The organism is Cupriavidus sp. MP-37 (assembly GCF_020618415.1).
In the GTDB taxonomy this organism is placed as follows: Bacteria; Pseudomonadota; Gammaproteobacteria; order Burkholderiales; family Burkholderiaceae; genus Cupriavidus.
Genome location: NZ_CP085344.1, coordinates 929,794 through 985,932 on the forward strand (window position 1 = coordinate 929,794; position 56,139 = coordinate 985,932).

Below are 56,139 nucleotides of genomic sequence, written 5' to 3' on the forward strand. Positions count from 1 at the left end.
CGACCAAGCATGCGCAGGTGTTCTCGACCGCCGACGACAACCAGCCGGCCGTGACCATCAAGGTGTACCAGGGCGAGCGTGAAATGGCCACCGGCAACAAGCTGCTGGGCGAGTTCAACCTGGAAGGCATCCCGCCGGCACCGCGCGGCACGCCGCAGATCGAGGTGTCGTTCGACATCGACGCCAACGGCATCCTGCACGTCGGCGCCAAGGACAAGGCCACCGGCAAGGAAAACCGGATCACCATCAAGGCGAACTCGGGTCTGTCGGAAGACGAGATCCAGCGCATGGTCAAGGACGCCGAGGCCAACGCCGAGGAAGACAAGAAGGCCCGCGAGCTGGCTGACGCCCGCAACCAGGCCGACGCGCTGATCCACTCGACCAAGAAGGCGGTCACCGAATACGGCGACAAGCTGGAGGCCGGCGAGAAGGAAAAGATCGAAGCCGCGATCAAGGAACTGGAAGACGCCGCCCGCGGCGGCGACAAGGCCGAGATCGATGCCAAGGTCAACGCCCTGTCGGAAGCCAGCCAGAAGCTGGGCGAGAAGGTCTACGCCGACATGCAGGCCAAGGCCGGCGAAGGCGCCGCGGCCGGTGCCGCGGGTGCTGCCGGTGGCCAGCAGCAGGCCCAGCCGCAGGACGACAACGTTGTGGACGCCGAATTCAAGGAAGTCAACGACAAGAAGTAATCGGGACACGCGGGCGGCGGTGCAGGCACTGGCCGGCGCCGCTCCCGCCCCGACGCCGGGCGACGGCCATCAGACCCGCGGGAAACCGCCGTCGGATGCCGCGCTCGGCTTTTTTGCTATTCGCCGGCCAGTGCCGCTTGCACCCGCCGGCCAATGAGGTAATGAGCCACCATGGCAAAACGTGACTACTACGAAGTGCTCGGGGTAGGCAAGAACGCGAGCGACGACGAGATCAAGAAGGCCTATCGCAAGCTCGCGATGAAGTTCCATCCGGACCGCAACCCGGACAGCAAGGACGCCGAGGAAAAATTCAAGGAGGCCAAGGAGGCCTACGAGATGCTTTCCGACCCGGAAAAGAAGGCCGCGTATGACCAGTACGGCCATGCCGGCGTGGACCCGAACATGGCGGGCGGCTTCGGCGGCGCGCAGGGCTACGGCGGCTTCGCCGAGGCCTTCGGCGATATCTTCGGCGATATCTTCGGCCAGGGCGGCGGCCGGCGCGGCGGCGGCGGCCCGCAGGCCTACCGCGGCGCCGACCTGCGCTACAGCATGGAGATCTCGCTGGAGCAGGCCGCGCACGGTCACGAGGCGCAGATCCGCGTGCCGCACTGGGACGACTGCGACCACTGCCACGGCAACGGTGCCGAGCCCGGCTCGAGCGTGGAAACCTGCCCGACCTGCCACGGCGCCGGCCAGGTGCGCGTGTCGCAGGGCTTCTTCACCATGCAGCAGACCTGCCCGAAGTGCCACGGCAGCGGCAAGTTCATCCCCAAGCCCTGCACCAAGTGCCACGGCCAGGGCAAGCTGAAGTCGCAGAAGACGCTGGAAGTGAAGATCCCGGCCGGCATCGACGAAGGCATGCGCATCCGTTCGTCCGGCAACGGCGAGCCGGGCATCAACGGCGGCCCGCCGGGCGACCTGTACGTGGAAGTCCACATCAAGCCGCACGCGGTGTTCGAGCGCGATGGCGACGACCTGCACTGCCAGATGCCGATCTCGTTCGCCACCGCGGCGCTGGGCGGCGACCTGGAAGTGCCCACGCTGAGCGGCAAGGCCACCTTCCCGGTGCCCGAGGCGACCCAGTCCGGCAAGACCTTCCGCCTGCGCGGCAAGGGCATCAAGGGTGTGCGCTCCGGCTACCCGGGCGACCTCTACGTGCATGTGAACGTCGAGACGCCGGTCAAGCTGACCGAGGCGCAGAAGGAAATGCTGCGCCAGTTCGACCGCTCGGTGCACGAGGGCGGCTCGCGCCACAGCCCGCAGGAGACCTCGTGGCTGGACAAGGTGAAGAGCTTCTTCAGCTGATCCGGCCTGCGGTATGAGACCGGCCACGTGAGAGCGTGGCCGGTTTTGTTTTGGGCCTGCCGCCTGGCGTCAGCGAACCGCTGGTTTTCTCCCCTCTCCCGCTCGCGGGAGAGGGGCGGGGGTGAGGGCCGGCGCTGGCAGCGGCGACCAGGTTCCAAATATCCTCCCGGCCTGTCGTGCCGCGCGATAATGCATGGCCGTCCCGCTGTTTTCCCCTGACGATTTCTCGTGGTAGCAAGCATCCAGCCCCCGCCCTCACCCCTGGCCCCTCTCCCGCTCGCGGGAGAGGGGAGCACGCCCGCAGCGCGTGGGGACGTCTTCGTCCTGCTCGACGACGCCACGGCCCCGGCGGCGCAAGCCGCATCCCGCCTCTACACCGGCTTCCTCCACGAAGACATCCTGCCCGCCGGCAGCGACATCGCCCGGCTCGACGCCATGCTCGCCGATGGCTGGCGCCGAGGCTGGCACGCAACCTTGTTCGCCCCCTACGAATTCGGCGGCGCGCTGGTCGATGCCCCGGTGCATACCGGCACAGACATGCCGTTCCACGACGGCGCGCTGCGGCTGCTGTGGTTCCGTGAGCTGCAGCGGCTCGATGCCGCGGCGGTGGTGGCGTGGCTGCAATCCCATGCGGACCCGCAGCCGGCCGGCCTGATGCATATCGCTTCCGATACTTCCCGCACTGCCTTCGATGACGCCATCGCGCGTATCCACCAGTGGATCGAAGCCGGCGACACCTACCAGGTCAACTACACCCAGCGCCTGCGCTGCGAAGCCTTCGGCGATCCCGTGGCACTGTACGCCGCGCTGCGTGCCTCGCAGCCGGTGCCTTATGGCGCGCTGGCCAGGCTGCCGGATGGCGCCATGGTGCTGTCGCTGTCGCCCGAGCTGTTCGTGCGCCACGACGGCCAGGGCCATCTGCTGACGCGGCCGATGAAGGGCACCGCGCCGCGCGCCGGCGATGCCGTGCGCGACGCGCAGGCCGCCGCCGCGCTGGCCGCCGATGCCAAGAACCGCGCCGAGAACGTGATGATCGTCGACCTGCTGCGCAACGACCTGGGCCGCATTGCGCAGCCGGGCAGCGTGGCGGTGCCGGAGCGCTTTGCGGTGCAGCCGTTCGGCGCGGTGCTGCAGATGACCTCGACCGTGACGGCGACGGCGCGGCCCGGCACCGGCTTCGGCGCGCTGATGGCGGCGCTGTTCCCGTGCGGCTCGATCACCGGCGCGCCCAAGCGACGCACCATGCAGATCATTGCCGAACTCGAGCGCGCGCCGCGCGGCCTGTACACCGGCGCGATCGGCTGGATCGAAGCGCCGTCCGGCGCGGCCATGGCCGGCCCGTTTGCGCTGTCGGTGGCGATCCGCACGCTGGTGCTGGCGCCGCCCGCGGCCAGCGCGCTGCGCGCCGGCGAGATGGGGGTGGGCGGCGGCATCGTCCATGACAGCGTGGCGGCGCAGGAATTCGCCGAATGCGGCTGGAAGGCACGCTTCCTGACCCGCCACGATCCGGGCTTCACGCTGTTCGAGACCGTGCGCGTGCAAGACGGCGCGTGCCCGCACCTGGCCCGGCACCTTGCGCGCATCGGGGCATCGGCACAGGCGTTCGGCTTTGCCTTCGACGCCGATGCCGCGCGCGACGCCGTGGCCGCGCAGGCGGCACAACTCGGTGCCGGCACCTGGCGCCTGCGCCTCAGCGTCGACAAGTCCGGCGCGCTGGCGTTTGCCAGCGGCGCGCTGGCGCCGTTGCCGGCGGGACCGGTCGGCGTCGGCATCGCGCCGGACCCGCTGCCGCTTGCCGACCCGCTGCGCCGCCACAAGACCAGCGCGCGCGCGGTCTTCGACGCGGGCTGGCAGGCCGCCGAGCGCGCCGGCGGCTTCGACCGGCTGTTCTTCAACACCCGCGGCGAACTGCTCGAGGGCGGGCGCACCTCCGTGTTCGTGCGCATCGGTGGCCGCTGGCTGACGCCGCCGCTGTCGGCCGATATCCTGCCGGGCGTGATGCGGGCGGTGGTGCTGGAAACAGGCGGCGCGGCGCTGGGCGCGCCGGGCGAGCCGGTCGAAGAAGCGGTGATCACGCGCGCGATGCTGGCGCGTGCCGAGGCCATCGTGCTGGTCAACGCCTTGCGCGGCGTGATGCCGGCGACGTTGACGGCCTGAGCCGCTGGCTAGGGGTGGTGGGTGTCGAGCACGCCGTCGCCCAGTTTCCAGCGCACCACGCCGGGCAGGTTGATCAGCTCGCGGTCGTGGCAGATCATCACCACGGTGCGGCCTTCGGCGGCGAGGTCGCCGACCAGCGCGATCACCTGCTCGCGCGCGTGGCCGTCGAGGCTGGAGGTGGGTTCGTCGAGCAGCAGCAGTTCGGGCTCGAGCACCTTGGCGCGCGCCAGCGCGACGCGCTGGATCTCGCCGCCGGACAGGTATTCGGGCGCGGTGTCCTGCAGGTGCGAGACCCCGGCCCAGCCCAGCGCCTCGCCCACGCGAAGGTCGATCTCATGGCGCGGCAGGCCGCGTGCGCGCAGGCCGTAGGCGATGTTCTCGCGCACCGAGGTGCGGAACAGGTAGGGATGCTGGTGCAGGTAGGCGATGCGCCGGCGCAGCGCCGGCGGCAGCGGCGTCAGCGGTGCGCTGTGGGGATGGCCCTGCGCATCGGTCCATTGCGCCACCGCGCCGGGCGCGGGCTCCAGACCCGCCAGCATGCGCAGCAGCGTGGTCTTGCCGGCGCCGTTCATGCCGGTCATCACGATCGCGGTGGCGCGCGGGATCACCAGCGTGTCGATCGCAAACAGCTTGCGCAGCCCGATGCTGCGCGCCAGCCCGCGCACGGTCAGCAGCGGGCCATGGTCGGCATGGCCGGGGGGAACGGTCGGTGTCATCGGCGAAAGCCTCCGGCACCCTGCAGCCAGGCCATGCCGATATTGACCAGCAACGCCAGCGCCACCAGCACCAGGCCCAGCGCAATGCCCTGCGCGAACTCGCCCTTGCTGGTTTCCAGCGCGATCGCCGTGGTGATGGTGCGGGTCGAGCCCTCGATATTGCCGCCGATCATCAGCGCCGAGCCCACTTCGGCAATCACCCGGCCGAAGCCGGCGACCACCGCCGCCATCAGCCCGAAGCGCAGCTCGCGGATCACGGTCAGGAAGGTGCGCCAGCGGCCGGCGCCCAGCACCCAGGCGGTTTCGCGCAGGCGCACGTCGGCACCCTGCAGCGTCGACAGCGCAAAGGCCAGCACCACCGGGAAGCCGATCACGGCCTGCCCCAGCACCATGCCCGAAGGAGTAAACAGCAAATGCAGGCTGCCCAGCGGCCCCTGGCGCGTCAGCAGCAGGTAGAGGATCAGGCCGACCAGCACGGTCGGGAACGACAGGAAGGCCTGCGCCACCACCACCACCGCGCGCCGGCCCGGGAACTGCCGCGTGGCGATCAGCCAGGCCGCGGCGATGGCCGGCACGGTGGCGATCGCCAAACCCAGCACCGCCACCACCAGCGAGGTCCAGACGATGAACCACAGCCCGGGGTCGCCGCTGGCCAGCAGGCGGAAGGCGTCGGCGGTGGCGGTGCCGATCTCCACCGCGTCAGGCGGAGAAGGTGTGCTCGACGGCGGGGAAACTGCCGTCCTTGACGGCGGCCACGTAGGCGCGCACCGCGGCCTCGATCGACGGCTGGCCGTCCATGAAGTTGCGCACGAACTTGGCCTTGCGGCCCGGGTAGATGTTGAGCATGTCCTGCAGCACCAGCACCTGGCCCGAGCAGTCGGCGCCGGCGCCGATGCCGATGGTGGGCACCGCCAGCGATTGCGTGATCTCGCCGGCCAGCGCGGCGGGCACCGCTTCCATCAGCACCACCTGGGCACCGGCGGCCTGCAGCGCCAGCGCGTCGCGCCTGAGCTGGGCCGCGCCGGCATCGGTCTTGCCCTGCACCTTGAAGCCGCCCAGCGCGTGCACCGACTGCGGCGTCAGGCCGATATGCGCGCACACCGGGATGCTGCGCTCGACCAGGAATTTCACGATCGGCGCGAGCCAGTCGCCGCCTTCGAGCTTGACCATCTGCGCGCCCGCCTTCATCAGCGTGACGGCGCTGGCAAACGCGGCTTCCGGGGTCGGATAAGTGCCGAACGGCAGGTCCGTCAGCAGCAGCGCGGTCTGGTTGCCGCGCGCCGCGCATTCGGTGTGGTAGGCCATCTGTTCCAGCGTGACCGGCAGCGTGGTCTGCTGGCCCTGCATCACATTGCCCAGCGAGTCGCCCACCAGGATCATCTCGACGCCGCAGTAGTCGAGCAGCGCGGCAAAGCTCGAGTCGTAAGCGGTCAGCATGGCGATTTTCTCGCCGGCGTCACGCATCGCCTGCAGTTTGGGAATCGTGATGGTCTTGCGGGAGGGATCGAGGAGGTAGCTCATGGCAGTGCCCGTGTAGGACGGCCTTGCCGGTGCCGGGAGGGCGGCCCGCACGGCAACGACAGCCGTCGTTATTGTGTTGTGTCTGGCAGGCGAGGGTGCTTCGGGGGTGCCTGTCAGGGCGCGGCGAGATTGAGAAAGGCCTTGCGGCCGCGCATGTTTTCGATGCGCGACAGTAGTGTACGGAAATCGTCGTCATTGTCCACCGGATTGAAGTGGGCGGTGTCGACCACCAGCACCGGGGCCTCGTCGTAGCGGTGGAACAGTTCGCCATAGGCGCCGGCCAGGCGCTGCAGGTAGTGCTCGTCGATGCCGGCCTCGCCCGGCTCGCCGCGGCGCACGATGCGCTCGCGCAGCAGCGACGGCGTCGCCTGCAGCACGATCACCAGGTCGGCGCGTTGCGGCGGCAGCGCCAGCCGCGCGGCAATGGCGTCGTAGAGGGCCAGTTCGTCCTCGGACAGGGTCAGCGCGGCGTGCAGGCGGTCTTTGGCGATCAGGAAGTTGCTGACCATGCGCTGGCCGGCGGCGACGCCCGCCTGCCACTGCTGCAGCTGCACCGCGCGCTGGGTCAGGCACCACAGCTGCAGCGCCAGCGCATGGCGCGCGGGGTCGCGGTAGAACGGCTCGAGGAAGGGGCTGCGGCGGGCGTTGTCGGGCAGCTCCTGGGCCTGCAGCGTGCGCGCCAGGCGCTGCGCCAGCGAGGTCTTGCCCGATCCGACGGGGCCTTCGACGACAATGCGGCGCAGGTGATCGAGCATGGCGCTGCGGGCCTCAGTGTGGGCTCAGTGTGGGAAATGGCAGCGCCGCGGGCGCCGCCGGGCGGGTTCAGCCGGGCGTGCCGCCATGGTCCGGCTCGCCGGCCGCGGCCTGCATGCGCAGGCACTTGCAGGTGGAGACCTTCTCGATGCGCTGCGCGCCCACGCCGGCCAGGTAGTCGGCGGCGCGGCCGCGCCCCGGGATCGCCAGCGCGGCGTCCAGCTCCAGCAGCGGCACCAGCGTGAAGGCGCGCTCGGTCAGGCGCGGGTGCGGCACGGTCAGGTGCTCGTGGTCATGCTGTTCGTCGCCGAACAGCAGCAGGTCCAGGTCGAGCGTGCGCGGCGCGTTGCGGAACGGGCGCTCGCGGCCGAACTGGTCTTCGATGTGGTGGCAGATGCGCAGCAGCTGCGACGCGGTGAACGAGGTCTGCACCTTGACCACGGCGTTGTAGTAGTCGTCGCCGCCGGCATCGACTGGCGCGGTGCGATAGAGCGAGGAGCGCGCCAGCACCGTGATGCCGACCTGCTGGGCCAGGCACACGATGGCGTCCTTGATGGCCTGGCGCGCATCGCCAAGATTTGCGCCGATGCCGATGAAGGCGAGAGTCATTTACGTTTCCTCCGGCTGGCCGGGGCCGGCATGTGCTGCCTCGCCCGCGTCCGAGTCGCTCCGGGAAGAAACTTTATCCGATTTCCGCGGACCGCGCCGGCGGCGCTTCTTGCGCGCCGGGCCTTCGCCTTCCGCGCCCTGGGCTCCGCCCTGGCCGGCAGCCTGGCCACGCGCGCCACGCACCGCATCGATCAGGTCTTCGCGCTCATGCGGCTCGGCGTTCTGGAAATCGTTCCACCAGCCGGCCAGCTCTTCCGGCAGCTCGCCCGACTGGCAGCGCAGCACCAGGAAATCGTAGCCGGCGCGGAAGCGCGGCGACTCCAGCAGCCGGAATGGCATGCGGCCCACGCGCTTCTCGAAGCGCGGCTGCATGCCCCAGATATCGCGCATGTCGGTGACGAAGCGGCGCTGGATCGCGAGCTGGCCGGTCTGCTTTTCCAGCACCGTGTCCATGGCCGCGTTGAGCGCGGCGATGGCGTGCTCGCCCTCTTCGCGCAGCTGGTTCCAGCGCTGCAGCACGTGGTGCCACAGCAGCGCGGCGAACAGGAAGCCCGGCGACACCGGCTTGCCGGCCTGCACGCGGCGGTCGGTGTTGTCCAGTGCCAGCTGCACGAAGCGCTGGCCCATGGGCTGCTCCAGCGCCACGTCCAGCAGCGGCAGCAGGCCCTTGTGCAGGCCCGCCTTGCGCAGCTCCTGCAGCGAGGCCCAGGCGTGGCCGGACATCAGCAGCTTGAGCATCTCGTCGAACAGCCGCGCGCTCGGCACGTTGTGGATCAGCTCGGCCAGGCCGGCGATCGGCAGGCGCGTGGCCTCGTCGATGTCGAAGCCGGTCTTGGCGGCGAAGCGCACCACCCGCAGCATCCGCACCGGATCTTCGCGGTAGCGCGTGGCCGGATCGCCGATCATGCGCAGCAGGCGCGCGCGGATGTCTTCCATGCCGTGATGGTAGTCATGCACGGTCTGCGCGGCCGGGTCGTAGTACATCGCGTTGATGGTGAAGTCGCGGCGCTCCGCGTCTTCGGCCTGCGAGCCCCACACGTTGTCGCGCAGCACGCGGCCCGAGGCATCGATCGCATGGGTCTTGCTGTCGAGCTCGGCGCGCTTCAGGCGCCGGCCTTCGGGCAGGGTCTCGCTGGCGATGGCGTCGACCAGCGCGCGGAAGGTCGAGACCTCGATGATTTCCTGCTCGCGCCCGCCGTAGAAGGTCACGTGCACGATCTGGAAGCGCCGGCCGATGATGCGCGAGCGCCGGAACAGCGCCTGCACCTGCTCGGGCGTGGCGTTGGTGGCGACGTCGAAGTCCTTGGGCTTGATGCCGAGCAGCAGGTCGCGCACGGCGCCGCCGACGATGTAGGCCTGGTAGCCGGCCTGCTGCAGCGTCGAGGTGACCTTGACGGCATTGCGCGACAGCAGCGTGGGGTCGATCTGGTGCTCGTCGACGTTGACGATGCGCGGCGTGTGGGCGCGGCCGGTACGGCGCTGCCTGGGGCCGGGTTTGCCCAGCAGCCGGGTAATGAGCTTCTTGATCACGTCAGAACAGATCCATGATGCGCCAGCCGGCCGCGGCGGCGTGGTGGCGCAGGCGATCGTCCGGGTTGGTGGCAATCGGCTCGGAAACCTTTTCCAGCAGGGGCAGGTCGTTGGCCGAGTCGCTGTAGAAAGTGGTGGTCTCGAAGTTGTCCCAGCCCGCGCCCTGGGCCTTGAGCCAGGCTTCGACGCGGGTGATCTTGCCTTCGCGGAAGCTGGGCACGCCCTCGACCTCGCCGGTGAACTGGCTCTCGGGCTTGCCGTCGACGGTGGCCGGCTCGGTCGCGATCAGGTGCTTGATGCCGAAGGCCGCGGCGATCGGCGCGGTGACGAAGCTGTTGGTGGCGGTGACCACGGCGCACAGGTCGCCGGCCTCGAGGTGCTTGTAGACCAGCGCGCGCGCCTGCGGCGTGATCACCGGGTCGATCACCTCGTGCATGAAGCGCACCCGCATGGCATCGAGCCGGTCGCGCGGGTTGGCCGCCAGCGGCGCCAGCGCAAAGCGCAGGAACGCCTGGATATCGAGCGTGCCGGCCTTGTAGTGGCCGTAGAACTCGTCGTTCTTCTGCCGGTAGATTACCTCGTCGACGACGCCCAGGCGGACCAGGAAGCGGCCCCATTCATGGTCGCTGTCGGTCGGGATCAGGGTGTGGTCGAGGTCAAAGAGTGCCAGATTCATGGGCGGCGATTTTACCTGAAGGCAGGATGGGGGTAGGGGAGCATGCGGTGCCGGGGCCGTCGCCTAGTCCCGGAATTCGGCGAACATCTCGCGCAGCAGCGGCAGCGTGACCGGCCGCTTGCGCTCGAGCGAATAGGTGTCGAGCGCGTCCAGCAGCGCCATCAGGCTGGGCATGTCGCGGTAATGCCGCGTCACCAGCCAGTGCGTGATCTCGGGCGACAGCTGCAAGCCGCGCTCGCGTGCCGCATGGAGCACCGCGGCCTTCTTGTCGTCGTCGGACAACGGCGCCACCTGGTACACCAGGCCCCAGCCCAGGCGAGTGCGCAGGTCTTCGCGCACCGGCATCGCGCGCGGCGCCAGCCCGCCCGCCACCACCAGCGCGGTGCGCCCGTGCGCGCGCACCTCGTTGTAGAGCGAGAACACCGCGATCTGGCGCGCCTCGTCGAGCAGCTCGACGTCATCGACGGTGTAGAGCTGGCACCAGGGGTCGAACAGGAAATCGGACAGCGGGTGGTGCGGGCTCAGGTAGCGGCAGCGGATGCCATGTTGCGGCCCGGCCTCGCACACCGCGTGCAGCAGATGGGTGCGGCCGCAGCCGACCTCGCCCCACAGGTAGATCAGGCGGTCGCTGGCGTGCTCCTGCGCCAGCGCGGGCGGCAGCTCGCGCAGCCGCTGCACCGCCTCGCGGTTGGACGCCACCACGAAATTCTCGAAGGTCGAAGGCGGCGGGCTGCCCAGCTCGAGCGACAGTTGCTTGGGACGCGGGGACATGACGGTTGGCTAACTTCGGCTAGATTCGTGGAGCGGGCAGCAGCGGTCAGCGGACAGCAGCCGTTATTTTCGATAGAGATCGCTGGCCAGGTAAACCCGCCGCAGCTGGCGTGCCCCCACCAGCAGCACGGCGCAGGTCGGCAGCGCCAGCAGCACGCCGAAGAAGCCGAACAGCTGGCCGAAGGCGAGCAGCGCGAAGATCACCACCAGCGGGTGCAGGCCGATGCGCTCGCCGACCAGCCTCGGCGTCAGGTAGAAGCTCTCGATGAACTGGCCGAAGCCGTACACCACCGCCACCGCGGCCAGCCCGTACCAGTTGCCGAACTGCAGCAGCGCGGCCAGGATCGCCATCACCAGGCCGACGCCGAAGCCAATATACGGGATAAACACCGCCAGCCCGGTGAAGACCCCGACCGGCACGCCGATATCGAAGCCGGCGATGGTCAGCCCGATCGAGTAGATCGCCGCCAGGATCACCATCACCAGGATCTGGCCGCGCAGGTATTGCGACAGCAGCGCGTCGGTCTCGTTGCTCAGCTCGCGCACCTTGGGCACCCAGCGGCGCGGCACCACGCCCTCGATGCGGCGCATCACCATGTGCCAGTCCATCATCAGGTAGAACATGACGATGGGCACGATGAAGACGATGCCGGCCACCGTGATCAGCGCCGAACCCGACATCTTGACGTAGTTCAGCAGCACCACCAGCAGGTCTTCCGGGCTGGCGGCGAAGCGGTCCGACAGCATGTTGCGCAGGCCGGGGAAGTCGAAGCGCACGCGCACGCCGAACTCGGCCAGGCGCGGCGACACCACCGAATTGAGCTTCTTCAGCAGGATCGGCAGCTGCTCGCGCACCTGCGGGATCTCGCGCTGGAGCACCGCGATCAGCAGCAGCACCAGCATCACGCAGACCACCGTCAGCAGCAGGATCATCAGCGACACGCCGATCGCGCGCGGCACGCGGCGGCGCTGCAGCCAGTCGACGCCGGGGTTCAGGATATAGGCGAAGATGAATGCGAACAGGAACGGCGTCAGCACCGGCGCCAGTGCGATGATGGCGGCGAACAGCGCCACGGCCACGACGATCCACAGCAGGATGCGCTTGGCCTCTTGATTCAACAGCGGGGCATTCATCAAGGGTTGGGGAGGGGCGGCAGCGCGGTTTGCGGCGCGATCTCGCCGGAAACTGGAAGCGGGGGGCCTCTATCCGTTAAAATTGCGATTCTACTGGACTCGCGCCCGCCTTCCGATGCCACGCGCCGGAAGCGACGGTGGCCCGAGCGCCGAATTCCTCACTTTATTTCCTCCAGGACAAGCAGGTTCCCATGAGCGCATCCCCGACCGCCGGCCAGGCAGGCCTTTCCTACCGCGACGCCGGTGTTGACATCGATGCCGGCGACGCGCTGGTCGACCGTATCAAGCCGTTCGCCAAGCGCACCATGCGCGAGGGCGTGATGGCGGGCATCGGCGGGTTCGGTGCGCTGTTCGAGCTGTCGAAGAAATACCAGGAGCCGGTGCTGGTGTCGGGCACCGATGGCGTGGGCACCAAGCTCAAGCTGGCGTTCCAGCTGAACCGCCATGACACCGTCGGCCAGGACCTGGTCGCCATGAGCGTCAACGACATCCTGGTGCAGGGCGCCGAGCCGCTGTTCTTCCTCGACTACTTCGCCTGCGGCAAGCTCGACGTCGACACCGCCGCCACCGTGATCCAGGGCATCGCCCGCGGCTGCGAACTGGCCGGCTGCGCGCTGATCGGCGGCGAAACCGCCGAAATGCCGAGCATGTACCCGGACGGCGAATACGACCTGGCCGGCTTCGCCGTCGGCGCGGTCGAAAAGAAGAAGATCATCGACGGCAGCACCATCGCCCCGGGCGACGTGGTGCTGGGCCTGGCCTCGTCGGGCGCGCATTCCAACGGCTACTCGCTGGTGCGCAAGATCATCGAGGTGGCCAAACCGGACCTGAACGCCGACTTCCACGGCCAGCGCCTGCAGGACGCGATCATGGCGCCCACCCGGATCTACGTGAAGCCGCTGCTGTCGCTGATCGAAACGCTGCCGGTCAAGGGCATGGCCCACATCACCGGCGGTGGCCTGACCGAGAACGTGCCGCGCGTGCTGGCGCAGGACGTCACCGCGGTGCTGCAGCGCGATGCCTGGACCCTGCCGCCGCTGTTCCAGTGGCTGCAGGCGCAGGGCCGCGTCGCCGACGACGAGATGCACCGTGTCTTCAACTGCGGCATCGGCATGGTCGTGATCGTCGCCAAGGAAGACGCCGAACGCGCCATCCGCCACCTGCAGGCCGCCGGCGAAGCCGTGTGGCAGATCGGTGAGATCCGCGAGCGGGCCGAGGGCGAGGCCCAGACCATCGTGGCCTGACGCGACCCCGGCTTCCATACAAAAACGGCGCATGCCTTCGGGCATGCGCCGTTTTTTTTTGTCCGCGCGCCGGCGGACAGGGGCATCTAGGTGTTTACCCGCGCCACGCACTGTCATCGTGTTCAGATGCTGCCTTAGTGCATTGCACCAAACCCCGGCATGCACATGCACCATTTCTGACAAACAATATTTTGCTTGATTGTATGGCGGTTTATGGCCTAATGTACTGAGCAAAGACGCCGCACAAGCATGCGGCGTCCGGAGACAACGCCTGAATCCGACGCCGGAATCACCGGTGCACCAAGGCGGGCCAGGGACCATTGGAGGATCCACCATGCAAGCAGTCAGCATCGACGCCGCGGACAAAGGCGCGTCGGCCAGCAAACAGTCAGTCGCGCGTGTCGCCGGGGCCAGCCTGGCCGGCACCACGCTCGAGTTCTACGACCACTTCATCTATGGATCGGCCGCCGCGCTGGTCTTCCCCAAGCTGTTCTTCCCGCAGAGCGATCCGCTGACCGCGACGCTGCTGTCCTTTGCCAGCTACGGCGTGGCCTTCGTGGCGCGGCCGCTGGGCGCGGCGATCTTCGGCCACTACGGCGACAAGATGGGCCGCAAGTCGATCCTGATCATCACGCTGCTGATGATGGGCCTGGCCACCTTCGGCATCGGCCTGCTGCCCACCTATGCCACGGCCGGCGCGCTGGCGCCGCTGCTGCTGGTGCTGCTGCGTGTGGTGCAGGGCCTGGCGCTGGGCGGCGAATGGGGCGGGGCGGCGATCATGGTCAACGAGCTCGATCCCGAAGGCAAACGGCGCGGCATCCTCGGCAGCCTGGTGCAGCTGGCGGCGCCGATCGGCCTGCTGCTGGCCAACGGCATCTTCGCGCTGGTGACGTGGCAGGTTTCGGAAGAAGCCTTCCTCAGCTGGGGCTGGCGCGTGCCGTTCCTGCTGTCGGCGCTGCTGGTCGGGGTCGGGCTCTATATCCGCTCCAACGTGCGGGAATCCGGCATGTTCGAAAAGCTGGAGGAATCGCATGCCGAAGCGCGCGCACCCATCATGGAAGTGCTGCGCCACTACAAGAAGCAGCTGCTGATCGCCTTCGGCGCGCGGCTGGGCGGCGACATCGCCTTCTACGTGTTCACGCTGTTCCTGCTGTACTTCGTGCCGACCAAGCTGGGCCTGCCCAAGAGCATCGCGCTCAATGCGGTGCTGCTGGGCGCGGTGGCGCAGATCCTGTTCATCCCGATCGCCGGCCTGCTGGCCGACCGCATCGGCCGCCGTCCGGTGCTGATGATCGGCGGCATCGGCGGCGCGGTTTGGGCCTTCGTGTTCTTCGCCATGGTCAAGACCGGCAGCCCGGCGCTGATCATGCTGGCCTCGTTCGTCGGCATGGTGCTGGTGTCGTTCATGTTCTCGCCGCTGGCGTCGTTCCTGCCCGAGCTGTTCGCCACCCGGGTGCGCGTGACCGGTGCCTCGCTGGGCTTCCAGTTTGCCGGCGTGTTCGGCGGCGCGCTGGCCCCGCTGATTGCCGTGGGCCTGCTCGACCGCTTCGGCAGCACTGCGCCGGTGGCGCTCTACCTGGCGGCGGTGTGCGCGCTGATCGCGGTGGCGGCGTTCGCGGCGCGTGAAACCGCGCGCATGCACCTGTCCGACGCAGACCGCTGAAGCGCGGCCGCTCTCCTTGTCCTCACAACGAATCCGTACCGTGAAACAGTTCGACCTCATCATCCGCAACGGCACCGTGGTGACCGCCAGCGACACCATGCAATGCGATATCGGCATCGCCGGCGGCCGCATCGTGCAGCTTGGCCATGACCTGGGCGAGGCTGCGCAGGTCATCGACGCCAGCGGCAAGCTGGTGCTGCCGGGCGGCGTCGATGCGCACTGCCACCTGGACCAGCCGATGCCGGACGGCTTGCGCATGGCCGATGACTTCGGCACCGGCTCGGTCTCGGCGGCGTGCGGCGGCACCACCACCGTGATCCCCTTCGCCGCGCAGGAGAAGGGCCATTCGCTGCGCGCGGCGGTGGCCGACTACCACCGCCGCGCCGGCGGCAAGTCGGTGGTCGACTACGCCTTCCACCTGATCGTGGCCGACCCCACCGAGGCCGTGCTGAACGACGAGCTGCCGGGCCTGATCCGCGAAGGCTATTCGTCGTTCAAGGTCTACATGACCTACGACGACCTCAAGCTGAACGATCGCGAGATCCTCGAGGTGCTGTCGGTGGCGCGCCAGGAAGGCGCGCTGGTGATGGTGCATGCCGAGAACTCCGACTGCATCGCCTGGCTGACCGACAAGCTGGAGGCGGCCGGCAACACCGCGCCGAAATTCCACGCGCTGGCGCGGCCGATGGCGATCGAGCGCGAGGCCACGCACCGCGCCATTACCTTCTCCGAGCTGGTCGACGTGCCGATCCTGATCGTCCATGTGTCGGGCAAGGAGGCGGTCGAGCAGATCCGCTGGGCGCGCAACCGCGGCATGAAGATCTTTGCCGAGACCTGCCCGCAGTACCTGTTCCTGACCGCCGAAGACCTCGACCAGCCCGGCTACCACGGCGCCAAGTGCGTGTGCAGTCCGCCGCCGCGCGACCGCAGCAACCAGCAGGTGATCTGGGACGGCCTCGCCGACGGGCTCTTCACCATCTTCTCGTCCGACCATGCACCGTTCCGCTACGAAGACGCGCAGGGCAAGAAGCCCGGCGGCCAGGAAGTGCCGTTCCAGTACATCCCCAACGGCATCCCCGGACTGGAAACGCGGCTGCCGCTGCTGTTCTCGGCAGGCGTGGTGGGCGGCCGCATCTCGGTCAACCAGTTTGTCGCGCTGACCTCGACCAACCCGGCCAAGCTCTACGGCCTGCATCCGCGCAAGGGCACCATCGCCATCGGCGCCGATGCCGACCTGGCGATCTGGGATCCGCAGCGCGAAGTGACGATCCGCAATACCGACCTGCACCATGCCGTCGACTACACCCCGTATGAAGGCCTGCGCGTGACCGGCTGGCCGGTGACCACGCTGGTGCGCGGCAAGGTGGTGGCGCACGAGGGCGAAGTGATGGCCGAGGCCGGCCACGGCGAGTTCCTGCCGTGCGGCCTGCCCGAAATGGCACGGCCGCGCTACCGCACCTCGGGCGGCACCCTGTGACCAGTGCTTTGCGTGACTGATGCCTTGACCGACACTGTAGACATGGAACTGACCAACCGCCTGGATGCCGCCACCATCGCCGCCCGCGTCGCCGCCGGGCGCCTCGATCCCGCCGAGGTGGCCGCGGCGTTCCAGGCCCGCATCGCGGCGCGCAACGACCAGCTCAACGCGGTCTTCGAACAACGCCAGGAACTGGTAGATGCCGACCTGGCGCAATTGCGCGCGCGCCTGGCGCAGGGCGAGCGCCCGCTGCTGGCCGGGGTGCCGGTGATCGTCAAGGACGTGATCTGGAGCCAGGGCCGGCGCGTGACGCAGGGCTCGCAGCTGTACCGCGACTTCATCGCGCCCGCCGACGCGATCGCGGTCGAACGGCTGCGCCGCGCCGGTGCGATCGTGCTCGGCATGGGCAACACCTCGGAGTTCGCCTGCAAGGGGCTGACCACCAACAAGGTCTACGGCCTGACGCGCCATCCGCTCGATGCCACGCTGACCGCGGGCGGCTCGTCGGGCGGCTGCGCGGTGGCGGTGGCGGCCGGCATGGCGCCGCTGGCGCTGGGCACCGATGGCGGCGGCTCCAGCCGGCGTCCGCCCGCGCATGCCGGCGTGGTCGGCTTCAAGCCCTCCTACGGCGCGATTCCCGACGCGGTCGGCTTCGCCCACGCCTTCAACGGCATCCAGGTGATTGCGCCGATCACGCGCACCGTCGCCGATGCCGAGCTGATGTTCGAGGCGCTGGCCGGCGCCGATCCGCGCGATCCCGATACCCTGGGCTTTTCGCTAAGCGCGGCGCGACCGCTGCATACGCTGAAGATTGCGGTCAGCCCGCGCCTGGGCCTGGACACGCCGGTCGACGACGATGTCGCGCAGGCCTTCGAGCAGGCCGTGGCCCGCCTGCAGGCCGCGGGGCTGAGTATCGAGCGCGCCGACCCGGCGTGGCCGCAGGGTGCCGACGAGGCCGCGCTGATGCCGCTGCAGCATGTCGGCCTGGCCAACCTCTATGGCGATGCCTGGCGCCGCGACCCGGAGGTGTTCGATGCCGACGTCGCGCGCCAGATCGAGCGCGGCCTGGCGTGGACCGGCGCCGAGGTGGCGCGCGCGCGCGAGGCCAGCCGGCAGATCGCGCTGGCGCTGGCCGGCTTCTTTACCCGCTTCGACCTGCTGCTGTGCCCGACCACGCCGTGCGTGGCCTGGCGCAACGACCGCCTGGGGCCGGAGCGCATCGGCGGCGTGGCAGTGGAGCCGCGCGCCCACGCGGTGTTCACGCCCTTCTTCAACCATGCGCTGGCGCCGGCGATCTCGGTGCCTTGCGGCAGCGGCCGCGATGGCCTGCCGGTGGGGCTGCAGATCGCCGGCCCGCGCGGTGCCGACCGCAACGTGCTGGCCGCCGCCAGGCTGGTCGAGAACTTGCTGGCGTCTTCCGTCAATCCTGCCTGATCCCTGACATGCGAATCCTTGTTCTGAATCCCAACACCAGCGCAGGCATCACCGCGCGCCTGATGGCCGCGGCCACCGAAGCCGCCGCGCCCGGCACCGAGCTGGTGCCGCTGACCGCCAGCCGCGGCGTGCCGTATATCGCCACCCGCGCCGAGGCGCAGATCGGCGGCGCCATCGCGCTGGAAATGCTGGCCGAGCATCACGGCCAGTTCGACGCGGCGGTCATCGCCGCCTTCGGCGATCCGGGCCTGATGGGCGCGCGCGAGCTGTTCGACCTGCCCGTGGTGGGCATGGCCGAGGCGGCGATGCTGTCGGCCTGCATGCTGGGCCGGCGCTTTGCCATCGTCACCTTTGCGCGCGCGCTGGGCCCCTGGTACGAGGAATGCGTCGACATGCACGGCCTGCGCGGCCGGCTGGCCGGCATCCGCATGCTCGACGGCAGCTTCGCCTCGGTGTCGGACGTGCAGGAAGAGAAGGAAGCCGTGCTGGTTGAGCTGGCCAACCGCGCGGTGGTGGAGGACGAGGCCGACGTGGTGATCCTGGCCGGCGCGCCGCTGGCCGGCCTGGCCGCGCGCGTGCGCGACCGCATTCCGGTGCCGGTGGTCGACCAGATGGCCGCCGCCGTCAAGCAGGCCGAGGCGCTGGTAGCGCTGCAGCCGCGCAAGGCCACCGCGGGCACGTTCCGCCGGCCCGACGTCAAGCCCACGCTGGGTTTGCCCGCGGCACTGGCGGCCCGCATCGAGCACCGCGAGGCGTAACGCCGTTCGGATAGGCTTCAACTCCTGCCGTCATTCCCGCGAAAGCGGGAACCCAGCGTCGTTAAAAGTCACTGGGTCCCCGCTTTCGCGGGGACGACGGTCCCGCTGACGCCGCGGCTCAGACCGCGGCGAACACCGCTTCCAGGTCCACCTTTTCCTCGGCCGGCAACTCCAGCCGCAACGTGCTTTCGACGTGGCCGAGGTGCTCGCTCATCAGCCGCGCGGCGCGTTCGCCGTCGCCGGCTTCCAGCGCATCGACGATATCGTCGTGCTCGTGGTGCGGGCATGACGGCACGCCCGGCGCGTCATACAGCGCGATGATCAGGCAGGTCAGCGAGCACAGCTCGCGCATGTACTTGCCCAGGTACTGGTTGCCCGTCATTTCCGCCAGCTTGCAGTGGAACTCGCCCGACAGCCGGATGATGGCGCGGCGGTCGTTGCTGTCGCGCGCCTGCGCTTCCTGGCGCGTGGTCTCGCGCAGCGCGCGCACGCCGCTGGCGCTGATCGCGCCGGCCAGGTCGCGCACCAGCGCGGGCTCCAGCAGGTGGCGGGAATGCAGCACCTGGCGCGCCTCGGCCACGCTCGGGCTGGAGACGAAGGTGCCGCGGTTGGGATGGACGGTCAGCACGCCCTCGTGCGCCAGCTTGGCGAAGGCCAGCCGCACCTTGGTACGGCTGACGCCGAATACGCCGCCCAGCTTTTCCTCGACCAGCTTGGTACCCGGCGGCAGGCGGTGCTCCCAGATCGCGGTCAGGATGCGGTCGGCGATTTCCTCGACCGATGCGCCGCGCGCGCCGTCCGCCTCGGTGTCAGGGAGTCCGTCGGCAGGCTTGGCGGGCGGTTCGGCTTTGGTGCGTGGCATGGCGGTTGCGCGGTCCGGAGAAAAGACAGTCGGTGCTGTCATTGTATGGCGGTTCAGCGTCAAGTGTATAACACCGAGGGTGGGCCGGTTGCCGCCTTCGGCGCTGCCTTATTTCGCGCCGAGCTTGTCCAGTGCGGTGCCGGTCACGCGGCAGATGCGCCAGTCGGGCAGCACGTCGGCACCCATGGCCTGGTAGAAGTCGATCGACGGCTGGTTCCAGTCCAGCACCGACCATTCGAAGCGCCCGCAGCCGCGCTCCACCGCCAGTGCCGCCAGGTGCTTGAGCAAGGCCTTGCCCAGCCCGTGGCCACGCCAGGCCGGATCGACATACAGGTCTTCCAGGTAGAGGCCGGGCTTGGCCAGGAAGGTCGAGAAATTATGGAAGAAGAGGGCAAAGCCGACCGCCTTGCGGGCCACCTCGCCCCCCTCGCCCGCCTCGCCATCGACTTCGACCAGCACGGCCTCGGCATGCGGCTTGGCGCCGAACAGCGCCGCCTCGATCTTCTGCGGCGTGGCTTCGACGAGATGCGTCAGTTTTTCGTATTCGGCCAGCGCCAGGATCAGCTTGAACAGGGTTTCGCTGTCGGCCGCGGTGGCGGGGCGCAGCGTGAAGGTCGGCTTGGACATTGCGGGTCGGCTTGCGAGTACAGGAACCGGGAATTATCGCCTGTCCGTCACTCGCCATGCCAGCGTGCATGCGGCCGGATCAGTGTGCGAAGTCCGCGAGCCTGCGCACCTGGTCGACATAATCGGCCGCCAGGCAATCCACCACCAGCCGTTCGGGCGTGCTGCGCAGCCAGGTCAGCTGGCGCTTGCACAGTTGCCGCGTGGCGGCGATGCCGCGCTCGCGCATGGTGGCAAAGTCGGCGTCGCCGTCCAGGTATTCCCACACTTGCCGGTAGCCGACGCAGCGGATCGACGGCAGACCCGGATGCAGGTCGCCACGCGCGCGCAGCCGCTCGACTTCTTCGATAAAGCCGTGCGCGAGCATGGCGTCATAGCGCCGCGCGATGCGGGCATGCAGCGCCAGCCGGTCCGAGGGCTCGAGCGCGATCACGCGGTAGCGCTGGTCGGCCGCGCCGGCAAAGGTGCGGCCCTCGGCCTGGCGCGCCAGCAGCGCCGACATCGGCTGGCCGGACAGCCGGTGGATCTCGAGCGCGCGCTGGATGCGCTGCGCGTCATTGGGCGCGAGCCGGGCCGCGGTGACCGGGTCGACCTCGGCCAGCATCGCATGCAGGGCCGGCCAGCCGCGCTCGGCGGCGAGCTGGTCGAGTTCGGCGCGCAGCGCGGCGTCGGCCTGGGGCAGGTCGTTGAGTCCCTGTGTCAGCGCCTTGTAATACAGCATGGTGCCGCCGACGATCAGCGGCACGTGGCCGCGCGCGCGGATCTGCGCGATCAGCCGCTCGGCGTCGCCGACGAACTGCGCGGCCGAATAGCTGTCGGCCGGGTCGATGATGTCGATCAGGTGGTGCGGCGCCACGGCCAGTTCGTCGCGCGTCGGCTTGGCAGTGCCGATGTCCATCTCGCGGTACACCAGCGCCGAGTCCAGGCTGATGATCTCGACCGGCGCGTCGGCCGCCAGCGCCAGCGCGGCGGCGGTCTTGCCCGACGCGGTGGGACCGAGCAGGCAGACCACGGGCGGATGCGCGGCGGAATCGTGGGGGACGGCGGACATCGAAAAGCCTTGAATCGAAGGAGAGCGTGCGCGCGCTTATTGCCCGCGCAGGAACAGCCGGTCGAGCTCGGTCACGGTCAGTTGCACCCAGGTGGGCCGGCCGTGGTTGCATTGGTCGGCGCGCTCGGTCTGCTCCATCTGGCGCAGCAGCGCGTTCATTTCCTCGACGGTGAGCTTGCGGTTGGCGCGCACCGCGCTGTGGCAGGCGAGGGTGGCGAGCAGTTCGTTGCGGCGCTCGGCCAGCACGCGCGAGCCGCCGTAGGCGTGCAGGTCGCGCAGCACGTCGCGCGCCAGCGCCTCGGCATCGGCCTGCTGCAGCAGCGCCGGCACCGCGCGCACCGCGAGCGTGGTGGGCGACACCGGGGCGATATCGAAGCCCAGCAGCGTCAGGGTCTCCTGGTGTTCTTCGGCGACGCCGATCTCCACCGGGCTGGCCGGCAGCGTGACCGGGATCAGCAGCGGCTGCACCGCCAGCTCGCGCGCGTCCAGCGCGGCCTTGATCTGCTCGTACAGGATGCGCTCGTGCGCCGCATGCATGTCGACCAGCACCAGCCCGCGCGCGTTCTGCGCCAGCACGTAGATGCCGTGCAACTGGGCGATGGCATAGCCGAGCGGGTGTTCGTCGGCGGCATCGGTCGCGCCGGATGCCGGCGCCGGCGGCAGCCGGTCCAGCAGGCTTGGCGGGTCGCCGGCGCGCGCGGCCTGGACGTCGGCCAGCCATGCCGGCGGTTGCGCCGACGCGCCCGCCCGGTTGACCGCGCCGGTTGCGGGCGCGCCATAGGGCCGCGCCGCCGGCGCCGTGGCTTCGCGCACCATGCCCAGGTAGGCTTGGCGCGGCTGGGCGATGCCCAGCTCGGTCTGCCGTGCCGCGGAATAGTTGATCCATTGGCCCGCGCCGCCAGCGCCAGGCCGCGCCGCTGCCGCTGGCGTCGCGGCGCCCGCCGGCAGCGTGATCTCGCCGTCGGCATCGGTATGCAGGCTGTCGCCGTTGGCGCCGGCCTGGCGTGCCAGGCAGCGTTGCACCGCGTGGTAGACAAACTGGTGCACGGCGCGCGACTCGCGGAAGCGCACTTCGATCTTGGACGGGTGCACGTTGACGTCGACCATCTCCGGCGGCAGGTCCAGGCATAGCACGTAGGACGGGAAGCGGTCGCCGTGCAGCACGTCCTGGTACGCGCTGCGCACCGCATGGTTGAGCAGCTTGTCGCGCACGAAGCGGCCGTTGACAAAGAAGTACTGCTGGTCCGGCCGGCCGCGCGAGGCGGTGGGCAGCCCGGCAAAGCCGTACAGGCTGAGGGTGTCGGCGTGCTCGTCCAGCGACAGCCGGGCGCGGGCGAAGTCGTTGCCCAGCACTTGCGCGGTGCGCGTGGCGACGTCGCCGGCATTCCAGTGCTCCAGCGGCTTGCCGTTATGGTGGACCGAGATGGTCACGTCCGGCCGTGCCAGCGCCACGCGCCGGACCATCTCGAGGCAGTGGCCCAGCTCGGTTTGTTCGGTCTTGAGGAACTTTCTGCGCGCCGGCGTGTTGAAGTAGAGGTGCTGCACGTCGACCGTGGTGCCGACGCCGCCGGAAGCAGGCTGCACGGCGCCGGAGTCGGCGCTGACCTGGGTGGCATGGGCATCGGCCGCGGTGCGGCTGGTCAGCGACATCTGCGACACCGAGGCGATCGACGCCAGCGCTTCGCCGCGGAAGCCCAGCGTCAACACCGACTCGAGTTCGTCGAGCGAGGCGATCTTGCTGGTGGCGTGCCGCATCAGCGCCACCGGCAGTTCGGCGGCGGGAATGCCGCAGCCGTTGTCGGTGATGACGATGCGCCGCACGCCGCCTTCCTCCAGCCGGATGCCCAGCTGCGTGGCGCCGGCATCGAGCGCGTTTTCCAGCAGTTCCTTGACCACGGAGGCCGGGCGTTCGACCACTTCGCCGGCGGCGATCTGGCTGATGAGCTGATCCGGCAGCGGCCGGATCGGGCGCGGGCGCTGGGTGGTGCGCAAGGCGGTGCTGGAAGGGTCGGCTGGCATCCGGCGATTATACGTGGACGTTCCCCCACGCAGACGGGTTGCCGAGGTGAGGGAATGGCGCGGCCGCTCTTGTATGATTCAGGCCATGGCGGCGTGGATCGGACACCGGCCGCATGGAACGAAACCGTCAAAACCATCACACGGGGAACGACTTGGATCTCGCTTTGCAGCTCATCGACATGCTGGTGCATGTCGACAAATACCTCGGCACGGTCATCGACCAGTACGGCCACTGGGTCTATGCCATCCTGTTTCTGATCGTTTTTGCCGAGACCGGGCTGGTGGTGCTGCCGTTCCTGCCGGGCGACTCGCTGCTGTTTATCGCCGGCGCCTTCTGCGCGACCGGGGCCATGAACGAATGGGCACTGATCGGCCTGCTGCTGGTGGCGGCCATCTCGGGCAATACCGTCAACTACTGGGTGGGCAGCTGGATCGGGCCCAAGGTGTTCGACCACCAGTGGCGCTTCCTGGACCAGGATGCATTGCGCCGCACCCATGACTTCTATGAGCGGCATGGCGGCAAGACCCTGGTGATGGCGCGCTTCGTGCCGATCGTGCGCACCTTCGCGCCGTTCGTGGCCGGGGTGTCGCAAATGACCTTCGCGCGCTTCCAGATGTTCAACGTGATCGGCGCCGTGGCGTGGGTGGTCGGCCTGGTCTTTGCCGGCTACTTCTTCGGCAACCTGCCGTTCATCCGCCAGTACCTGAACCTGATCGTGCTGGCCGGCATCGGCGCGGCCGTGGTGCCGCTGGTGCTGGGCGGCCTGTGGAAGCTGGTGCGCGGCAACCGCCGCCGGCCCACGCGCGTGGAGCGCTGAGCCGATTCAATGGAGCCGCTTCAGTTGAGGCTGCGGCTCATCATCCGCAGCGCGGGCATGCGCTCGCGGATCTGGCCGATATCGGCGGCATCGGGGCGGGCCCGGACATAGGCTTCCAGGTCGGCCAGCGCGGGGCGGAAGCACTCCAGGTTGGCATAGGCCAGGCCCCGGTCGCGCACTTCTTCGATCGATCCCGGCAGCAGGATCACCAGCCGGTTCTGCACCGCCAGCAGCCGCTGCCAGCGCGATTCCTGCAGATAGATCGCCTTCAGGTTGCGCAGCATGCGCGCGATGATCTCGCGGTGGCTCGCCGCGCGCAGGAACAGGCCCAGCGGCACCTGGCTGGCGTCGCTGATGCCCTCGCGTTCCAGGTACGGATCCAGCATTTCCTGCAGCTGTTCCTTCGACAGGGTCTCGCCGGTGAGCGGGTCCAGTATCACTTCGCCGGCCGGGATCGTCATCCGCAGCAGGAAATGGTTGGGGAACGACACCCCCTTGAGCGGCAGGCCGATCTGCTGGCCCAGCTCCATATGCAGCACCGCGAGCGAGATCGGGATGCCGCGGCGCTGGCGCAGCACCACGTTCAGGTAGGAGTTGTCGGGGTCGTAGTAGTCGTTCGCGTTGGCGCCGAAGCCGAGATCGCGATAGAAGAAATGGTTCAGCAGCCGCAGCCGCTGGATCGCGGGCGTGCCTTCCGCAATCCGGCGCTTCAGCCGCAGCGCCAGCACGTCCAGCGCCGCCAGCTCGCCCTGCAGGTCCAGGTCGGGATAGGCGTCCTGCGCGATGGACAGCGCGGTCTCGGTCAGCGGGATGCCGTTTTCGTCGGCCACGAGGCTGGCGAAATAATCCAGGACTTTGGTGGATGTCATGTCGGTTTCCCGGTGCAGCCGCCGGCACCGCGCGCAGCGTGGGTCGCCAATGCCAGGCGCTCAGCCGGCAATGGCAGTTGCCGCTGACCCATCAGCCGGCCCGGCGCCTGAAGGCAGAGTAGCGCAGTCCCATGAGCCACAGTGTACCGAAGTAGACCACCGCTGCAAGTACCAGGCACGAAGCCAGCAGCGCGATACGCAGCAGCGGCGTCGCGCCCAGGCCGATCCAGTCGAAGTTGCGCGCGAACCAGAGCAGCATGCCGGACAGCAGCAGCACCGAAGCGGTCAGCTGCGCCAGGAACAGCCACCAGCCCGGCGCCGGGCGGTACAGCCCGCGCCGGCGCAGGCCGAAGAACAGCAGCAGCGCGTTGAGCGTGGCCCCCGCGCTGATCGACAGCGCCAGCCCGGCATGGCCGATCCAAGGCACAAACACCACGTTGCACACCTGCGTGATCACCAGCACCAGCAGCGCGATCTTGACCGGCGTGCGGATATCCTGGCGCGCGTAGAAGCCCGGCGCGAGGATCTTGATCGAAATCAGCCCGATCAGGCCCACGCCATACGAGACCAGCGCCTGGCGCGTCATCTCGACCGCATGGGCGTCAAACTTGCCGTAATTGAACAGCACCGCGGTCAGCGGCGCGCCGAACACGAACAGGCCGACCGCGCACGGCACGGCCAGCAGGAAGGTCAGGCGCAGGCCCCAGTCGAGCAGGCTCGAGTATTCGGCGTGGTCGCCCGAGGCGTTGGCCCGGGACAGGCTCGGCAGCAGGATCGTCCCCAGCGCGACGCCCAGCAGCGCGGTGGGGAATTCCATCAGCCGGTCGGCATAGGTCAGGTACGAAACGCTGCCCGCCGCCAGCCGCGAAGCAATATTGGTATTGATGATCTGGCTCACCTGCGCCACCGAGACCGCCAGCAGCGCCGGCCCCATCTGGCGCAGGATGCGGCGCACGCCCGGGTCCGACCACGCCGCGCGCAGGTTGAAGCGGATGCGCGGCATCACCCCCAGGCGCCGCAGCGCCGGCACCTGGATCGCCAGTTGCAGCACGCCGCCAATCAGCACGCCCCACGCCTGCGCGTAGATCGGCTGATCCATGTGGGGGCCGACGAACAGCGCCGCGACGATCAGGCACAGGTTGAGCAGCACCGGCGTAAAGGCCGGCACCGCGAACTTGCGCCAGGTATTGAGGATGCCCGAGGCCAGCGCCACCAGCGAGATCAGCCCGATATACGGGAACATCACCCGCGTCATGAACACCGCCGCGGTATAGGTTTCGGCCTGCCCGCGGAAACCCGTGGCGACCACTGTCATCACCAGCGGCGCACCGATAACGCCCAGCACCGACACGGCCACCAGCACCCAGGTCATCACGGTGGCGACGGCATCGATCAGCGCCTTGGTCGGGGCGTCGCCGCGCTGGGTGTGGTATTCGCCCAGGATCGGGACGAAGGCCTGCGAAAAAGCGCCTTCGCCGAAGATGCGGCGCAGCAGGTTGGGGATGCGGAAGGCCACGTTGAACGCGTCGGTCATGTCCGACGCGCCGAAGGCGCGGGCGATCAGGATCTCGCGCACCAGGCCGGTGATGCGCGAGAGCATCGTCAGGCTGCTGATGGTGGCGAGCGCTTTGAGCAGGTTCAAGATACGGACGGGTGCGGGAACGGTGGGCCGGTGCCGTCGGCACCGCGAGCTTCTTGAGACGCGGTCCGGGCAGTAAAGTTGCCGGCGCGCCACGTGGCCCGGCACAATGTGGCGCTTATTATACGGATCACGCCCCGACGCCCGCCTTGCGCCGGCAAAGTCCCAGCAGTCTTGTCACGCGCTCAGGCATCTGTGTATAATTGCCGATTCACAAGGACAGTTGCGTTCCGGATTCGTGTGTCAGTGCATCCCGGGTCGCTCGATATGACTTAATTGTTGTGTCCCCCGCGGCACGCATCTGAATTCAGGATATTTTTTACATGGCAAATTCCGCACAAGCCCGCAAGCGCGCCCGCCAGGCCGTTGCCCAGAACGCTCACAACTCCAGCCTGCGTTCGCGTCTGCGCACCGCCGTCAAGGCCGTTCGCAAGGCCATCGACGCTGGCGACAAGGCCGCTGCCGCCGAGATCTTCAAGAACTCGCAAGCCGTGATCGACAGCATCGCCGACAAGAAGATCGTGCACAAGAACAAGGCTGCACGTCACAAGTCGCGCCTGTCGGCCGCCATCAAGGCCATGGCTGCCTGATAGCTGCACGGGCCGCTGAGGCGGCCCAGCAGAGGCGGGTGCCCCGGGCATGCCGCCAACAACAAAAAAGCTCGTCATCCGACGAGCTTTTTTGCTTTCCGGCGCTGCCGGGCTTATTCGAGCGAGCAGGCTTCGACCAGCTGCAGGTTATTGTCGCGGGCGAAGTTCAGCACGAAGTCCAGCGCCTTGGGCTCGATGTCGCGCAACCGAACGTCCACCACCACGCATTTGACGTTGCCGGCAAAGATCGGCCGCACGTAAGGCGAGTAGGTCAGGCGGGGGTCGCCGCTGTCGCCCTCGGGGCGGAACTGCGCCATCACGCCGCACAGTCGTTCGGCCCAGTCGCTCGGGCGGAAGGTCTTGCCTTCCTTGGTAATGCCTTGGATAAAGTATTCGCGAACGTTGGGGTTCATGAGGCTGGACACTGCGGGTGAGGCGGATGACTCGACGGTAAGCCCGCTGGACGGGGCGCCCGTTTGACGCGGCCGGGACGCGATTGGTTCGCGCTGGTTCCAGCCGGAAGGCGGGGCGTCGGTGTCCTGCAGGGGCACTTTTGATGCCGGCGGCGGGCACTGGCATGGGTATGCCGGGCCCCGCGTGAATCAGCCAGTATTATATCTTATATAAGAGTTGCGCATAAGGGCGAAATCCTGTCAGGAAGCTGTCAGCGCAACGGTGCGGCAGGCCGCGGCCGGGTTGATCCGGGCTCGCCAAAGCAGAAATAATCCCTTATGATCCTTGCAGTTAAATTGCGTATGCGACGCGAAAGGCGGCTCCGCGGCGCGCTTGGATCATGAACAGTTGCTCAGCACAGTTCGTGACGGCGCGTCCCCACCGAGCCGCCTTCTTTGTTTTATGAGCTCAACCCCGATCAAGCATTACCTCCAGTTCAGCGACTTCACTCCCGAAGAGTACGAGTACCTGCTGGACCGCGCGCGGATCCTGAAGGCCAAGTTCAAGAACTACGAGACCTGGCACCCGCTGCATGACCGCACGCTGGCCATGATCTTCGAGAAGAATTCCACGCGTACGCGCCTGTCGTTCGAAGCCGGCATCCACCAGCTCGGCGGCCACGCGGTGTTCCTGAACACGCGCGACTCGCAGCTGGGCCGCGGCGAGCCGATCGAGGATGCGGCGCAGGTGATCTCGCGCATGGTTGACATCATCATGATCCGCACCTTCGGCCAGGACATCATCGACCGCTTCGCCGCGCATTCGCGCGTGCCGGTGATCAACGGCCTGACCAATGAATACCACCCGTGCCAGGTGCTGGCCGACGTCTTCACCTATATCGAGCAGCGCGGCAGCATCCGCGGCAAGACGGTGGCGTGGATCGGCGACGCCAACAACATGGCGTACACCTGGATCCAGGCCGCCGAGCGCCTGGGCTTCACCTTCCATTTCTCAGCGCCGCCGGGCTACCAGCTGGATCCGGCCATGGTGCCGGCATCCGCCGCCGGGCTGGTCAAGGTCTTCGACGATCCCCTCGCGGCCTGCCAGGGCGCCAGCCTGGTCACCACCGACGTGTGGACCAGCATGGGCTTCGAGGCCGAGAACGACGCCCGCAAGCGCGCCTTCAAGGACTGGATGGTCACCACCGCGATGATGGACCGCGCCGAGCCCGACGCGCTCTTCATGCATTGCCTGCCGGCGCACCGCGGCGAGGAAGTCGAGGCCGCCGTGATCGACGGCCCCAGGAGCGTGGTCTGGGACGAGGCGGAAAACCGCCTGCACGTGCAGAAGGCGCTGATGGAATACCTGCTCTGCGGCCGCTACTGAGCGCGCCCGGGGTGGACAGGGGAGGGGCCGTTGCGGCCCCTCTTTTTACGTCTTTCGCAAGACACCCAAGGAGATGGAAGTGAGCCAGTTCGACAACGTATCGGTCGTCAAGAAAGCCAACCTGTATTTCGACGGCAAGTGCGTGAGCCACACCGTGCTGTTCCCGGACGGCACCCGCAAGACGCTGGGCGTGATTTTCCCGGCATCGCTGACGTTCAACACCGGCGCGCCCGAAATCATGGAAATCAACGCCGGCAGCTGCCGCGTGCGCCTGGCCGGCTCGGAAGACTGGCAGACCTACGGCGCCGGCCAGCAGTTCAGCGTGCCGGGCAACAGCAGCTTCGATATCGAGGTGCAGGAGACGCTCGACTACGTCTGCCACTTCGAGTGACAGGCCGAGTGACAGGCGCGGCGGGCCAGCGCGGCTGGCCCGTCAGCTTTACAGCACCACCGGCTCGGGCTCGATGCGCACGCCGTAACGGGCCTGCACGGTATCGGCGATACGGTTGGCCAGCGCCAGCAGCATCGCGCCGGTGCCGCCGCCGTGGTGCACCAGCACCAGGGCCTGCTTGCCATAGACCCCCACCGGGCCGTCGCTCAGGCCCTTGAAGCCGCAGCGGTCGATCAGCCAGCCGGCGGCCAGCTTGTACGTGCCGTCGGGCTGCGCATAGCTGACCAGGTCCGGATGCGCCTGCAGCAAGGCGTCGCGCTGCGCGGCGCTGACCAGCGGATTCTTGAAGAAGCTGCCGGCATTGCCCAGCTGCGCCGGATCGGGCAGCTTGCGCGAGCGGATCGCGACCACGGCATCGCGGATGGTGGCCGCGTCCGGCGCGGCCTGGCCGTCCAGTTCCCGCGCCAGTTCGCCGTACGACAGCACCGGCTGCCATCCCCTGGGCAGGCGCAGCGTGACCGCGGTAATGATGTAGCGCCCGGCGCCGGCGCGCTTGAACAGGCTGTCGCGGTAGCCGAACTCGCATGCTTGCAGGTCCAGCCAGACGAAGGTCCCGGTGTGCCGGTCATACGCACGCACGCCGGCGAAGCGCTCGCGCAGCTCCACGCCGTAGGCGCCGATGTTCTGGATCGGCGCGGCGCCGGCGGTGCCAGGGATCAGCGCCAGGTTTTCCAGCCCCGGCATGCCATCGACGATGGTGCGGTTGACCAGCGCGTTCCAGTTCTCGCCCGCGCCCACGGTGACCAGCCAGGCATCGCCGCCCTCGCTGCTGGCCTCGACCTGGTAGCCGGGAATTTCCATCAGCAGCACCAGCGCGTCGAGATCGCCGGTCAGCACGACATTGCTGCCGCCCCCCAGCACCACCAGAGGCAGGCCTTCGGCGCGCGGGTCGGCAAGGGCCGAGACCAGGTCGGCCTCGCTGCGCACGTGCACCGCAAAGCGGGCGCGCGCATCGAATCCGAATGTATTGTGGCGACGCAGGGGATAGAATTCGTGGAAATCTGCCATGCAAGGGAAAGGTGACGCGGCCGCCGCTGGTGTGCGCGACCCGGAACTGCGAGGTAGGCTGGATTATACGGAAGGCGCCGTGCGCGGCCGGCTTCCGGGCATACGGATCACAAGGAGAATGCAATGCCGTCGTTTGACGTAGTGTGCGAAGCGAACATGGTCGAGGTGAAGAACGCCGTCGAGCAGGCCAACAAGGAAATCTCGACGCGCTTCGATTTCAAGGGCTCGGACGCCCGCATCGAGCATAAGGAAAACGAACTGACCGCCTTTGCCGACGATGATTTCAAGCTGGACCAGGTCAAGGACGTGCTGATCGGCAAGATGGCCAAGCGCAACGTCGACGTGCGCTTCCTGGATTACGGCAAGACCGAGAAAATCAGCGGCGACAAGGTCAAGCAGGTGATCACCATCAAGAAGGGCGTGACCGGCGACCTCTCCAAGAAGATCGTGCGCATGATCAAGGACAGCAAGATCAAGGTACAGGCCAGCATCCAGGGCGACACGGTGCGCGTGTCGGGCACCAAGCGCGACGACCTGCAGAACGTGATTGCCATGCTGCGCAAGGATGTGTCCGAGGCACCGCTGGACTTCAACAACTTCCGCGACTGAGCGGCACCCGCGCCGGCTCCTTTGCCGGCGCCGCACGCGGCCGCCGGTCAGCGCGGCTGCGGCAATCCGCCGATCTTCGCGCCGGCCTTGATGCCCTTTTGCGCGAACCACCCCTGGTTCATTTCCAGCGCATAGCGGATCGCCGCCTTCGGGCAATGGTTGTTTTCAGTGCGCGGCGCCATGTCTTCGATATTGACGATGGTGCCGTCGTCGGCCAGGAACGCAATCGACAGCGGCAGCTCGGTATTGCGCATCCAGAAGCAGTGGCCCGCCTTCTGCTCGAATACGAACAGCATGCCGGCATTGGGCGCCATCGATTTCCGGTACATCAGCCCTTGCTCGCGCGCGGCGGGCGTTGCCGCGACCTCGGCCTGGATCGCGTACATGCCCGCGGTCAGCGGCGCCACCGGCAACGCGGCTTGTGCGTTGGCAACACCGGCCGCCAGTGCGGCAAGCAGGAAGCAGCAACGCGAGGTCAGGGTCTTCGGCAACAGGGGCATGATGGTCAGTCCGGGGAAGGCACGGCGTCGGGCAGCCGCAAGCATAACGCACGTTGCATGCGCGGGCGGCCGCGTGCGGTGCAACCGCCATCAAACAAAAAGGCAGGCGCCCTGGTGGCGGCCTGCCTTGCTTTCTACTGCGGGCGCACCGCCCGGCAGTGGCGCCAGCCCGGTTACGCGGCCGGAGCTGCGGCAGCAGCGGTTTCCTTCTTCTTGCTGTGCTTCTTGTGGGTGGCCTTCTTTTTTGCGGTCTTCTTCGGGGCTTCCTTGGTGGCCGCGGCCGCGGGCGTGGCCGGATCGGCCGGCACAGCGGCCTGGGCGAAGGCGCCGGTGGCGAACAGGCCGACAACCAGTGCAGCGATCAGTTTTTTCATGGCGTATTACCTCGAAGGATAAAAGCAGTCGGGAAAGTGGTGACGCGTGGATGGCGTCACCGACAAGAACGAGGCCGCTGCTGGCAGCGTTGACGGTCGATTTGTTAGCTTTTGTAACGTAAGCGCCGCTTGGCGACGTTCGCCTGTCTGGTTTTGGAGACATGAGTGCGCGGTGCCGGTGCCGGGCGTCCTGGGGACGTTGCCAGCGGCAGGCCCGACTCGGCGAGCGGCACCTCGCAGCTTTCGCCTGGCGCAAGGCCGAGCGCGCGCAGGTCGAGCGCGCCGATTGCCACCCGGATCAGCCGCAGCGTCGGAAACCCCACCGCCGCCGTCATGCGCCGCACCTGCCGGTTCTTGCCTTCCCGGATCTTCAGTTCCAGCCACGCGGTCGGGATGGCTGCGCGAAAGCGCACCGGCGGGTGGCGCGGCCACAGCCAGTCTGGCGCTTCGATGGCCCGTACCGTCGCCGGCTGCGTCACGAAATCGCCGAGATCGACGCCGGCGCGCAAGCGGGCCAGGGCCTCGGCATCGGGAATGCCTTCGACCTGCGCCAGGTAGGTTTTTTCCAACTTGTGGCGCGGGTCCGCGATGCGCGCCTGCAGCGCGCCATCGTCGGTCAGCAGCAGCAAGCCCTCGCTGTCGGCATCGAGCCGCCCGGCGGGATAGACGCCCCGCACGGAGACGCAGGATGCCAGCGTCGGCCGCGTCGGGTGTTCCGAGAACTGGCTCATGGTGCCAAACGGCTTGTTCAGGGCAATCAGGGTCATGGGGCGCAAGTATGCCGCAGCGTGGCGCGTGCTGGTCGGTCAGACCGGCTGGCTCGGGGTCCGGCCCGATTGGCGGATGATGAAAAATTGCTGCATAATATAAAATTGGTCTTGTGTCTTATATAAGACTGAAGCCGACCAGGCGCGGCGCCGGCATGATGCACGGCAGTATTGGCGCGGCATCCAGCCCGCTACAATGCACAGCGCCATCTCCCGAATCTCGCCGCCCGGCCACGAACCGGCGGCAGTCACAACCGTTCCGTAACTGGAGACGTCATGTACCAACACATCAAGGTTCCGGCAGGCGAAAAGATCACGGTCAACCAGGACTTTTCGCTCAATGTCCCGGACAACCCGATCATTCCTTATATCGAAGGCGACGGTACGGGCCTCGATATCACCCCGGTGATGATCAAGGTGGTCGACGCGGCCGTGGCCAAGGCCTACGGCGGCAAGCGCAAGATTGCCTGGATGGAGATCTACGCCGGCGAGAAATCGACCAAGGTCTACGGCCCGGACGTGTGGCTGCCGGATGAAACCCTGGACGTGCTGAAGGAATACGTGGTGTCGATCAAGGGTCCGCTGACCACGCCGGTCGGCGGCGGCATCCGCTCGCTCAACGTGGCGCTGCGCCAGCAGCTGGACCTCTATGTCTGCCTGCGCCCGGTACGCTACTTCAAGGGCGTGCCCTCGCCGGTGCGCGAGCCGGAAAAGACCGATATGGTGATCTTCCGCGAGAACTCGGAAGACATCTACGCCGGCATCGAGTGGGCGGCCGAGAGCGACCAGGCCAAGAAGCTGATCGCCTTCCTGCAGAACGAGATGGGCGTGAAGAAGATCCGCTTCCCGGCGACCTCGGGCATCGGCGTCAAGCCGGTCTCGCGCGAGGGCACCGAGCGGCTGGTGCGCAAGGCGATCCAGTACGCGATCGACAACGACAAGCCGTCGGTGACGCTGGTGCACAAGGGCAACATCATGAAGTTCACCGAAGGTGGCTTCCGCGACTGGGGCTACGAGCTGGCGCAGAAGGAATTCGGCGCCGAGCTGGTCGACGGCGGCCCGTGGTGCAAGTTCAAGAACCCGAAGACCGGCAAGGACATCGTGGTCAAGGATGCCATCGCCGACGCCTTCCTGCAGCAGATCCTGCTGCGCCCGGCGGAATACTCGGTGATCGCCACGCTGAACCTGAACGGCGACTACATCTCTGACGCGCTGGCGGCGCAGGTTGGCGGCATCGGCATCGCGCCGGGCGCCAACATGTCGGACTCGGTGGCGATGTTCGAAGCCACCCACGGCACCGCGCCGAAGTACGCCGGCAAGGATTACGTCAATCCGGGCTCGGAAATCCTGTCGGCTGAAATGATGCTGCGCCACATGGGCTGGACCGAGGCCGCCGACCTGATCATCGCGTCGATGGAGAAATCGATCCTGTCCAAAAAGGTCACCTACGATTTCGCCCGCCTGCTGGAAGGCGCGACCCAGGTGTCGTGCTCCGGCTTCGGCCAGGTGATGATCGACAATATGTAAGCACAGACTCCCGCCAACGCGGGCGGGCTGTCTACAAAACCCCGGTGCTGGATAGCCAGTACCGGGGTTTTTTCTTGCCGGGCGCCGCGGCGTTGGCTAGAACTTCAGGGACTGACGGGCATCCCGGCCCGGGGAGACTGGCATGGACGATCCCTTCCGCCGCACCGCTTTCGGCGCGGCCCTGTTCTACAAGGATCCGCTGGCGGCGCTGGACTGGCTGGAGCGGGCATTCGGCTTCGAGCGGGTCATGGTGATCCGCGACCAGCAAGGACAGCTGGTGCATTCCGAAATGCGTTTCGGCGACAGCTACCTGATGGTGGGCAGCGAGTGGGCCGACTTCACCGCCAGCCCGGCATCGATCGGGGGCAAGAACACCCAGACCGTGCACGTGCATCTGCCGGACGGGCTCGACCAGCATTGCGCGCGGGCCCGGGCCGCCGGCGCCGCGATCCTGCGCGAGCCGCAGGACGAGTTCTATGGCGACCGCACCTACACCGCCCGCGATGCCGAGGGCCATGTCTGGACCTTCGGCCAGACTGTGCGCAAGGTCACCAAAGACGAGGCAGAACAGGCCAGCGGCCTGAGCATCGACGGCTGGGCCTGAACCGGCATCGAAGCGGGCGCGGGATGGCCGCAAGGCCGGCGCCAAAAACCAGAAAGCCCGGCGCCAGGCCGGGCTTTCGATCGGGTGTGCGTGCCGCTGATGCGAGCCGGTGCCCGCCGTGCCGCCCCTGGCGGCCAGCGGGGGCGCTGGCATCGGTCCCGTTCCGGGGGTTCGAGTCCCCCACACCCTGGTTGACCGCTCCGGTGGCTCTGTGGCCGGGGATGCGGTCGCGGCGCGCCTTAGCTGGCGTCCTGGATATTGGTGGCTTGCTTGCCCTTGGGGCCCTGGACCACCTCGAACGAGACGCGCTGGCCTTCCTTCAGCGTCTTGAAGCCCGCCATCTGGATAGCCGAAAAGTGCGCAAACAGTTCTTCTTCGCCCTCGTCCGGCTTGATGAACCCGAATCCCTTGGCGTCATTGAACCATTTGACGATACCGCTTGCCATATACTCCCCCAACGAAATAGCAGATTTTCAAGCGGGGAAGCTTGCCAGCCGGACGGCACGGACTGCGGCGCCATGGCTGGCCGCGTGCTGAGGTGCGGCCGGCGATGACGCGCGGCGAGGTGCTATCGCGAGACGGCCAGTCGGATTGCTGACTCGCCGCCGCGGGCCGTGGGCCTCCCTGCTCACGGATCACCCGCCTTGGCTGTTTGCTTTGGCTCGCCGGCCTTCGGTGGGTGTGCGACCGATTTTTCTGGCAAAGCCGGAGACTGTCAAGCTGGCGGATTCCCCACTGCCAGCAGGGTGTGGCAGGAACAGGACGGCGCCCGGTGTTACCGTTGCCATGAATTGGCGGCCGGCGGCGCGGATTTTCGGCCGGTGCGGCGACGTGCCTTGCAAGGCCTACCGCGCAACCAGCCGCTCCCATTTACCACGGAAAACCGGTGGCCGGACTCTTGAATCCACCGCCTTTTCCCCAAATTGCAGAGTTGCGAGTAAGGGTTAGAATAAAGCCATGGCTACACGGCTTGCGAATGTCCCACAACGCGAAGCGGGCACCATCCTGGAGCGCAAAGAGCAGGCGCTGAAACCGCCTGCCATGTTCAAGGTGGTGCTGCTGAACGACGACTACACTCCGATGGAGTTTGTCGTGATGATCCTGCAGCAGTATTTCAGCAGGGACCGGGAAACGGCGACGCAGATCATGCTGACCGTGCACCGGGAAGGAAAGGGCGTCTGCGGTATCTACACCAGGGATATCGCGGCGACTAAGGTCGAGCTGGTGTCAACGCACGCGCGGCAGGCGGGGCACCCCCTGCAGTGCGTGATGGAGGAAGCATGATTGCGCAAGAATTGGAAGTGAGCCTGCATATGGCTTTTGTCGAAGCCAGGCAGGCACGCCACGAGTTCATTACCGTGGAGCACCTGCTGCTGGCATTGCTCGACAATCCCACGGCAGCTGAAGTCTTGCGCGCCTGCGCGGCCAATATCGAGGACCTGCGCACCAGCCTTAAGAACTTCATCGCGGACAACACGCCGGTGGTGCCGGGTACCGACGAGGTCGATACCCAGCCCACGCTGGGTTTCCAGCGCGTGATCCAGCGCGCCATCATGCACGTCCAGTCGACTTCCAACGGCAAGAAGGAAGTCACCGGTGCCAACGTGCTGGTCGCGATTTTCGGCGAGAAGGATTCGCACGCCGTCTATTACCTGCAGCAGCAGGGCGTGACGCGCCTGGACGTGGTCAATTTCATCAGCCACGGCATCCGCAAGGACCAGTCCGAGCCGGCCAAGCACGGCGACGCGGCCGGCGAGGGCGAGGGCGGCGATGGCAAGGAAAGTCCGCTCGAGCAATACACCCAGAACCTGAACGCGCTGGCCAAGGCCGGCAAGATCGACCCGCTGATCGGCCGCGAAAGCGAAGTCGAGCGCGTGGTCCAGGTGCTGTGCCGCCGCCGCAAGAACAACCCGCTGCTGGTGGGCGAGGCCGGCGTCGGCAAGACCGCGATTGCGGAAGGCCTGGCCTGGCGCATCACCAAGAACGAGGTGCCCGACATCCTGGAAAAGGCGACGGTCTACTCGCTCGACATGGGCGCGCTGCTGGCCGGCACCAAGTACCGCGGCGATTTCGAGCAGCGCCTGAAGGGCGTGCTGAAGTCGCTCAAGGATAATCCGAACGCGATCCTGTTCATCGACGAGATCCACACGCTGATCGGCGCGGGCGCCGCCTCGGGCGGGACGCTGGACGCCAGCAACCTGCTCAAGCCGGCGCTGTCGTCGGGCCAGCTCAAGTGCATCGGCGCCACCACCTTCACTGAATACCGCGGCATCTTCGAGAAAGACGCGGCGCTGTCGCGGCGCTTCCAGAAGATCGACGTGGTCGAGCCGTCGGTGGACCAGACCGTGCAGATCCTGCGCGGGCTGAAGTCGCGCTTCGAGGAACACCACGGCGTCAAGTACGCGTCGTCGGCGCTGACCGCCGCGGCCGAGCTGTCGGCGCGCTTCATCACCGACCGCCACCTGCCCGACAAGGCGATCGACGTGATCGACGAAGCCGGCGCGGCGCAGCGCATCCTGCCGAAGTCCAAGCAGAAGAAGACCATCGGCAAGGGCGAGATCGAGGACATCGTCTCGCGCATCGCGCGCATCCCGCCGCAGAGCGTGAACCAGGACGACCGCAGCAAGCTGCAGACGCTGGAACGCGACCTGAAGTCGGTGGTGTTCGGCCAGGACCCGGCGATCGAGGCGCTGGCCTCGGCGATCAAGATGTCGCGCGCGGGCCTGGGCAAGACCGACAAGCCGATCGGCTCGTTCCTGTTCTCGGGCCCCACCGGCGTGGGCAAGACCGAGGTCGCCAAGCAGCTGGCCTTCATCATGGGCATCGAGCTGCTGCGCTTCGACATGTCCGAATACATGGAACGCCATGCGGTGAGCCGCCTGATCGGCGCGCCGCCGGGATACGTCGGCTTTGACCAGGGCGGCCTGCTGACCGAGGCCGTCACCAAGAAGCCGCACTGCGTGCTGCTGCTGGACGAAATCGAGAAGGCGCATCCGGATATCTTCAATATCCTGCTGCAGGTGATGGACCATGGTTCGCTGACCGACAACAACGGCCGGCGCGCCGACTTCCGCAACGTGATCATCATCATGACCACCAATGCGGGAGCGGAGACCATGAACCGCGCCACCATCGGCTTCACCAGCTCGCGCGAGCAGGGCGACGAGATGGCCGACATCAAGCGCATGTTCACGCCGGAGTTCCGCAACCGGCTGGATGCCACCATCAGCTTCCGCTCGCTCGATGAGGAAATCATCCTGCGCGTGGTCGACAAGTTCCTGATGCAGCTGGAAGAGCAGCTGCACGAGAAGAAGGTGGAAGCCAGCTTCAGCGAGAAGCTGCGCAAGTTCCTGGCGCACAAGGGCTTCGATCCGCTGATGGGTGCGCGTCCGATGCAGCGCCTGATCCAGGACATGATCCGCAAGGCGCTGGCCGACGAGCTGCTGTTCGGCCGCCTGGTCTCCGGCGGCAAGGTGGTGGTCGATCTGGACGAACAAGACCAGATCAAGCTCGATTTCTCCGAGATCGAGCCCGAACCTCCCGAGGCGCCCGAAGAACAGCGCGCAGAAGCCTGAGCGATATTCGGCCGCGTTGCCAGCAACGGGGTCGATCATCGGGCAAAATAGCAGGGCGGCCGACCGGCCGCCCTGTTTCTTTTTCCCTGTCGCCCCACGCCTCCAGCGCCCCGAAACCGAACGACCCGATGCCCTCCGCCGATCGCACGCGGCGCCGCCGCCTGCTGCTCAAGATCCTGCCGCTGGGCGCCTTGCCGGGCCCGATGCTCCATGCCACCGTCGCCAGCGCCGCCGATAGCGCCGCCAGCAACCGTCCGCTCGCACTGGTGCTGCCCTTCCCGCCGGGCGGCAGTGTCGACATCGTCGCGCGCCAGCTGCAGCCGGGACTGAAGGCGGCGCTGGGACAGACCGTGGTGGTGGACAACAAGCCCGGCGCGGGCGGGCTGATCGCGTCGAGCACCGTGGCGCGGGCCCGGCCCGACGGCAATACGCTGCTGATGGCATTCGACACGCATGCGATCAATCCGTTTGCCTACAAGCAGCTGCCCTACGACACCTTCCGCGATTTCTCGCCGATCTCGCAGCTGGTGCGCTTTCCGCTGGTGATCGCCGCCAATCCGGCGCTGCCGGCGTCGAATGTGCGCGAACTGGTGGCGCTGGCGAGAGCCAGGCACGACGGCGTGCGCTATGCATCGTCGGGCATCGGCAGCCTCAACCAGCTCGCGGCCGAGGCGCTGGCCACCGAGGCCGGCGTCCATATGCTGCACGTGCCCTACAAGGGCGGCGGGCCGGCGGTGCAGGCGGTGCTGTCGAATGAGGTCGACATCTTCTTCAGCAGCTACGCCGCCGTGCAGGCGCATGTGGCCGCGCGCACGATCAAGGTGCTGGGCGTGACCGGCACCAGCCGGCTGCGCCAGTTGCCGCAGGTGCCTACGGTGGCCGAACAGGGCCTCAAGGGCTTCGAGGCGTATTCGTGGATCGGCGTGTTCGGTCCGGCCGACCTGCCGGCGGCGACGGTTGCGCGCCTGCATGACGCGCTGGTCGCATCGCTGCGGCAGCCGCGCGTGGTCGATGCGCTGGCCGCGCAAGGTTTCGAGATCGTCGGCGGCAGCCCGGCCGAGCTGGGCCAGCTGGTACGCCGCGAGCATGACAAATGGCAGGCGGTGGCGCGCAAGGCCAATATCCAGTTCGAGTAAACCAGTCCGGCGCCGCCGTGCGCCATGCGTCCGGGGGGATGCCGATGGCAACGCAAGCAGAACTGTTCGACCACGCCGTGGTGGTGTGCCCAGACCTCGATGCCGGCGCTCAGGCTTGGCAGCGGCTGGGTTTTACGCTGACGCCGCGCGGCTACCACACGCTGGGCTCGCAGAACCACTGCATCATGCTGCAGCGGGACTACCTGGAGCTGCTGCACGTGACCGCGCCCAGTCCCAGCCGTCAGTATTATTGGGACGCCCAGCAGCGCGGCGGCGGCTGTGCGGCGATGTCGTGCAAGAGCGCCGATGCCTTTGCCACCGCGGCGCGACTGCGCGCGGACGGCTGGCATATCTCGGAACCGATCGAATTCTCGCGTCCGGTGCGGCTCGACGATGGCAGCGAACATCCGGCCACGTTTCGCGTGACCGCGCTAGACGACGCCCCGGGCGCGCGCTATTTCGTCTGCGAGCACCGCACGCCCGAGCTGCTGTGGCGGCCCGAATGGATGCGCCATGCCAACGGCGCGCACGGCATCGCGACCATGTTCCTGGTGGTGGCCCCTGCGCTGGTGGACGCCGCCGCGCGCGCCTATGCGGAACTGACCGGCGGCGAGCTGACGCAGCTGAGCGAACATGTCAGCAGCCTGGCGGTCGACAATGCCACGCTGGTGCTGAGCACACCGCAAGCGCTGGCGTCAGCCACCGGCACCGCGCATATCCGGCGCGACGGGCCGGGCTATGCGGCGATCCGCCTGCGCACCGTAGACCTGGCCGCGGCCCGTGCCGGCTGGCGCGAGCACGGCGTGCCGACCCACGACCTGGGCCCGCGCGAGACGCTGGTGCCGGCGCATGCCGCCAGCGGCGTGGCCTTGCTGTTCGAGCAGCAAGGCTGAAATGCAAACTGGCGCCCCGCGGGGCGCCAGTGCTTGATGCCGAAGCAGAGAGATCGTCAGGCACCAGCCTTGGCGTGATGCACGCCGGTCGAGCCAAAGCCGCCCGCGCCGCGTTCGCTGTCCTGGCTGAATGCCTCCACCGTCGAGAACACCGGCCGCAGCACCGGCACGAACATCATCTGTGCAATGCGCTCGCCCGGCTGGATCACGATCGGTTCCGTGCCCGGCGCGTTGCGGTTCCAGACGCTGACCATGATCTGGCCCTGGTAGTCGGCATCGATCACGCCGATCGAATTGCCCAGCACCAGCCCCTTCTTGTGGCCCAGTCCCGAGCGCGGCACGATGGTCGCCGCCATGTACGGGTTGCCCATGTGCACCGCGATGCCGGCCGGCACCAGCTGCGCGGGCGTGCCCGCTGCGATCGCGACGGGCGCGTCGACGCAGGCATGCAGGTCGATGGCGGCCGCCATCTCGCTCTGGTAGGCGGGCAGGCCCCATTCGTTCAGGCGCGCATCGAGCACCTTGATTTCGACGGTCGGGTTCAGAGGCTGGGTCATAAAGGATCTCGGGGAATGCGTTGCAAAAGTCAGGGCCGCGCGCGCCCGGGCAGGCGCTGGCCGATCGCCGCGACTAGCTGGCGTGCCAGCGACAGCTTGTCGGCGCGCGGCAGCCGCGTCATGCCGGCGGCGTCGAACAGCACGATCTCGTTGTCGTCCAGGCCGAAGGTGTGGTGGCCGATATTGCCCACCAGCAGCGGCACGCCCTTGCGCTGGCGCTTCTGCTCGCCGTACTGCTCCAGGTTCTCGCTTTCGGCGGCAAAGCCGACGCAGTAGGGCGCGTCGGCACGGGCCGCGACCGCGGCCAGGATGTCGGGGTTCTGCACGAACTGCAGCGTTGGCGTATCGGTGTCGCTGGCCTTCTTCAGCTTCTGCTGAGCGACCTCGGCCGGGCGCCAGTCCGCCACCGCGGCCACCGCGACAAAGACATCGACGCCGGGCAGCTGCGCCATCACCGCGTCATGCATCTGCTGCGCGCTGCGCACGTCGGTGCGCACCACGCCGCGCGGCGTGGGCAGGCCGGTGGGGCCGGCCACCAGTAGCACTTCGGCGCCGGCCTCGCGCGCCGCGCGCGCGATCGAGAAGCCCATTTTGCCGGAGGACAGGTTGGTGATGCCGCGCACCGGGTCGATCGCCTCGAAGGTGGGCCCGGCGGTGATCAGCATGCGCTTGCCTTGCAGCGGCTTGGGCTGGAAGAAGGCGATGATGTCGTCGAGCAGCTCTTCGGGCTCGAGCATGCGGCCGTCGCCGACTTCGCCGCAAGCCTGGTCGCCGCTGCCCGGCCCCAGGATCACCACGCCGTCGGCGCGCAGCTGGGCGGCGTTGCGCTGGGTGGCGGGGGCGGCCCACATCTGGCGGTTCATCGCCGGCGCCACCAGCAGCGGGCAGTCGCGCGCGATGCACAGCGTGCTCAGCAGGTCGTCGCACAGGCCGTTGGCCAGCCGCGCCATGAAGTCGGTGGAGGCAGGGGCGACGACGATGGCGTCGGCCTCGCGCGAGAGGTCGATATGCGCCATGTTGTTGTCGATGCGCGCATCCCATTGCGACAGGAACACCGGCCGGCCGGACAGCGCCTGCATCGTCACCGGCGTGATGAAATGCGTCGCCGCCTCGGTCATGGCCACCTGCACGGTGGCGCCGGCCTTGGTCAGCAGCCGGACCAGTTCGGCCGACTTGTAGCAGGCGATGCCGCCGGTCAGGCCGAGAACGATGTGCTTGCCGCGCAAATCCATGGTGAGGAACCTGGCTGGGGAGGGAAGGGGAATGGTAGCGGCGCCGCTCAGTGCTTGCGCACCCGCCGCAGCTCATCGACGATCAGCAGCACCGCGCCGACCGTGATCGCGCAGTCCGCGACATTGAAAGCCGGCCAGTGATAGCGGCCCACGTAGAAGTCCAGGAAATCGATCACGTGGCCGTAGACCACGCGGTCGATCACGTTGCCGACCGCGCCGCCCAGGATCAGCGACACCGCGAAGCAGAACAGCCGCTGGCCGGTATGGCGGTACAGCAGCCAGACGATAAACGCGCCGACCACCACGCCCAGTCCGGTGAAGAACCAGCGCTGCCAGCCGCCGGCATCCGCCAGGAAGCTGAACGCCGCGCCCTTGTTGTAGACCAGCACCAGGTTGAAGAAGCCGGTCACCGGGCGCGACTCGCCGTAGCTGAAGCTGCGCACGATCACGATCTTGAAGAACTGGTCGAGCAGCACCACCAGCAGCGCAAAGGCCATCCACAGCAGCGGGGTGGTGCCGCTGGCAGCCTTGTTGTTGCGGCGCGCCGGGCGCGCCGAACGGGACGTGGTCGATGCCATCAGGCATGGCTCCTGTGTTCGCCGGCGCCGAACAGGTTGCTGTCGCAGCGGCCGCAGAGGGTGGGATGGTCGGGGTTGTGGCCGACGTCGGCGCGGTAGTGCCAGCAGCGCTCGCACTTGGCATGCGCCGACGGCGTTACCGTCACCAGCAGGTCGCCGGCCTCGGGCGCGGGCGCGACCTTGGCCGACGAGGTCAGCAGCACGAAGCGCAGGTCGTCGCCCAGGCTTTGCAGCGCCTCCAGCACCGGACCGCCGGCCTGGATGGTCAGCTCGGCCTGCAGCGACGAGCCGATCTCGCCTTCCACGCGCACCGCTTCCAGCTGACGCGTGACCTCGGCGCGCACCTCGCGCAGCGTATGCCATTTCTGCAGCAGGTCGTCGGCGTCGTCGACTTCCGGCACGGCGTAGTAGGTGCTGGTGAAGATGGTGTCGGTGTGCGCGGTGCCGTGGGCGAACACCTGCCACGCTTCCTCGGCGGTGAACGACAGGAACGGCGCCATCCAGTGCAGCATCGCCTGGGTGATGTGATACAGCGCGTTCTGCGCCGCGCGGCGCGCCTTCGAATCCGGCGCGGTGGTGTACAGGCGGTCCTTCAGCACGTCGAGGTAGAAGCCGCCCAGGTCTTCGGAGCAGAAGGTCTGCAGCTTGGCCACCACCGGGTGGAATTCGTACGCTTCGTAGTGCGACAGCACTTCCTTCTGCAGCTGCGCGGTCAGCGCCACGGCGTAGCGGTCGATCTCCAGCCACTCGGCGGCCGGCAGCGCGTGCTTGCCGTGGTCATAGTCGGACAGGTTCGACAGCAGGAAGCGCAGCGTATTGCGGATGCGGCGATAGCCTTCCACCACGCGCTTGAGGATCTCGTCGGAGATCGACAGCTCGCCGGAGTAATCGGTCGATGCCACCCACAGGCGGATGATCTCGGCGCCCATCTTGTTGGCGATGTCCTGCGGCGAGACGGTATTGCCGATCGACTTGGACATCTTGCGGCCTTCGCCGTCGACGGTGAAGCCGTGCGTCAGCAGCGCCTTGTAGGGCGGCTTGCCATACAGCATCGACGCGGTCAGCAGCGACGAGTGGAACCAGCCGCGGTGCTGGTCCGAGCCTTCCAGGTACAGGTCGGCCAGGCGGCCGTCGGCGTCGTCGGCGGCCGCGTCGTACAGGTCGTCGCGGTGCGAGCCGCGGATCACGGTCCAGTGCGTGGTACCGGAATCGAACCAGACGTCGAGCGTGTCGCGGTTCTTCTCATACTGGCTGGCTTCGTCCCCCAGTAGTTCGGCCGGGTCCAGCGTCTGCCACGCTTCGATGCCGTGCTGCTCGACGCGCTGGGCGATCGCTTCCAGCAGTTCAGGCGTGCGCGGGTGCAGCGCGCCGGTTTCCTTGTGCACGAAGAACGCCATCGGCACGCCCCACTGGCGCTGGCGCGACAGGGTCCAGTCCGGGCGGTGGGCGATCATGTTGTGCAGGCGCTGCTTGCCCCACGACGGATAGAACTCGGTCGCCTCGATGCCGGCCAGCGCGGTCTCGCGCAGCGTCGGCACGGGCTTGCCGTTTGCCTCGGCCGGGTCCACGTCCATGCCCGCGAACCACTGCGAGGTGGCGCGGTAGATGATAGGCGTCTTGTGGCGCCAGCAGTGCATGTAGCTGTGGGTGTACTTGTGCGAGTTGAACAGGTTGCCCGATTCCTGCAGCGCCTCGACGATCCTGGGGTTGGCATCCCAGATCGACAGGCCGCCGAACAGCGGCAGCGTGCCGGCGTAGACGCCGTTGCCCATCACCGGGCTGATGATGTCGCTGTCGGGCATGCCGTGCGCCTTGCACGACTGGAAGTCTTCCACGCCGTACGCCGGCGCGGAGTGCACGATGCCCGAGCCGGTATCGGTGGTGACGTAGTCGCCGAGGTAGACCGGCGACAGGCGGTCATAGCCCGCGTCCATCTTGGCCAGCGGGTGGTGGAAGCGGATTTCCGACAGCGCGGCGCCGGTGGCCGTGGCGATCACCTTGCCCTCCAGCGCGTAGACCTTCAGTTGTTCCTCGACGCGCTCGGTCGCCAGGATCAGGTAGCCGCGCGGCGTATCGACCAGCGCGTACTCCACCTCGGGATGCACGTTCAGCGCCTGGTTGCTCGGGATGGTCCACGGCGTGGTGGTCCAGATCACGATCCAGCCCGGTTTGGCGTTGATCTGGTCGACCGGCAGCTTGAACGCGTGCGCCAGCTTGTCGGCCTCGGCGAACGGAAAGCCCACGTCGATCGACAGGTCGACCTTGTCCTTGTACTCGACTTCCGCCTCGGCCAGCGCCGAGCCGCAGTCGAAGCACCAGTTAACCGGCTTCAGGCCGCGGAACACATAGCCCTTTTCCATGATCTTGCCGAGCGCGCGCAGCTCGTCCGCCTCGTTGCGGAAGTTCATGGTCAGGTAAGGATTGTCCCAGTCGCCGAGCACGCCCAGGCGCTCGAAGTCCACCCTCTGCCGCTGGATCTGCTCGGCGGCGTAGGCACGAGCCTTGGCCTGGACTTCCTGCACCGGCAGGCCCTTGCCGAACTTCTTCTCGATCTGGATCTCGATCGGCATGCCATGGCAGTCCCAGCCCGGCACGTAGACGGCGTCGAGGCCGGTCAGGCCGCGCGCCTTGATGATCATGTCCTTGAGCACCTTGTTGACGGCGTGGCCGATATGGATATCGCCGTTGGCATACGGGGGGCCGTCGTGCAGCACGAACTTCTTCGCGCCCTTGCGCGCCGCGCGGATCTTCTTGTAGAGCTGCTTGTCCTGCCATTGCTTGACCCATTGCGGCTCGCGCTTGGGCAGGTCGCCACGCATCGGGAAAGGCGTGTCGAGCAGGTTGACGGGATACTTGTTCTTCTCGGGCTTGGCGCGTTTGTCGTCAGACATTTCGATTCTCAGGGCAATTCGGTTGGCGCGCGGCCGGCGCTGGGCCGGCGGGCGCGCGTGAAGACTGGGGCAGGCGGCGTGCGAACCGGGCCCGCGCAGCGGGATGCGGGGCGCCGGCCGCTATCTAATTCGGTCGGTGGCCGAGGTGGCGAAATCGCGGCTGCCGCTGCCTTCCGCCGCCGCCGCGGCGCCTGGCGCCGTCAGGCCGAAGAAGGCGCGTGCGTCGGCGCTGTCCTTGGCGATCGCGGCGGTGAGTTCGTCCAGGGAGTCGAAGCGCGCTTCGTCGCGCAGCTTCTTCATGAACTCGACCCGCACCAGCTTGCCGTACAGGCTTTCATTGAAATCGAACAGGTGGACTTCGAGCAGCACCCGGCCGGCGTCCTCGATGGTGGGGCGCACACCGATGCTGGCCACGCCGGGCAGCGGATGCCCGGCGATGCCGTGCACCTGCACCACGAAGATGCCGCTGACCGCGGGCCGCTTGTGCGAAATGCGCAGGTTCAGCGTCGGGAAGCCGAGGTCGCGGCCCAGCTTGCGCCCGTGGATCACGTGGCCGCTGATGGCGTAGCCATGGCCGAGCAGGCGCCGAGCATGTTCCAGGTCGCCCTCGGCCAGCGCCTGGCGCACCGCCGAACTCGAGATGCGGATGCCGCCTTCGGACACCGAGCCCATCTGCTCGACATCGAAGCCGTAGCGGCGTCCGGCCTCCTGCAGATAGGCAAAATCTCCGGCGCGTTTGGCGCCGAAGCGGAAATCGTCGCCGACCAGCAGCCAGCGGGTATGCAGGCCATGCCAGAGCACGTTCTCGACGAATTCCTGCGGCGACTGGCCGGCAAAGTGGGCGTTGAAGTGTTCCACCACCACGCGGTCCACGCCGTTGCGGCGCAGGCTTTCGAGCTTGTCGCGCAGCAGCGCGATCCGGGTGGGGGCCTTGTCCGGCGTGAAGAACTCGCGCGGATGCGGCTCGAAGGTCATCACGCACAGCGGCAGGCCGCGCGCGTCCGCCGCCGCGCGCGCACGCGCGAGCAGCGACTGGTGGCCGCGATGCACACCGTCGAAATTGCCGATGGTGAGCGCGCAGGGCGCCCGGCTCTCGGCGTTGGGCAGGCCGCGGAAGACTTTCACGGGGACGGCGGGAAACGATTCGGGTAAAGCGAGCATTATAAGGCGAATGGATCGGCTTGCCGCTGCTGCGGCCCGGGCCGGTCCCCGCGCTGCGGCTTTTGTGCCGCAACCGGCCCTCCCGCCATGGCGCGATGCCGCAAAAGGCGGCATGATAGGCGCCACTTTGGCTCACTACGGTGGCTCAGTCGGTGGCTCACTGCGATGGCTCACGGGCCAGCCGCAGGCGTCGCCCCGCGGCGTGCCCGATCCTGGCCCATTCCTGATTCCCAGTTGAAAGCGCTGACCTATCGGTTTTTTTCCCGGCTCCTGCCCCGGGGCCTGCCTCAGTCGAGCGCCCAGCTCGACGTCGAAACGCGCGCCAAGCTGATGGCGATCGTGCACAAGAATGCGCCTACCGCCATCGTCGCCTCGGTGCTGCTGCCCGCGCTGACCACCATCGGCTTCTGGAACGACGTCAGCCGCGCCGCGCTGCTGGGCTGGTGCGCGGTGATGCTGCTGCTCACCACCGGCGGGCTGTGGTTCTACATCGGCTACCAGCGCGACCACGCCCTGATGAGCCGTTCCGCGCACACACGCAAGTGGTGGAACAACATGCGCGCGGTCGCTTTCCTGACTGGCGTCACCTGGGGCAGTTCGGCGCTGCTGCATTTGTATACAGGCTCGCCGGTATTCTCGAGCGTGCTGTACCTGCTGACGCTCGGGGTGCTGGCCGGCGGCGCGGTATCGCAGGCGCCGGTGCCGTCAAACCTGGTCTACGCCGGCGTGCCGATCCTGGTGCCGAACCTGCTGATGGCGGAATTTGCCTTCCCCGGCCATGGCGTCTATGTGCAGGGCCTGCTGGCGATCTACGCGCTAATGCTGTCGCGCCACGCCTTCAACCTGCAGGTCACGCTGGTGCGCGCGATCCAGCTGGAGGGCGACAGCCGGCGCCTGGCCAAGCAGTTCCAGGACGAAAAGGAGCGCGCGCTGCATGCCAGCGAAGAGAAATCGCGCTTCCTGGCCGCGGCCAGCCATGACCTGCGCCAGCCGGTGCATGCGCTGGTGATGCTGGTCGAGGCGCTGCGCGCGCGCAACCAGTCGAGCGCGCTGCATCCGCTGGTGGAGCAGGTGGCGGCGGGCACCCAGACCATCGACCTGCTGTTCCGCTCGCTGCTGGACCTGTCCAAGCTCGAAGGGCGCAAGGTGCTGCCGACGCTGGAACCGTGCGAGCTGGGCGCGCTGATCCGCGACGTGATGAGCCAGTTTGCCGCCGATGCGCGCGAAAGCGGGCTGACCCTGACCCCGCGCGTACCGGATGAGCTGTACGCGATGGCCGAACCGGTGCTGCTGCGCCGGGCACTGTTCAACCTGGTGCAGAACGCGCTGCGATATACCCAGCGCGGCGGCGTGCTGGTGACCGCGCGCCAGCGCCGCAAGAACGTGCGGCTGGAGGTGTGGGACACCGGCGCCGGGGTCACGCCCGAGCATCTGCCGGACATCTTCTCGCCGTACTACCAGGTCCATAACCCGCAGCGCGATCCGTCGCAGGGGCTGGGCCTGGGGCTGGCGATCTTCAAGGAATGCGTGCGGCTGATGCGGGGCACCTATGGCGTGCGCTCGGTGCCGGGCAAGGGCTCGGTGTTCTGGTTCGCGCTGGCGCCGGTGCCGGCCGAGACCGTCGCCAGCGTGCGCGAGATGCGCGCCATGGCGCAGGCCGAGGAGGCCAAGCCCGACCGGCTGCAGGGCACGGTGCTGGTGGTCGACGACGACAGCCAGATCCGCAAGGCCTGGATTGCGCTGATGGAGGCCTGGGGCATCCGCGTGGCCTGCGCCGCGCATGGTGCCGAGGCCGACAAGCTGTTTGCCCAGGGCCTGCGCCCGGACATCATCTTCTGCGACCTGCGCCTGCCCGGCAGCGAGAACGGCCTGGACCTGCTCGAGCGCTGGCAGAACACGCAGCCGCAGGCGCGCAGCGCATTGCTGACGGGGGATTTGAAATCCGCCGCGCTGGCCGCGGCGGAAGAGGCGGGATATTTCGTGCTGCCCAAGCCGGTGGATCCGGCCTCGCTGCGGATGCTGCTGCGGCGCTGGCTGCGGCCCGCCTAGGGCGAGCGGCGGGCGCTCCAGGCTGGCTGGGTAGGAAAAGGGCTCGCCTTACTGGCGCAGCCGGAACCGTTCCATGCGTGACATCACCTGCATGCGGGTGCGCACGCCCAGGCGCTGCAGGATGGCGGACACGTGTTCCTTGACGGTGTTTTCGGTCAGCCCCAGCCGCCGCGCGATCACCTTGTTGGGCAGGCCTTCCAGCACCAGCGCCAGCACCGAACCCTGGCGCGGCGTCAGGCCCAGTTCCGCGGGCGTGACCGGGATGCCGTGGGCCGGGCCGAACGATTGCGCGCGCCCGTTGAGGGCTTCATCGGTGGGGAAGGCGGTGTCGCCGGCCAGCACCTTGCGCACCGCGGCGGTGAAGGCATTGGCATCCAGGTGCTTGCCGACGAAGCCGCACGCCGACAGCGCGCGGGCGCGGCCGACGATTTCAGGCGTGGCCTCGGCCGACATGAAGATAAAGCGCGCACCCGGGATGACGGTCTTGAACGTCTGCATGGCATCGAAGCCGGTACCGTCGTTCAGCCAGATATCGAGCAGCACGATATCGGGGCGCAAGCCCTGCTGCAGGCTGGCCAGGGCCTCGCGGGCGCTGCCGGCGGCATGGACTGCCACATCCGGCATGACTTCGGCCAGAAAGGCGGTGGTCCCTGACAAGGCCATAGGATGATCATCGACCACCAACAACGTCGGTGCAGCGTTCGACATGCGAATTCCCGTTCAAATATCCCGTTTCGTCCTTGTTGTCACCTCTCCGGAGGACCTGTGTCATGCACAGGAATGGCGCGTGGACGTAGGGCCCACTCTATCAGAGGGGGCGAAGCGTCACAATCCGTCAATCGGGTGATAGGGCTTCGCTACCACAAGCGAGCGAATTGCCGCCTGTCCGGATTACGTGAATTAAGCACGTACTGGTTTGGCTTTACCGGAGTTTAGCGCCCGCCTTGGTAGAATTGCGCGATGAAAAAAATTGTTATCTTGATTTCCGGGCGAGGCTCCAATATGGAAGCCATCGTCCGTGCCTGCGCGAGCGGCGGCTGGCCCGCCCGCGTGGCGGCGGTGCTGTCGAACCGGCCGGACGCCGCGGGCTTGCAGTTTGCGCGCCAGCAAGGCATCGAAACCGGCGTGGTGGACCATCGCCAGCACCCCGACCGCGCCGCCTTCGACGCCGCGCTGGCCGAGGCCATCGACGCCCATGCGCCCGACCTGGTGGTGCTGGCGGGTTTCATGCGTATACTCACGCCCGGCTTTGTCGACCGCTACGCGGGGCGGCTGCTGAATATCCATCCGTCGCTGCTGCCATGCTTCCCCGGCCTGAATACCCACCAGCAGGCGCTGGATGCCGGTGTCAAGCTGCATGGCGCCACCGTGCATTTCGTGACACCGGAGCTGGATCATGGCCCGATCGTGATCCAGGCCGCGCTCGACGTGCTGCCGGCGGACACGCCCGCGACCCTGGCCGAGCGCCTGCTTGCGTGCGAGCACGTGATTTACCCCCGCGCCGTGCAGTGGTTCGTCGAGGACCGGCTGCAGCTCCACAACGGCGTTGTCAACGTTATCAACCCGGCCGAACCGCAATTGCTGATGGCCATCTCCGCCGCGACCCCGGCGGCAGGAGTCCAGGCATGAGCCGTACCCAGGCAGGCAACCGTTCCCCGCGCGGCGAGGGCCGCGCCCCCGCGCGCAGCAAGGGCAAGAGCAGCCCGATCCGCAAGTCGCCCCATGCCAGCGGTGCCAACGGCGCACCCACGCGCACGCATGGCGGCCTGCATGCCACCCACATCCAGCATATCGATCGCCTGCTGGGCAAGGTCATGCTGTTCGCGCGTCCCGCCGATGCGGTGGTCAGCTATTACTTCCGCGAGAACGCCAAGCTGGGCCACCGCGAGCGCGGCATCATTGCCGAAGCGATCTACGCGGTGCTGCGCCGGCGCGTCGAGTTTGCCCAGTTTGCCGAGAGCGGCACCGGCGCGGCCTCGCGCCGCCTGGCGCTGCTGGGGCTGGCGGCAACGCTGGGCCGCGATGCGCTGTCGCCGTTCCTGTATCCCGACGAAGCCGAGTGGCTGGACCGCCTGACCACCATCGAGCGCTCCAGCCTGGCGCCGCGCGTGCGCGCCAACCTGCCCGAGTGGCTGTACGACGAACTGGTGCGCCAGCATGGCGAAGCCTTTGCGGCGGCCCTGGGCGACGCCTGGCTGCGCCCGGCGCCGCTGGACCTGCGCGTCAACCTGGGCAAGACCAGCCGCGAGGCCGCGCTGGCCGAGCTGCAGGCCGCCGGCCTCGGCGCCGAGCCCACGCCGATGGCGCCGGCCGGCATCCGCATGACCGGCAAGCCGGCGCTGAACCAGCTGCCGATCTTCGTCAATGGCCTGGTCGAGGTGCAGGACGAAGGCAGCCAGCTGCTGTGCAGCCTGGTTGCGCCGCGGCGCGGCGAGATGGTGGTCGACTTCTGCGCCGGCGCGGGCGGCAAGACCCTGGCGCTGGGCGCGGCGATGCGCTCGACCGGCCGGCTCTACGCCTTCGACGTATCGGAAAAACGCCTGGCCAACCTGAAGCCGCGGCTGGCGCGCAGCGGCCTGTCGAACGTCCATCCGGTGCTGATCGACTCGGAACGCGACGCCAAGATCAAGCGCCTGGCCGGCAAGGCCGACCGCGTGCTGGTGGACGCGCCGTGCAGTGGCCTGGGCACGCTGCGCCGCAATCCCGACCTGAAGTGGCGGCAATCGCCGGAGTCGGTGCTGGAACTGACCGCCAAGCAGACTGCGATCCTCGATTCCGCGGCGCGCCTGGTCAAAGGCGGCGGCCGCGTGGTCTACGCCACCTGCAGCGTGCTGGAAGCCGAAAACGAGCAGATCGTGCGCGACTTCCTTGCGGCGCACCCCAACTTCCGCCTGGTGCCGGCCGCCGAAGTGCTGGCCGAGCAGAAGATCGAAGTGCCGGGCCTGCCGGACAACGGCATGTTCGCCTTGTACCCGCACCTGCACCAGACCGATGGCTTCTTTGCCGCGGTGCTGGAGCGCACCAGCTGATCGCGGTTCCCAGCCGCGCCGCCCGCCGCGCGCGCGGGCGGCCCACACTGACTCTGCACCATGAACGGTGAAACCCTGTCCGACCTCGGCGGCCTGAAGGACCTGAAAGCCTCGCATTCGATGTTCGGCAAGATGCTGGACGACCTGATCCGCGATGCCGGCGGCCCCGGCTTTTTCTGGCAATGGCTGGTGCTGGCCGGCTGCCTGCTGGTGGCCTGGCCGCTGGCACGCCTGGTGGTGCGGCGGCTGGAGGCACGCTACGAAGATTCGAGCTTCTCGGTGCGCTTTGCCGCCGCCAGCCTCGAGCGCGCGATGTTTCCGCTCGCCGGCTGGGCGCTGGTGCTGGTGGCCCGCTTCGCGCTCGCGCCGCTGATCCCGGTCAGCGTGCTGCGGCTGGCGTTGGTGCCGCTGTTCGGCATCACCGCGCTGAACTTCACCTTCTACGTGCTGCGCCGCGTGATGTCCGGCAGCGGCCAGTTGCACGGCATGCTGCTGCTGGTGGAAAAGGTGCTGACCACGCTGGTGTGGATCGGCATGGCCCTGTACGTGCTGGGCGTGCTCGGCGACGTGGTGGGCTGGATGGAGAGCGTGCGCTTCTCCATCGGCGGCAAGCAGAAGATCAGCGTGGCCGAGACCCTGATGGCGGTGGTCTGGATCCTGCTGACGGTGCTGGTGGCGCTGTGGTTCGGCTCGTGGCTGGAAGAGCGGCTGATGCGTTCGGCCAACCTCGACGGCAACCTGAAGGTGGTGCTGACGCGGATTTCCAAGGCCTTGCTGCTGCTGGTGTCGCTGCTGCTGAGCCTGTCGCTGGTGGGCATCGACCTGACCGTGCTGTCGGTCTTCGGCGGCGCACTCGGCGTGGGCCTGGGGCTGGGTCTGCAGAAGATCGCCAGCAATTACATCTCGGGCTTCATTATCCTGCTGGACCGCTCGGTCAAGCTCGGCGACCAGATCACGGTGGACAAGTACACCGGCATCGTGTCGCAGATCCGTACCCGCTACACCGTGGTGCGCAACGGCGACGGCGAGACGCTGGTGCCGAACGAGCAGCTGGTGGCGCAGTCGGTGCAGAACCATTCGTTCTCGAATACCAACGTGCGCGTGGCGACACGCGTGCAGGTCGACTACAGCGCCGATCCCGAGACCGTGATCGCGCTGCTGACCGAATGCGTGCGCCAACTGCCGCGCGTGCTGCCGGATCCGGAGCCGGCGGCGTTCCTGGTGCTGTTCGCCGACAGCGGCATCGAGTACGAAGTCGCGGTGTTCGTGGCCGATCCGCAAAACGGCAAGCTGGGGGTGCAGTCGGCAATGAACCGCGCCATCTGGCGCACCTTGCGCGAGCACGGCATCTCCATCCCATACCCGCAACGCGAGCTGCGGGTGATGCATGAGACGCTGCCTGGCCCCGGCGCACCGAAGGCGAACCCGTTGGCCGAGGCTGCCAACGCCTCCTGAGAGTGGCCGGCGAGGCATAGCGCCGGGCGAGCGACGGATCCGGCACGCAAGGAACGAAAACCGTTGCGCCCCGTCCAAATCCGGGAAATAGCGTATGCTTGCGCCCTTGGCGATCCGGTAGAATGCCGGGTTGTCGCGGGTTGAGACATCCCGCTCCCACATCAGACAGCCGCCAGATTGCAGCGGCTCGTACCTGGCTCGCATGCATGAGCCGCTGCCACGGCCGGCGCCGGATGCGCCTGCCCTGGGGGAGCCCGGAGCGACTTCGGGTCCCGTGGCAAGCGCCAGACAGCTATCGCAATCAACAGATTCGCAGCTATTTTTTCTGCGCGTTGTGTGTACCGGCCCAGCCGGCTTGCACGGGAAAATCCCTGTTTAACCGACGGAGAACAGTTTGTTCGACACTATTCTTGACTGGGCCGCCAACGGCCTTGCCAACTGGACCTGGTGGGAGATCGTCATCTACACGCTGGTGATGACGCATATCACGATCGCCGGCGTCACCATCTTCCTGCACCGCTGCATGGCGCACCGGTCGCTGGATCTGCACCCCATCGCGCAACACTTCTTCCGCTTCTGGCTGTGGCTGACCACCGGCATGGTCACGCGCGAGTGGACCGCCATCCACCGCAAGCACCACGCCAAGTGCGAGACCGAAGACGATCCGCACAGCCCGCAGACGCGCGGCATCCGCAAGGTGCTGTTGGAAGGCGCCGAGCTGTACCGTGCCGAGGCCAAGAACAAGGAAACCATCGCCAAGTTCAGCCACGGCTGCCCCAATGACTGGATCGAGCGCAACCTGTACTCGCGCTTCACCTGGCAGGGCGTCGGCCTGATGCTGATCATCGACCTGGCGCTGTTCGGCGTGATCGGCATGACCGTGTGGGCGGTGCAGATGCTGTGGATCCCGATCCACGCCGCCGGCATCATCAACGGCCTGGGCCACTGGTGGGGCTACCGCAACTACGATTGCGAGGACGCCTCGACCAACGTGTCGCCGTGGGGCCTGATCATCGGCGGCGAAGAGCTGCACAACAACCACCACACCTACCCGACCTCGGCCAAGTTCTCGATCAAGTGGTATGAGTTCGACGTGGGTTGGGGCTATATCCGCGCGATGCAGGCGGTCGGCCTGGCCAAGGTCAAGAAGACCCCGCCCAAGGCGCGCCTGGTGGAAGCCCGTCCGGTCGACCACAACACGCTGGAAGCCATCATCGCCAACCGCTACGACGTGATGGCGCGCTACGCCAAGGCCGTCAAGGGCGCGTTCCGCCAGGAGCTGGAAAAGCTCAAGGAAGGCCGCGTGGCCGAGTACCGCAGCTTCAAGCCCGCCAGCAAGTGGTTCCACCGCGAGGAAACCAAGCTGGCCGCGCAGCAGCGCGAGCAGCTGGCGAGCATCGTCGAGCAGAACAAGGCGCTGCAGACCTTCGTCGAAATGCGCCGTGAACTGGCCGCCATCTGGGGCCGTTCCAACCTGACGCGCGAGCAGCTGCTGCAGCAGCTGCAGGCCTGGTGCCACCGTGCCGAGGCCAGCGGTATCCAGGCGCTGCACGATTTCTCGCTGCGCCTGCGCCGCTACGCCTGATACAATTCGGCCGCGCCGTATGGTTTGACAAAGCCCCGCCCATGGCGGGGCTTTTGTTTTAGATAAACTCCCCCATGTTCTGGCCGGCCGCACCCTGTTGGCGGAGGTCTAGAGGAGTACCCGGAGATGACCCCACAATCGATCAAGACCGTCGAGTTCGAGAAGCCGAACCTGGCGGGTGCCCAAAACGCCGCTGGCGCCAGCTGTGTGGCCCATGCCTGGGCCAAGGTGCCGCCGGTGCTGTCGCCCGATGAGCGGCAGTCGCTGAAGGCGCGTATCCGCCGCTTGCTGAAGGAGCGCAATGCGGTGCTGGTGGCGCACTACTATGTCGACGCCGACCTGCAGGACCTCGCCGAGGAAACCGGCGGCTGTGTCTCCGACTCCCTCGAAATGGCCCGCTTCGGCCGCGACCACGAGGCCAAAACCCTGGTGGTGGCCGGCGTGCGCTTCATGGGCGAGACCGCCAAGATCCTCAGCCCCGAAAAGACCGTGCTGATGCCGGACCTGGACGCGACCTGCTCGCTCGACCTGGGCTGCCCGGCCGACGAGTTCGCTGCCTTCTGCGACGCGCACCCGGATCGCACCGTGGTGGTCTATGCCAACACCAGCGCCGCGGTGAAGGCGCGCGCGGACTGGATGGTGACCTCCAGCATCGGCCTGAAGATCGTCGAGCACCTGCACGCGCAGGGCAAGAAAATCCTGTGGGCACCCGACAAGCACCTGGGCAGCTATATCCAGAAGCAGACCGGCGCCGACATGCTGCTGTGGCAGGGCTCGTGCCTGGTGCACGACGAGTTCAAGGGCATCGAGCTGGACCTGCTGCGCCGCGAATTCCCCAACGCCAAGATCCTGGTGCATCCGGAATCGCCGGAGAACGTGGTGGCGCAGGCCGATGTGGTCGGCTCTACCTCGCAGCTGATCGAGGCCGCGCAGAAGCTGGACGCGACCGAATTCATCGTTGCCACCGACAACGGCATCCTGCACAAGATGCGCATGGCCGCGCCCGGCAAGCATTTCATCGAAGCGCCGACCGCCGGCAACAGCGCGACGTGCAAGAGCTGCGCGCACTGCCCGTGGATGGCGATGAATGCGCTGACCAACCTGGCCGAGGTGCTGGAGACCGGCCGCAACGAGATCCATGTCGATCCGGTGATCGGCCGCCAGGCGGTAACCTGCATCAACCGCATGCTGGATTTCGCTGCCGCGCAGAAGCGCAATGTGCGCCCCTCGGCCGACCTGGCCAAGGAGCAGGCGCTGTTCCAGGGGATCGGCCCGGCATGAGCGTGAATCCGATTTTCGATAGCTACGGCCCGGCGCTGCAGGCAGCGCTGCAGGCCAACGTGCAGGCCGCGCTCGCCGAGGATGTCGGCAGCGGCGACCTGACCGGCCTGCTGGTGCCTGCGGACAAGGCCGCGCACGCGCGCGTGATCGTGCGCGAGTCGGCGGTGCTGTGCGGCCAGCCGTGGTTCG

Annotated in this window: 53 protein-coding genes (2 of these 53 cut by a window edge); 26 read left to right on the forward strand and 27 right to left on the reverse strand. The window is 67.7% G+C overall.

Translation table 11 applies throughout. The features are described from left to right. The 3 genes from dnaK to pabB all read left to right on the forward strand — a co-directional run. Positions 1-689, forward strand: partial view of a molecular chaperone DnaK gene (gene dnaK / locus LIN44_RS04400; RefSeq protein ID WP_227313662.1) — the end only. The gene continues 1,258 nt to the left of window position 1, outside the view; the window shows 689 of its 1,947 coding nt (coding positions 1,259-1,947); the start codon falls outside the window, past its left edge; the stop codon is at positions 687-689. Between the two features lie 171 nt (positions 690-860). Beyond that, complete coding sequence (gene dnaJ, locus LIN44_RS04405) at positions 861-1,994, forward strand: molecular chaperone DnaJ (protein WP_227313663.1); 1,134 nt, start codon at positions 861-863, stop codon at positions 1,992-1,994. A 228-nt stretch (positions 1,995-2,222) separates the two neighbouring features. Continuing rightward, positions 2,223-4,151: an aminodeoxychorismate synthase component I gene (pabB, locus tag LIN44_RS04410; RefSeq protein ID WP_227313664.1), complete on the forward strand. Its 1,929-nt coding sequence runs from the start codon at positions 2,223-2,225 to the stop codon at positions 4,149-4,151. Between the two features lie 8 nt (positions 4,152-4,159). Here pabB and LIN44_RS04415 read toward each other — a convergent pair whose 3' ends face one another. The 9 genes from LIN44_RS04415 to LIN44_RS04455 form a co-directional block, all read right to left on the reverse strand. After that, the gene (locus LIN44_RS04415) at positions 4,160-4,867 is read right to left on the reverse strand and encodes an energy-coupling factor ABC transporter ATP-binding protein (protein WP_227313665.1); all 708 of its coding nucleotides are present in this window, start codon (positions 4,865-4,867) and stop codon (positions 4,160-4,162) included. Beyond that, a complete protein-coding gene (locus LIN44_RS04420; RefSeq protein WP_227313666.1) occupies positions 4,864-5,562 on the reverse strand; it encodes an ABC transporter permease in 699 nt (232 codons plus the stop codon). Before LIN44_RS04420 ends, LIN44_RS04415 begins: the two co-directional genes overlap by 4 nt. 4 nt (positions 5,563-5,566) lie before the next feature. Beyond that, complete coding sequence (panB, locus tag LIN44_RS04425; protein ID WP_227313667.1) at positions 5,567-6,388, reverse strand: 3-methyl-2-oxobutanoate hydroxymethyltransferase; 822 nt, start codon at positions 6,386-6,388, stop codon at positions 5,567-5,569. Between the two features lie 113 nt (positions 6,389-6,501). After that, positions 6,502-7,143, reverse strand: a complete 642-nt coding sequence (locus tag LIN44_RS04430; protein ID WP_227313668.1) for a deoxynucleoside kinase — start codon at positions 7,141-7,143, stop codon at positions 6,502-6,504. A 67-nt stretch (positions 7,144-7,210) separates the two neighbouring features. Continuing rightward, the gene (gene folK, locus LIN44_RS04435) at positions 7,211-7,750 is read right to left on the reverse strand and encodes a 2-amino-4-hydroxy-6-hydroxymethyldihydropteridine diphosphokinase (RefSeq protein WP_116346357.1); all 540 of its coding nucleotides are present in this window, start codon (positions 7,748-7,750) and stop codon (positions 7,211-7,213) included. Then, complete coding sequence (gene pcnB / locus LIN44_RS04440; protein WP_227313669.1) at positions 7,751-9,280, reverse strand: polynucleotide adenylyltransferase PcnB; 1,530 nt, start codon at positions 9,278-9,280, stop codon at positions 7,751-7,753. Between the two features lies 1 nt (position 9,281). Beyond that, complete coding sequence (locus LIN44_RS04445) at positions 9,282-9,956, reverse strand: HAD family phosphatase (RefSeq protein ID WP_018007955.1); 675 nt, start codon at positions 9,954-9,956, stop codon at positions 9,282-9,284. Between the two features lie 63 nt (positions 9,957-10,019). After that, a complete protein-coding gene (gene hda / locus LIN44_RS04450; RefSeq protein ID WP_012353781.1) occupies positions 10,020-10,727 on the reverse strand; it encodes a DnaA regulatory inactivator Hda in 708 nt (235 codons plus the stop codon). A 63-nt stretch (positions 10,728-10,790) separates the two neighbouring features. Further along, positions 10,791-11,861: an AI-2E family transporter gene (locus LIN44_RS04455; protein ID WP_227313670.1), complete on the reverse strand. Its 1,071-nt coding sequence runs from the start codon at positions 11,859-11,861 to the stop codon at positions 10,791-10,793. A gap of 191 nt (positions 11,862-12,052) precedes the next feature. On the opposite strand from LIN44_RS04455, the gene purM reads away from it, so the two are divergent. The 5 genes from purM (at position 12,053) to LIN44_RS04480 (ending at position 18,437) form a co-directional block, all read left to right on the forward strand. Beyond that, positions 12,053-13,105, forward strand: a complete 1,053-nt coding sequence (gene purM, locus LIN44_RS04460) for a phosphoribosylformylglycinamidine cyclo-ligase (RefSeq protein WP_227313671.1) — start codon at positions 12,053-12,055, stop codon at positions 13,103-13,105. 334 nt (positions 13,106-13,439) lie between these two features. Beyond that, a complete protein-coding gene (locus tag LIN44_RS04465) occupies positions 13,440-14,768 on the forward strand; it encodes an MFS transporter (protein ID WP_227313672.1) in 1,329 nt (442 codons plus the stop codon). Positions 14,769-14,808: 40 nt separating this feature from the next. Next, the gene (gene hydA, locus LIN44_RS04470; RefSeq protein ID WP_227313673.1) at positions 14,809-16,245 is read left to right on the forward strand and encodes a dihydropyrimidinase; all 1,437 of its coding nucleotides are present in this window, start codon (positions 14,809-14,811) and stop codon (positions 16,243-16,245) included. A 42-nt stretch (positions 16,246-16,287) separates the two neighbouring features. After that, positions 16,288-17,679: an amidase gene (locus LIN44_RS04475; RefSeq protein WP_227313674.1), complete on the forward strand. Its 1,392-nt coding sequence runs from the start codon at positions 16,288-16,290 to the stop codon at positions 17,677-17,679. An 8-nt stretch (positions 17,680-17,687) separates the two neighbouring features. Beyond that, on the forward strand, positions 17,688-18,437 hold the full coding sequence (locus LIN44_RS04480; protein ID WP_227313675.1) for an aspartate/glutamate racemase family protein: 750 nt from the start codon (positions 17,688-17,690) through the stop codon (positions 18,435-18,437). A gap of 118 nt (positions 18,438-18,555) precedes the next feature. On the opposite strand, the gene LIN44_RS04485 is transcribed toward LIN44_RS04480, so the two are convergent. From LIN44_RS04485 to mutL, 4 genes are all read right to left on the reverse strand, one after another. After that, positions 18,556-19,299, reverse strand: coding sequence for a GntR family transcriptional regulator (locus tag LIN44_RS04485; RefSeq protein ID WP_227313676.1), 744 nt, complete (start codon positions 19,297-19,299; stop codon positions 18,556-18,558). Positions 19,300-19,407: 108 nt separating this feature from the next. Continuing rightward, positions 19,408-19,926 (reverse strand): GNAT family N-acetyltransferase, encoded by a 519-nt coding sequence (locus tag LIN44_RS04490; RefSeq protein ID WP_227313677.1) that lies wholly within the window; start codon positions 19,924-19,926, stop codon positions 19,408-19,410. Between the two features lie 79 nt (positions 19,927-20,005). Further along, positions 20,006-20,974, reverse strand: a complete 969-nt coding sequence (miaA, locus tag LIN44_RS04495; protein WP_227313678.1) for a tRNA (adenosine(37)-N6)-dimethylallyltransferase MiaA — start codon at positions 20,972-20,974, stop codon at positions 20,006-20,008. A 36-nt stretch (positions 20,975-21,010) separates the two neighbouring features. Next, a complete protein-coding gene (mutL, locus tag LIN44_RS04500; protein WP_227313679.1) occupies positions 21,011-22,993 on the reverse strand; it encodes a DNA mismatch repair endonuclease MutL in 1,983 nt (660 codons plus the stop codon). 164 nt (positions 22,994-23,157) lie between these two features. On the opposite strand from mutL, the gene LIN44_RS04505 reads away from it, so the two are divergent. After that, the gene (locus tag LIN44_RS04505; RefSeq protein ID WP_092306524.1) at positions 23,158-23,811 is read left to right on the forward strand and encodes a VTT domain-containing protein; all 654 of its coding nucleotides are present in this window, start codon (positions 23,158-23,160) and stop codon (positions 23,809-23,811) included. A 20-nt stretch (positions 23,812-23,831) separates the two neighbouring features. On the opposite strand, the gene LIN44_RS04510 is transcribed toward LIN44_RS04505, so the two are convergent. Both LIN44_RS04510 and murJ read right to left on the reverse strand, forming a co-directional pair. Continuing rightward, positions 23,832-24,680 carry a SirB1 family protein gene (locus LIN44_RS04510; RefSeq protein ID WP_227313681.1) on the reverse strand — a complete coding sequence of 283 codons (849 nt, stop codon included), beginning with the start codon at positions 24,678-24,680 and terminating at the stop codon, positions 23,832-23,834. Between the two features lie 91 nt (positions 24,681-24,771). After that, a complete protein-coding gene (murJ, locus tag LIN44_RS04515; protein ID WP_227313682.1) occupies positions 24,772-26,322 on the reverse strand; it encodes a murein biosynthesis integral membrane protein MurJ in 1,551 nt (516 codons plus the stop codon). 320 nt (positions 26,323-26,642) lie between these two features. On the opposite strand from murJ, the gene rpsT reads away from it, so the two are divergent. Beyond that, positions 26,643-26,909: a 30S ribosomal protein S20 gene (gene rpsT / locus LIN44_RS04520; RefSeq protein ID WP_006579059.1), complete on the forward strand. Its 267-nt coding sequence runs from the start codon at positions 26,643-26,645 to the stop codon at positions 26,907-26,909. Between the two features lie 113 nt (positions 26,910-27,022). On the opposite strand, the gene LIN44_RS04525 is transcribed toward rpsT, so the two are convergent. After that, the gene (locus LIN44_RS04525) at positions 27,023-27,322 is read right to left on the reverse strand and encodes a DUF3579 domain-containing protein (RefSeq protein ID WP_012353767.1); all 300 of its coding nucleotides are present in this window, start codon (positions 27,320-27,322) and stop codon (positions 27,023-27,025) included. A gap of 442 nt (positions 27,323-27,764) precedes the next feature. Here LIN44_RS04525 and argF point away from each other — a divergent pair, with 442 nt between their 5' ends. Together argF and LIN44_RS04535 are read left to right on the forward strand one after the other, a co-directional pair. Continuing rightward, positions 27,765-28,688: an ornithine carbamoyltransferase gene (gene argF, locus LIN44_RS04530; protein ID WP_227313683.1), complete on the forward strand. Its 924-nt coding sequence runs from the start codon at positions 27,765-27,767 to the stop codon at positions 28,686-28,688. A gap of 79 nt (positions 28,689-28,767) precedes the next feature. Then, complete coding sequence (locus LIN44_RS04535; protein WP_115681050.1) at positions 28,768-29,079, forward strand: pyrimidine/purine nucleoside phosphorylase; 312 nt, start codon at positions 28,768-28,770, stop codon at positions 29,077-29,079. 48 nt (positions 29,080-29,127) lie between these two features. Here LIN44_RS04535 and murB read toward each other — a convergent pair whose 3' ends face one another. Further along, entirely contained in the window at positions 29,128-30,147 is a 1,020-nt protein-coding gene (murB, locus tag LIN44_RS04540) for a UDP-N-acetylmuramate dehydrogenase (protein WP_227313684.1), read from the reverse strand. Positions 30,148-30,270: 123 nt separating this feature from the next. Between murB and LIN44_RS04545 the strand changes: the two genes are divergently transcribed. Beyond that, positions 30,271-30,756 carry a YajQ family cyclic di-GMP-binding protein gene (locus LIN44_RS04545; protein ID WP_227313685.1) on the forward strand — a complete coding sequence of 162 codons (486 nt, stop codon included), beginning with the start codon at positions 30,271-30,273 and terminating at the stop codon, positions 30,754-30,756. A gap of 47 nt (positions 30,757-30,803) precedes the next feature. On the opposite strand, the gene LIN44_RS04550 is transcribed toward LIN44_RS04545, so the two are convergent. The 3 genes from LIN44_RS04550 to LIN44_RS04560 form a co-directional block, all read right to left on the reverse strand. After that, positions 30,804-31,256: a DUF192 domain-containing protein gene (locus tag LIN44_RS04550; protein ID WP_227313686.1), complete on the reverse strand. Its 453-nt coding sequence runs from the start codon at positions 31,254-31,256 to the stop codon at positions 30,804-30,806. 173 nt (positions 31,257-31,429) lie between these two features. Continuing rightward, on the reverse strand, positions 31,430-31,630 hold the full coding sequence (locus LIN44_RS04555) for a hypothetical protein (RefSeq protein WP_092306538.1): 201 nt from the start codon (positions 31,628-31,630) through the stop codon (positions 31,430-31,432). A 104-nt stretch (positions 31,631-31,734) separates the two neighbouring features. Continuing rightward, the gene (locus LIN44_RS04560; RefSeq protein ID WP_227313687.1) at positions 31,735-32,397 is read right to left on the reverse strand and encodes a pseudouridine synthase; all 663 of its coding nucleotides are present in this window, start codon (positions 32,395-32,397) and stop codon (positions 31,735-31,737) included. Between the two features lie 276 nt (positions 32,398-32,673). On the opposite strand from LIN44_RS04560, the gene icd reads away from it, so the two are divergent. Together icd and LIN44_RS04570 are read left to right on the forward strand one after the other, a co-directional pair. Next, on the forward strand, positions 32,674-33,924 hold the full coding sequence (gene icd, locus LIN44_RS04565) for an NADP-dependent isocitrate dehydrogenase (protein WP_012353759.1): 1,251 nt from the start codon (positions 32,674-32,676) through the stop codon (positions 33,922-33,924). A gap of 142 nt (positions 33,925-34,066) precedes the next feature. After that, positions 34,067-34,528 carry a VOC family protein gene (locus LIN44_RS04570; protein ID WP_227313688.1) on the forward strand — a complete coding sequence of 154 codons (462 nt, stop codon included), beginning with the start codon at positions 34,067-34,069 and terminating at the stop codon, positions 34,526-34,528. Positions 34,529-34,767: 239 nt separating this feature from the next. Here LIN44_RS04570 and LIN44_RS04575 read toward each other — a convergent pair whose 3' ends face one another. Then, positions 34,768-34,974, reverse strand: a complete 207-nt coding sequence (locus LIN44_RS04575; RefSeq protein ID WP_012353757.1) for a cold-shock protein — start codon at positions 34,972-34,974, stop codon at positions 34,768-34,770. Positions 34,975-35,485: 511 nt separating this feature from the next. On the opposite strand from LIN44_RS04575, the gene clpS reads away from it, so the two are divergent. The 4 genes from clpS to LIN44_RS04595 all read left to right on the forward strand — a co-directional run bounded on the left by clpS (position 35,486) and on the right by LIN44_RS04595 (position 40,132). Then, positions 35,486-35,812, forward strand: coding sequence for an ATP-dependent Clp protease adapter ClpS (clpS, locus tag LIN44_RS04580; protein ID WP_010814998.1), 327 nt, complete (start codon positions 35,486-35,488; stop codon positions 35,810-35,812). Beyond that, positions 35,809-38,103 (forward strand): ATP-dependent Clp protease ATP-binding subunit ClpA, encoded by a 2,295-nt coding sequence (gene clpA, locus LIN44_RS04585; RefSeq protein ID WP_012353756.1) that lies wholly within the window; start codon positions 35,809-35,811, stop codon positions 38,101-38,103. Before clpS ends, clpA begins: the two co-directional genes overlap by 4 nt. A 128-nt stretch (positions 38,104-38,231) precedes the next feature. Beyond that, positions 38,232-39,239 (forward strand): tripartite tricarboxylate transporter substrate binding protein, encoded by a 1,008-nt coding sequence (locus LIN44_RS04590; protein WP_227313689.1) that lies wholly within the window; start codon positions 38,232-38,234, stop codon positions 39,237-39,239. 44 nt (positions 39,240-39,283) lie between these two features. Beyond that, a complete protein-coding gene (locus LIN44_RS04595; RefSeq protein ID WP_227313690.1) occupies positions 39,284-40,132 on the forward strand; it encodes a VOC family protein in 849 nt (282 codons plus the stop codon). A 56-nt stretch (positions 40,133-40,188) separates the two neighbouring features. On the opposite strand, the gene dut is transcribed toward LIN44_RS04595, so the two are convergent. The 5 genes from dut to LIN44_RS04620 all read right to left on the reverse strand — a co-directional run bounded on the left by dut (position 40,189) and on the right by LIN44_RS04620 (position 46,515). Then, positions 40,189-40,689 (reverse strand): dUTP diphosphatase, encoded by a 501-nt coding sequence (gene dut / locus LIN44_RS04600; protein WP_227313691.1) that lies wholly within the window; start codon positions 40,687-40,689, stop codon positions 40,189-40,191. A 29-nt stretch (positions 40,690-40,718) separates the two neighbouring features. After that, positions 40,719-41,921, reverse strand: coding sequence for a bifunctional phosphopantothenoylcysteine decarboxylase/phosphopantothenate--cysteine ligase CoaBC (coaBC, locus tag LIN44_RS04605; RefSeq protein ID WP_227313692.1), 1,203 nt, complete (start codon positions 41,919-41,921; stop codon positions 40,719-40,721). A 47-nt stretch (positions 41,922-41,968) separates the two neighbouring features. Beyond that, positions 41,969-42,499, reverse strand: a complete 531-nt coding sequence (gene lspA, locus LIN44_RS04610) for a signal peptidase II (RefSeq protein ID WP_227313693.1) — start codon at positions 42,497-42,499, stop codon at positions 41,969-41,971. Beyond that, complete coding sequence (gene ileS, locus LIN44_RS04615) at positions 42,499-45,390, reverse strand: isoleucine--tRNA ligase (RefSeq protein WP_227313694.1); 2,892 nt, start codon at positions 45,388-45,390, stop codon at positions 42,499-42,501. The genes lspA and ileS overlap by 1 nt, the downstream gene beginning before the upstream one ends. Before the next feature lie 120 nt (positions 45,391-45,510). Then, positions 45,511-46,515 (reverse strand): bifunctional riboflavin kinase/FAD synthetase, encoded by a 1,005-nt coding sequence (locus tag LIN44_RS04620; protein WP_227313695.1) that lies wholly within the window; start codon positions 46,513-46,515, stop codon positions 45,511-45,513. A gap of 270 nt (positions 46,516-46,785) precedes the next feature. On the opposite strand from LIN44_RS04620, the gene LIN44_RS04625 reads away from it, so the two are divergent. Beyond that, entirely contained in the window at positions 46,786-48,600 is a 1,815-nt protein-coding gene (locus LIN44_RS04625) for a hybrid sensor histidine kinase/response regulator (RefSeq protein WP_227313696.1), read from the forward strand. A gap of 48 nt (positions 48,601-48,648) precedes the next feature. Here the strand turns inward: LIN44_RS04625 and LIN44_RS04630 are convergent, their stop codons facing one another. Beyond that, positions 48,649-49,308 (reverse strand): response regulator transcription factor, encoded by a 660-nt coding sequence (locus LIN44_RS04630; protein ID WP_012353747.1) that lies wholly within the window; start codon positions 49,306-49,308, stop codon positions 48,649-48,651. 252 nt (positions 49,309-49,560) lie between these two features. On the opposite strand from LIN44_RS04630, the gene purN reads away from it, so the two are divergent. The 6 genes from purN to nadC all read left to right on the forward strand — a co-directional run. Continuing rightward, positions 49,561-50,229 carry a phosphoribosylglycinamide formyltransferase gene (gene purN, locus LIN44_RS04635; RefSeq protein ID WP_227313697.1) on the forward strand — a complete coding sequence of 223 codons (669 nt, stop codon included), beginning with the start codon at positions 49,561-49,563 and terminating at the stop codon, positions 50,227-50,229. Continuing rightward, on the forward strand, positions 50,226-51,629 hold the full coding sequence (locus LIN44_RS04640) for an RsmB/NOP family class I SAM-dependent RNA methyltransferase (RefSeq protein WP_227313698.1): 1,404 nt from the start codon (positions 50,226-50,228) through the stop codon (positions 51,627-51,629). The genes purN and LIN44_RS04640 overlap by 4 nt, the downstream gene beginning before the upstream one ends. A gap of 60 nt (positions 51,630-51,689) precedes the next feature. After that, positions 51,690-53,084, forward strand: coding sequence for a mechanosensitive ion channel family protein (locus LIN44_RS04645; RefSeq protein ID WP_227313699.1), 1,395 nt, complete (start codon positions 51,690-51,692; stop codon positions 53,082-53,084). 394 nt (positions 53,085-53,478) lie between these two features. Next, on the forward strand, positions 53,479-54,669 hold the full coding sequence (locus tag LIN44_RS04650) for an acyl-CoA desaturase (RefSeq protein WP_116337759.1): 1,191 nt from the start codon (positions 53,479-53,481) through the stop codon (positions 54,667-54,669). A 126-nt stretch (positions 54,670-54,795) separates the two neighbouring features. Beyond that, a complete protein-coding gene (gene nadA / locus LIN44_RS04655) occupies positions 54,796-55,950 on the forward strand; it encodes a quinolinate synthase NadA (protein WP_227313700.1) in 1,155 nt (384 codons plus the stop codon). Continuing rightward, a protein-coding gene (gene nadC, locus LIN44_RS04660; protein WP_227313701.1) for a carboxylating nicotinate-nucleotide diphosphorylase crosses the window boundary here: on the forward strand, positions 55,947-56,139 show its 5' end (the start). Its footprint extends 671 nt past the window's final position; 193 of the gene's 864 nt are visible here — the first part of the coding sequence; its start codon is at positions 55,947-55,949; its stop codon lies beyond the right edge, outside the window. Before nadA ends, nadC begins: the two co-directional genes overlap by 4 nt.

What these genes read in the sequence shown, in the direction of transcription:
- LIN44_RS04595 (WP_227313690.1), top strand. Translation starts at nt 39,284, where the DNA reads ATGGCAACGCAAGCAGAACTGTTCGACCACGCCGTGGTGGTGTGCCCA.
- LIN44_RS04550 (WP_227313686.1), bottom strand. Translation starts at nt 31,256, where the DNA reads ATGCCCCTGTTGCCGAAGACCCTGACCTCGCGTTGCTGCTTCCTGCTT.
- LIN44_RS04430 (WP_227313668.1), bottom strand. Translation starts at nt 7,143, where the DNA reads ATGCTCGATCACCTGCGCCGCATTGTCGTCGAAGGCCCCGTCGGATCG.
- LIN44_RS04485 (WP_227313676.1), bottom strand. Translation starts at nt 19,299, where the DNA reads ATGCCACGCACCAAAGCCGAACCGCCCGCCAAGCCTGCCGACGGACTC.
- argF (WP_227313683.1), top strand. Translation starts at nt 27,765, where the DNA reads ATGAGCTCAACCCCGATCAAGCATTACCTCCAGTTCAGCGACTTCACT.
- LIN44_RS04525 (WP_012353767.1), bottom strand. Translation starts at nt 27,322, where the DNA reads ATGAACCCCAACGTTCGCGAATACTTTATCCAAGGCATTACCAAGGAA.
- clpS (WP_010814998.1), top strand. Translation starts at nt 35,486, where the DNA reads ATGGCTACACGGCTTGCGAATGTCCCACAACGCGAAGCGGGCACCATC.
- LIN44_RS04415 (WP_227313665.1), bottom strand. Translation starts at nt 4,867, where the DNA reads ATGACACCGACCGTTCCCCCCGGCCATGCCGACCATGGCCCGCTGCTG.
- LIN44_RS04445 (WP_018007955.1), bottom strand. Translation starts at nt 9,956, where the DNA reads ATGAATCTGGCACTCTTTGACCTCGACCACACCCTGATCCCGACCGAC.
- clpA (WP_012353756.1), top strand. Translation starts at nt 35,809, where the DNA reads ATGATTGCGCAAGAATTGGAAGTGAGCCTGCATATGGCTTTTGTCGAA.
- LIN44_RS04480 (WP_227313675.1), top strand. Translation starts at nt 17,688, where the DNA reads ATGCGAATCCTTGTTCTGAATCCCAACACCAGCGCAGGCATCACCGCG.
- LIN44_RS04575 (WP_012353757.1), bottom strand. Translation starts at nt 34,974, where the DNA reads ATGGCAAGCGGTATCGTCAAATGGTTCAATGACGCCAAGGGATTCGGG.
- LIN44_RS04570 (WP_227313688.1), top strand. Translation starts at nt 34,067, where the DNA reads ATGGACGATCCCTTCCGCCGCACCGCTTTCGGCGCGGCCCTGTTCTAC.
- dut (WP_227313691.1), bottom strand. Translation starts at nt 40,689, where the DNA reads ATGACCCAGCCTCTGAACCCGACCGTCGAAATCAAGGTGCTCGATGCG.
- LIN44_RS04465 (WP_227313672.1), top strand. Translation starts at nt 13,440, where the DNA reads ATGCAAGCAGTCAGCATCGACGCCGCGGACAAAGGCGCGTCGGCCAGC.
- ileS (WP_227313694.1), bottom strand. Translation starts at nt 45,390, where the DNA reads ATGTCTGACGACAAACGCGCCAAGCCCGAGAAGAACAAGTATCCCGTC.
- LIN44_RS04630 (WP_012353747.1), bottom strand. Translation starts at nt 49,308, where the DNA reads ATGTCGAACGCTGCACCGACGTTGTTGGTGGTCGATGATCATCCTATG.
- LIN44_RS04555 (WP_092306538.1), bottom strand. Translation starts at nt 31,630, where the DNA reads ATGAAAAAACTGATCGCTGCACTGGTTGTCGGCCTGTTCGCCACCGGC.
- LIN44_RS04645 (WP_227313699.1), top strand. Translation starts at nt 51,690, where the DNA reads ATGAACGGTGAAACCCTGTCCGACCTCGGCGGCCTGAAGGACCTGAAA.
- icd (WP_012353759.1), top strand. Translation starts at nt 32,674, where the DNA reads ATGTACCAACACATCAAGGTTCCGGCAGGCGAAAAGATCACGGTCAAC.
- LIN44_RS04590 (WP_227313689.1), top strand. Translation starts at nt 38,232, where the DNA reads ATGCCCTCCGCCGATCGCACGCGGCGCCGCCGCCTGCTGCTCAAGATC.
- murB (WP_227313684.1), bottom strand. Translation starts at nt 30,147, where the DNA reads ATGGCAGATTTCCACGAATTCTATCCCCTGCGTCGCCACAATACATTC.
- LIN44_RS04455 (WP_227313670.1), bottom strand. Translation starts at nt 11,861, where the DNA reads ATGAATGCCCCGCTGTTGAATCAAGAGGCCAAGCGCATCCTGCTGTGG.
- nadA (WP_227313700.1), top strand. Translation starts at nt 54,796, where the DNA reads ATGACCCCACAATCGATCAAGACCGTCGAGTTCGAGAAGCCGAACCTG.
- lspA (WP_227313693.1), bottom strand. Translation starts at nt 42,499, where the DNA reads ATGGCATCGACCACGTCCCGTTCGGCGCGCCCGGCGCGCCGCAACAAC.
- panB (WP_227313667.1), bottom strand. Translation starts at nt 6,388, where the DNA reads ATGAGCTACCTCCTCGATCCCTCCCGCAAGACCATCACGATTCCCAAA.
- LIN44_RS04640 (WP_227313698.1), top strand. Translation starts at nt 50,226, where the DNA reads ATGAGCCGTACCCAGGCAGGCAACCGTTCCCCGCGCGGCGAGGGCCGC.
- dnaJ (WP_227313663.1), top strand. Translation starts at nt 861, where the DNA reads ATGGCAAAACGTGACTACTACGAAGTGCTCGGGGTAGGCAAGAACGCG.
- coaBC (WP_227313692.1), bottom strand. Translation starts at nt 41,921, where the DNA reads ATGGATTTGCGCGGCAAGCACATCGTTCTCGGCCTGACCGGCGGCATC.
- LIN44_RS04490 (WP_227313677.1), bottom strand. Translation starts at nt 19,926, where the DNA reads ATGTCCAAGCCGACCTTCACGCTGCGCCCCGCCACCGCGGCCGACAGC.
- LIN44_RS04475 (WP_227313674.1), top strand. Translation starts at nt 16,288, where the DNA reads ATGGAACTGACCAACCGCCTGGATGCCGCCACCATCGCCGCCCGCGTC.
- LIN44_RS04545 (WP_227313685.1), top strand. Translation starts at nt 30,271, where the DNA reads ATGCCGTCGTTTGACGTAGTGTGCGAAGCGAACATGGTCGAGGTGAAG.
- mutL (WP_227313679.1), bottom strand. Translation starts at nt 22,993, where the DNA reads ATGCCAGCCGACCCTTCCAGCACCGCCTTGCGCACCACCCAGCGCCCG.
- LIN44_RS04560 (WP_227313687.1), bottom strand. Translation starts at nt 32,397, where the DNA reads ATGACCCTGATTGCCCTGAACAAGCCGTTTGGCACCATGAGCCAGTTC.
- purM (WP_227313671.1), top strand. Translation starts at nt 12,053, where the DNA reads ATGAGCGCATCCCCGACCGCCGGCCAGGCAGGCCTTTCCTACCGCGAC.
- miaA (WP_227313678.1), bottom strand. Translation starts at nt 20,974, where the DNA reads ATGTCCGCCGTCCCCCACGATTCCGCCGCGCATCCGCCCGTGGTCTGC.
- rpsT (WP_006579059.1), top strand. Translation starts at nt 26,643, where the DNA reads ATGGCAAATTCCGCACAAGCCCGCAAGCGCGCCCGCCAGGCCGTTGCC.
- LIN44_RS04510 (WP_227313681.1), bottom strand. Translation starts at nt 24,680, where the DNA reads ATGACATCCACCAAAGTCCTGGATTATTTCGCCAGCCTCGTGGCCGAC.
- folK (WP_116346357.1), bottom strand. Translation starts at nt 7,750, where the DNA reads ATGACTCTCGCCTTCATCGGCATCGGCGCAAATCTTGGCGATGCGCGC.
- hda (WP_012353781.1), bottom strand. Translation starts at nt 10,727, where the DNA reads ATGTCCCCGCGTCCCAAGCAACTGTCGCTCGAGCTGGGCAGCCCGCCG.
- purN (WP_227313697.1), top strand. Translation starts at nt 49,561, where the DNA reads ATGAAAAAAATTGTTATCTTGATTTCCGGGCGAGGCTCCAATATGGAA.